The organism is Pseudomonas sp. NPDC089996, from assembly GCF_044748405.1.
GTDB lineage: Bacteria > Pseudomonadota > Gammaproteobacteria > Pseudomonadales > Pseudomonadaceae > Aquipseudomonas.
This window is the reverse complement of sequence record NZ_JBIVGA010000004.1, coordinates 227348-284511: the sequence shown is the minus strand read 5'-3', so window position 1 is coordinate 284511 and position 57164 is coordinate 227348. Positions and strand designations below refer to the sequence as shown.

General features: G+C 63.4%; 50 protein-coding genes (2 of these 50 running past the window's edge). 20 read left to right on the top strand and 30 right to left on the bottom strand.

Features of this window, described 5'->3' with window-relative positions; genetic code table 11:
* Positions 1-2790: the 5' portion of a dermonecrotic toxin domain-containing protein gene (locus ACIPW4_RS09130; RefSeq protein WP_400656883.1), read on the bottom strand. The gene continues 2718 nt to the left of window position 1, outside the view; only the first 2790 of its 5508 coding nucleotides appear in the window; its start codon is at positions 2788-2790; its stop codon lies beyond the left edge, outside the window.
* 116 nt (positions 2791-2906) lie between these two features.
* Complete coding sequence (locus tag ACIPW4_RS09125) at positions 2907-7481, bottom strand: dermonecrotic toxin domain-containing protein (RefSeq protein ID WP_400656881.1); 4575 nt, start codon at positions 7479-7481, stop codon at positions 2907-2909.
* A gap of 158 nt (positions 7482-7639) precedes the next feature.
* Between ACIPW4_RS09125 and pip the strand changes: the two genes are divergently transcribed.
* From pip to ACIPW4_RS09090, 7 genes are all read left to right on the top strand, one after another.
* A complete protein-coding gene (gene pip, locus ACIPW4_RS09120; protein WP_400656879.1) occupies positions 7640-8611 on the top strand; it encodes a prolyl aminopeptidase in 972 nt (323 codons plus the stop codon).
* Positions 8608-9045, top strand: a complete 438-nt coding sequence (dtd, locus tag ACIPW4_RS09115) for a D-aminoacyl-tRNA deacylase (protein ID WP_400656877.1) — start codon at positions 8608-8610, stop codon at positions 9043-9045. The genes pip and dtd overlap by 4 nt, the downstream gene beginning before the upstream one ends.
* A gap of 263 nt (positions 9046-9308) precedes the next feature.
* Positions 9309-11045, top strand: coding sequence for a glucan biosynthesis protein (locus tag ACIPW4_RS09110; RefSeq protein ID WP_400656874.1), 1737 nt, complete (start codon positions 9309-9311; stop codon positions 11043-11045).
* The gene (mdoH, locus tag ACIPW4_RS09105) at positions 11038-13611 is read left to right on the top strand and encodes a glucans biosynthesis glucosyltransferase MdoH (RefSeq protein WP_400656872.1); all 2574 of its coding nucleotides are present in this window, start codon (positions 11038-11040) and stop codon (positions 13609-13611) included. The genes ACIPW4_RS09110 and mdoH overlap by 8 nt, the downstream gene beginning before the upstream one ends.
* Positions 13612-13847: 236 nt before the next feature.
* Positions 13848-14645, top strand: a complete 798-nt coding sequence (locus ACIPW4_RS09100; protein WP_400657243.1) for a transporter substrate-binding domain-containing protein — start codon at positions 13848-13850, stop codon at positions 14643-14645.
* A gap of 77 nt (positions 14646-14722) precedes the next feature.
* Positions 14723-15685, top strand: a complete 963-nt coding sequence (locus tag ACIPW4_RS09095; protein ID WP_400656870.1) for an amino acid ABC transporter permease — start codon at positions 14723-14725, stop codon at positions 15683-15685.
* Positions 15678-16412 carry an amino acid ABC transporter ATP-binding protein gene (locus ACIPW4_RS09090; RefSeq protein ID WP_400657241.1) on the top strand — a complete coding sequence of 245 codons (735 nt, stop codon included), beginning with the start codon at positions 15678-15680 and terminating at the stop codon, positions 16410-16412. Before ACIPW4_RS09095 ends, ACIPW4_RS09090 begins: the two co-directional genes overlap by 8 nt.
* A gap of 146 nt (positions 16413-16558) precedes the next feature.
* Here ACIPW4_RS09090 and ACIPW4_RS09085 read toward each other — a convergent pair whose 3' ends face one another.
* The 11 genes from ACIPW4_RS09085 to ubiE form a co-directional block, all read right to left on the bottom strand.
* On the bottom strand, positions 16559-17569 hold the full coding sequence (locus ACIPW4_RS09085) for an RHS repeat-associated core domain-containing protein (protein ID WP_400656868.1): 1011 nt from the start codon (positions 17567-17569) through the stop codon (positions 16559-16561).
* Positions 17570-17938: 369 nt separating this feature from the next.
* Positions 17939-19504, bottom strand: coding sequence for a methyl-accepting chemotaxis protein (locus ACIPW4_RS09080; protein WP_400656865.1), 1566 nt, complete (start codon positions 19502-19504; stop codon positions 17939-17941).
* Positions 19505-19604: 100 nt separating this feature from the next.
* Positions 19605-20312: a 16S rRNA (uracil(1498)-N(3))-methyltransferase gene (locus tag ACIPW4_RS09075; protein WP_400656863.1), complete on the bottom strand. Its 708-nt coding sequence runs from the start codon at positions 20310-20312 to the stop codon at positions 19605-19607.
* Entirely contained in the window at positions 20309-21097 is a 789-nt protein-coding gene (gene tatC, locus ACIPW4_RS09070; RefSeq protein WP_400656861.1) for a twin-arginine translocase subunit TatC, read from the bottom strand. Before tatC ends, ACIPW4_RS09075 begins: the two co-directional genes overlap by 4 nt.
* A complete protein-coding gene (tatB, locus tag ACIPW4_RS09065; protein ID WP_400656859.1) occupies positions 21094-21468 on the bottom strand; it encodes a Sec-independent protein translocase protein TatB in 375 nt (124 codons plus the stop codon). Before tatB ends, tatC begins: the two co-directional genes overlap by 4 nt.
* Before the next feature lie 3 nt (positions 21469-21471).
* Positions 21472-21744, bottom strand: a complete 273-nt coding sequence (locus ACIPW4_RS09060; protein WP_400656857.1) for a twin-arginine translocase TatA/TatE family subunit — start codon at positions 21742-21744, stop codon at positions 21472-21474.
* Positions 21745-21770: 26 nt separating this feature from the next.
* Positions 21771-22106 carry a phosphoribosyl-ATP diphosphatase gene (locus ACIPW4_RS09055; protein ID WP_013974545.1) on the bottom strand — a complete coding sequence of 112 codons (336 nt, stop codon included), beginning with the start codon at positions 22104-22106 and terminating at the stop codon, positions 21771-21773.
* Position 22107: 1 nt separating this feature from the next.
* Positions 22108-22500 (bottom strand): phosphoribosyl-AMP cyclohydrolase, encoded by a 393-nt coding sequence (hisI, locus tag ACIPW4_RS09050; protein ID WP_400656855.1) that lies wholly within the window; start codon positions 22498-22500, stop codon positions 22108-22110.
* 72 nt (positions 22501-22572) lie between these two features.
* Positions 22573-24195, bottom strand: coding sequence for a ubiquinone biosynthesis regulatory protein kinase UbiB (ubiB, locus tag ACIPW4_RS09045; RefSeq protein WP_400656852.1), 1623 nt, complete (start codon positions 24193-24195; stop codon positions 22573-22575).
* A complete protein-coding gene (locus ACIPW4_RS09040; RefSeq protein WP_400656850.1) occupies positions 24192-24815 on the bottom strand; it encodes an SCP2 domain-containing protein in 624 nt (207 codons plus the stop codon). The genes ubiB and ACIPW4_RS09040 overlap by 4 nt, the downstream gene beginning before the upstream one ends.
* Positions 24815-25585, bottom strand: a complete 771-nt coding sequence (ubiE, locus tag ACIPW4_RS09035; protein ID WP_085676671.1) for a bifunctional demethylmenaquinone methyltransferase/2-methoxy-6-polyprenyl-1,4-benzoquinol methylase UbiE — start codon at positions 25583-25585, stop codon at positions 24815-24817. Before ubiE ends, ACIPW4_RS09040 begins: the two co-directional genes overlap by 1 nt.
* 124 nt (positions 25586-25709) lie before the next feature.
* Between ubiE and ACIPW4_RS09030 the strand changes: the two genes are divergently transcribed.
* The 3 genes from ACIPW4_RS09030 to ACIPW4_RS09020 all read left to right on the top strand — a co-directional run bounded on the left by ACIPW4_RS09030 (position 25710) and on the right by ACIPW4_RS09020 (position 27302).
* Entirely contained in the window at positions 25710-25985 is a 276-nt protein-coding gene (locus tag ACIPW4_RS09030) for a polyhydroxyalkanoic acid system family protein (RefSeq protein WP_033701930.1), read from the top strand.
* 113 nt (positions 25986-26098) lie between these two features.
* Positions 26099-26518 (top strand): phasin family protein, encoded by a 420-nt coding sequence (locus ACIPW4_RS09025; RefSeq protein WP_400656847.1) that lies wholly within the window; start codon positions 26099-26101, stop codon positions 26516-26518.
* 10 nt (positions 26519-26528) lie between these two features.
* Positions 26529-27302, top strand: coding sequence for a phasin family protein (locus ACIPW4_RS09020; RefSeq protein WP_400656845.1), 774 nt, complete (start codon positions 26529-26531; stop codon positions 27300-27302).
* 121 nt (positions 27303-27423) lie between these two features.
* Here the strand turns inward: ACIPW4_RS09020 and ACIPW4_RS09015 are convergent, their stop codons facing one another.
* The 14 genes from ACIPW4_RS09015 to gshB all read right to left on the bottom strand — a co-directional run bounded on the left by ACIPW4_RS09015 (position 27424) and on the right by gshB (position 41449).
* Positions 27424-28038, bottom strand: coding sequence for a TetR/AcrR family transcriptional regulator (locus ACIPW4_RS09015; RefSeq protein WP_400656843.1), 615 nt, complete (start codon positions 28036-28038; stop codon positions 27424-27426).
* Between the two features lie 13 nt (positions 28039-28051).
* Positions 28052-29734 carry a class II poly(R)-hydroxyalkanoic acid synthase gene (gene phaC / locus ACIPW4_RS09010; protein ID WP_400656841.1) on the bottom strand — a complete coding sequence of 561 codons (1683 nt, stop codon included), beginning with the start codon at positions 29732-29734 and terminating at the stop codon, positions 28052-28054.
* 68 nt (positions 29735-29802) lie between these two features.
* Complete coding sequence (gene phaZ, locus ACIPW4_RS09005; RefSeq protein ID WP_400656839.1) at positions 29803-30654, bottom strand: poly(3-hydroxyalkanoate) depolymerase; 852 nt, start codon at positions 30652-30654, stop codon at positions 29803-29805.
* A 63-nt stretch (positions 30655-30717) separates the two neighbouring features.
* Positions 30718-32397, bottom strand: a complete 1680-nt coding sequence (phaC, locus tag ACIPW4_RS09000; RefSeq protein WP_400656837.1) for a class II poly(R)-hydroxyalkanoic acid synthase — start codon at positions 32395-32397, stop codon at positions 30718-30720.
* Positions 32398-32750: 353 nt separating this feature from the next.
* Positions 32751-33128, bottom strand: coding sequence for a gamma-butyrobetaine hydroxylase-like domain-containing protein (locus ACIPW4_RS08995; protein WP_400656835.1), 378 nt, complete (start codon positions 33126-33128; stop codon positions 32751-32753).
* A gap of 145 nt (positions 33129-33273) precedes the next feature.
* Positions 33274-34617: an ATP-dependent protease ATPase subunit HslU gene (gene hslU / locus ACIPW4_RS08990; protein WP_400656832.1), complete on the bottom strand. Its 1344-nt coding sequence runs from the start codon at positions 34615-34617 to the stop codon at positions 33274-33276.
* A gap of 73 nt (positions 34618-34690) precedes the next feature.
* Positions 34691-35221: an ATP-dependent protease subunit HslV gene (gene hslV, locus ACIPW4_RS08985; protein ID WP_400656830.1), complete on the bottom strand. Its 531-nt coding sequence runs from the start codon at positions 35219-35221 to the stop codon at positions 34691-34693.
* A gap of 243 nt (positions 35222-35464) precedes the next feature.
* A complete protein-coding gene (locus tag ACIPW4_RS08980; RefSeq protein WP_400656828.1) occupies positions 35465-36736 on the bottom strand; it encodes a dihydroorotase in 1272 nt (423 codons plus the stop codon).
* Complete coding sequence (locus tag ACIPW4_RS08975; RefSeq protein ID WP_008099987.1) at positions 36733-37737, bottom strand: aspartate carbamoyltransferase catalytic subunit; 1005 nt, start codon at positions 37735-37737, stop codon at positions 36733-36735. Before ACIPW4_RS08975 ends, ACIPW4_RS08980 begins: the two co-directional genes overlap by 4 nt.
* A gap of 13 nt (positions 37738-37750) precedes the next feature.
* Positions 37751-38269: a bifunctional pyr operon transcriptional regulator/uracil phosphoribosyltransferase PyrR gene (gene pyrR, locus ACIPW4_RS08970; RefSeq protein ID WP_400656826.1), complete on the bottom strand. Its 519-nt coding sequence runs from the start codon at positions 38267-38269 to the stop codon at positions 37751-37753.
* A 49-nt stretch (positions 38270-38318) separates the two neighbouring features.
* A complete protein-coding gene (gene ruvX / locus ACIPW4_RS08965; RefSeq protein ID WP_400656824.1) occupies positions 38319-38756 on the bottom strand; it encodes a Holliday junction resolvase RuvX in 438 nt (145 codons plus the stop codon).
* Complete coding sequence (locus ACIPW4_RS08960; protein WP_400656823.1) at positions 38756-39325, bottom strand: YqgE/AlgH family protein; 570 nt, start codon at positions 39323-39325, stop codon at positions 38756-38758. The genes ruvX and ACIPW4_RS08960 overlap by 1 nt, the downstream gene beginning before the upstream one ends.
* Before the next feature lie 173 nt (positions 39326-39498).
* Positions 39499-40404, bottom strand: a complete 906-nt coding sequence (locus ACIPW4_RS08955; RefSeq protein WP_400656821.1) for an energy transducer TonB — start codon at positions 40402-40404, stop codon at positions 39499-39501.
* A gap of 91 nt (positions 40405-40495) precedes the next feature.
* Positions 40496-41449 (bottom strand): glutathione synthase, encoded by a 954-nt coding sequence (gshB, locus tag ACIPW4_RS08950; protein WP_400656819.1) that lies wholly within the window; start codon positions 41447-41449, stop codon positions 40496-40498.
* 195 nt (positions 41450-41644) lie between these two features.
* Here gshB and ACIPW4_RS08945 point away from each other — a divergent pair, with 195 nt between their 5' ends.
* The 7 genes from ACIPW4_RS08945 to ACIPW4_RS08915 all read left to right on the top strand — a co-directional run bounded on the left by ACIPW4_RS08945 (position 41645) and on the right by ACIPW4_RS08915 (position 51207).
* Positions 41645-42046 (top strand): PleD family two-component system response regulator, encoded by a 402-nt coding sequence (locus ACIPW4_RS08945; protein ID WP_400656817.1) that lies wholly within the window; start codon positions 41645-41647, stop codon positions 42044-42046.
* A 46-nt stretch (positions 42047-42092) separates the two neighbouring features.
* Positions 42093-42458, top strand: a complete 366-nt coding sequence (pilH, locus tag ACIPW4_RS08940; protein WP_085676684.1) for a twitching motility response regulator PilH — start codon at positions 42093-42095, stop codon at positions 42456-42458.
* Positions 42455-43009: a chemotaxis protein CheW gene (locus tag ACIPW4_RS08935; protein ID WP_400656815.1), complete on the top strand. Its 555-nt coding sequence runs from the start codon at positions 42455-42457 to the stop codon at positions 43007-43009. Before pilH ends, ACIPW4_RS08935 begins: the two co-directional genes overlap by 4 nt.
* Positions 43010-43056: 47 nt before the next feature.
* Positions 43057-45081 carry a methyl-accepting chemotaxis protein gene (locus tag ACIPW4_RS08930; protein ID WP_400657239.1) on the top strand — a complete coding sequence of 675 codons (2025 nt, stop codon included), beginning with the start codon at positions 43057-43059 and terminating at the stop codon, positions 45079-45081.
* Between the two features lie 10 nt (positions 45082-45091).
* Positions 45092-49981, top strand: coding sequence for an Hpt domain-containing protein (locus ACIPW4_RS08925; protein WP_400656813.1), 4890 nt, complete (start codon positions 45092-45094; stop codon positions 49979-49981).
* The gene (locus ACIPW4_RS08920) at positions 49974-50447 is read left to right on the top strand and encodes a chemotaxis protein CheW (RefSeq protein WP_400656811.1); all 474 of its coding nucleotides are present in this window, start codon (positions 49974-49976) and stop codon (positions 50445-50447) included. Before ACIPW4_RS08925 ends, ACIPW4_RS08920 begins: the two co-directional genes overlap by 8 nt.
* A gap of 142 nt (positions 50448-50589) precedes the next feature.
* On the top strand, positions 50590-51207 hold the full coding sequence (locus ACIPW4_RS08915) for a hemolysin III family protein (protein WP_400656809.1): 618 nt from the start codon (positions 50590-50592) through the stop codon (positions 51205-51207).
* Between the two features lie 8 nt (positions 51208-51215).
* On the opposite strand, the gene ACIPW4_RS08910 is transcribed toward ACIPW4_RS08915, so the two are convergent.
* The 3 genes from ACIPW4_RS08910 to ACIPW4_RS08900 form a co-directional block, all read right to left on the bottom strand.
* Complete coding sequence (locus tag ACIPW4_RS08910; RefSeq protein ID WP_400656807.1) at positions 51216-51938, bottom strand: 16S rRNA (uracil(1498)-N(3))-methyltransferase; 723 nt, start codon at positions 51936-51938, stop codon at positions 51216-51218.
* Positions 51939-52113: 175 nt separating this feature from the next.
* Complete coding sequence (locus ACIPW4_RS08905) at positions 52114-53520, bottom strand: adenosylmethionine--8-amino-7-oxononanoate transaminase (RefSeq protein ID WP_400656805.1); 1407 nt, start codon at positions 53518-53520, stop codon at positions 52114-52116.
* 78 nt (positions 53521-53598) lie between these two features.
* Positions 53599-54090 (bottom strand): hypothetical protein, encoded by a 492-nt coding sequence (locus ACIPW4_RS08900; RefSeq protein ID WP_400656803.1) that lies wholly within the window; start codon positions 54088-54090, stop codon positions 53599-53601.
* 212 nt (positions 54091-54302) lie between these two features.
* Here ACIPW4_RS08900 and ACIPW4_RS08895 point away from each other — a divergent pair, with 212 nt between their 5' ends.
* The 3 genes from ACIPW4_RS08895 to ACIPW4_RS08885 all read left to right on the top strand — a co-directional run.
* Positions 54303-56018, top strand: coding sequence for a flavin monoamine oxidase family protein (locus ACIPW4_RS08895; protein WP_400656801.1), 1716 nt, complete (start codon positions 54303-54305; stop codon positions 56016-56018).
* Between the two features lie 206 nt (positions 56019-56224).
* Positions 56225-56776, top strand: a complete 552-nt coding sequence (locus ACIPW4_RS08890) for a cytochrome b (RefSeq protein ID WP_400656799.1) — start codon at positions 56225-56227, stop codon at positions 56774-56776.
* Between the two features lie 34 nt (positions 56777-56810).
* On the top strand, positions 56811-57164 hold the 5' portion of the coding sequence (locus ACIPW4_RS08885) for a YceI family protein (RefSeq protein WP_400656797.1). Its footprint extends 225 nt past the window's final position; 354 of the gene's 579 nt are visible here — the first part of the coding sequence; the start codon lies at positions 56811-56813; the stop codon falls past the right edge of the window.

Genomic DNA, 57164 nt, shown 5'->3' with positions numbered 1-57164 from the left:
ACCACTCAATGGGTAGCCGACACGGCCATCGGCCAAACGCATCGGTGAGCGATAACCGGGGCGGATCGGCCGCATACCCAGCGCTTCGCGCAGCACCGTTGCGGGTAACAGCGGGGTTTGTCGCAGTTGCTGGCGCAGCCCGGCTTCATCGCTGACGGCTAACCGTGCCATGGCGTGGGGCAGCGCCTCCACCAGCGCGGCAGGCAGGTTTGGCAGGGCCTTCAGGGAGCCGTCCGAAGCCTGGGCCAATTGGACGATATAACCCGCCTCGGCGCTGAGGATGGTTACGTGCGAGCCAGCGTCGGCCGGCCCGATGCTCGCCCGCTGGCTGGGCCAGAACCGCTGCTGTCGCAGTTCCAGGCGGATGTCGGCTGGCCAGTGCGGCAGCTGTTGCAGGGTGTGGATGGTCAGCACATCGCTGTCCCAGCTGCGCACACAGTCCAGATACAGCCCCTCATAGGCGCGGGCCAGGCGTACCTGCTGCTGGTATACACGAATTTCTTCTGCCAGCCGCAGGGGCATCCTGCTGCTTTCGAGCATTTGCCGCTCATTCACGCTGGCGCTGCGCACCAACTCGTCCACGATGGGCACCGGCAGTTGGCGATAAATCCGCTGGAGGGTGCTGGCCCCGGCCGCCTGAGTATTTGGCAGGCGGGCGTAAGCGCCCTCGAACTCGGCAGCCCACAGGCTGCTGTCCGATAGCTGTTGGATGTCTCGGGCCAGCCGAAAGCGCTGCAGGGTGTCTTCGAGCAAGGCCGGTAGACGTTGATTTTCGACCACCGCCAGGCGCAGCACGTCTTCTCGAGTGCCGCTGATGGCGATTATCCGCTGCAGTGTCGATTCATCGAAGTGCGCGTTCAAGTGGCCGATTCGGCGTAGCAAGGCCGTGCCCGACCAGGTGGCTGGTTGATCGGTCACGTGCAGCCAGGCGCCGGCACCGTTGTGTCGTACAGGTGGCTGGTAACGGCGGGGGCCTTGCGGGTGTTGCAGGCGATAATGGCCGTTTGCGTCCGTCTCGATGACATAACGGTCTCCGTCAGTCACCAGCCACTGCTGGCCCTGGTAATGCCGCAGGCCTGACTCATCGGGCTGCAGGCTTTCGGGCAGCGCCTGCAGGCGTCTGTAGGGTCCGAGGTCGGGCTTCCACAGGCGCACCTGACCATCGGGCATGTCGATGTCATCCAGCTCCTCGATGAAGGAAGGGGTTTCCACGGGAATGCGTTGTATGTCCGGCTCATCGACTTCAGCGTCTTGCAGCGGTACGGTCGTGTCGCCGCCACTGCCTTTCAGCACTTTGGCAGCCGCACTCAGGGCCGCCATGATTGCCACGTTCTCGATCACATCCACCAGGTAATCGTAAGCGATGTCGCGTTCGTCGTTTTCCCAGGCTTCGATGCCTTCATACACCTCGTACGCCAACTGGGATACGCAGACGGCAAGCATTACTTCGCCCAAGGCGGGCACGAAGAAACCCGCGACGTTCAAGGCCGTCAGCAGACGGCTGGCAATCAGTTCGCGGTGGGCTTGGGCGCTGCGCCGGTCGACGATCTCGGTCGGCGTGGCGTGGTACAGCACGTCTCGCTCGTGGCGCTGCGCTTTTGCGAAGGCCATGACGCCTTGAAAGGCATGGGTAAACGACCGTGGTACGGGGTACAGGGTCGCATGCGGGTCCGATACAGGCTCGTGCAGGCCTCGGATGCTCCAGCCCATGGGTGTCAGACGGTCCCTCAGGCGCGAGGTTACCGAGGTTTTATCCCGTTCGCCGATGTGCGGGTCGAGATAATGGATATCGTTGCGAAGCCTGTCGCTCAACTGCGCCTGCAAGGCTTCCCAAGTGCTGAACTCCTTGAGCGGTAGCGTGTTGTCCTGCGGGTTGTAGAGGGCCACGCTCGATCGCCCTGCTGCTTTAAGCGCGATGAAGACGATACCGGTCAGCTCGGCCTCCCACAGGCTGAGCTTGCTGAACGTGACAGGCGCAGCAGTAGAAGGGGCCTGGTCGAGCGGAGTGGCCAGCGCGGCCGTGTAAAGCGCTTCGCTGATGTCACCCTTCAGGCGGGCGAAGTGCAGCGACTGCCGGAATGCCGATACCTCTGCTCGCCCGAGGGTCTCGTAGACCCTGAGCGCCGCTTCATCGGCGCTCGCTTCTGGCGAGGCTGCAGGGTAGTAGATGGCGTGCACAAGATTGTGATACTTGCCGCCGATATCCAGGGTGCGGCAGCACTCGGCGAATGCTTCGGCGGTAATGCCAAGTGCATTGGTGATCGGCACGGTGCCCATGAAGCGGCGGTGGTCGAGGATGACGGACTTTTTCAACAAGGCATCGGGCGCGTCCATGCCATTTTCTTGCGCAGCGCTGGCGTCGAAATTGTGCAATGCACAGTGCAGCAGCGACCGGGTTGCCCTGTCGACTGCCTGCCGGCCATCGGTAGCGGAGCGCGTGTCGATCAGGCGTGCGTCCACCAGGTAGGTTTCGTCGACGTCGAGGTCCAGGCCGAAGCGCTGCTTGATGGCGTCGGTCAGCAGCTCCCTGGCATAGGTTTGCAGGTCGGGGAGTTGTGCGAACAGTCCACGGACACTGGCCTGGTGCTGCCGGTGACGAGCATGCTCTGCCTGCCACGCCTTGGCAATGTCTGGCTGTTGCCGCACGGCAGCAGTCAGCCAGTCGGGGCCTTGCCGCCAGTTGCGCAGACCTGCGCGCGCTTCTGGTGTGCTTTGCCTGAGCCAGGCAGGGATGTTCTTCTCGATTGTCGCGTAATGAGGGCTGGGAGAGGTGCTTGCTGATATCGGCATGTCGTAGTCCGGTGCAGGGGGGGAGCAACGGACTATGGGGCGGATGCGGGGCTTGCGAGCACTACATAAGTAGGCCGGCAGGCCAGGCTTGCCAGCACCTGGCCCACCGTGATGGCTTACCCGGTGCGGAACCCGTGGTTGAGGTAGAGCGTCAATTTGCCATCTTGGTCTTCAACGCGTTGCCGAGTCGCTGCGTCGAGCGGATTGCCGGTCAGCGAGATGCGGGTGTGGGTATTGTCCACCACGGGCACATCCAGCAGGGCTGCGGGAAGGCTGCTGATCAGGTTGCCTTCCAGGTCCAGCAGGTCGAGCGGCATCAAGCTGTACAGCCAGTCTGGCCATGCGCTCATGCCGACCTGGCTCAGTGCCAGGCTTCTCAGTTGGCGAGTGAAGCGGAAGGGGCCGCGCAGCATCGGGCTCAACCGGTTTTCGGACAGGTCGAGCATTTCCAGGGAGGGTAAGCGTGCCAGCAATTGCAGGGAGGCGTCGTTTATTTCAAGCCCCAGATTGGTCAACTCCAGCTCCCTCAGCAGGGGCAGCTGGGCAATCGCTGCCGGCAGTGACGGCAAAGGTGCGGGGAGCTCGTACAGGGCCAGCGTGACAAGGTTGGGGTAACGGCTCAACAGCCGGTCGAATTGCTGCATGGAGGCGTCCACGCCCTCGAGGATCAGGCTATCCACCGTATGGTTGAAAAAGTCAGGCAACCCGTCAGGGAGGTCTTCCACGGTTTGATCGATGATATGCAATGGCAACTCATCGATACCGCGTGAGCGTAGTTCCCAGAACGTGCTGAATTCTTGTGCCATCTGTTGCTTGCTGGTACTGGCCGGATGGGCGTTGAGCCAGTCGTTGAGCGATTGGCGCAAGTGCCGGCGTTGTTCACCGAGATGGTCAAGTTCTTGCTGCAGGTCCTGGGTGATGGTCAGATTGAAGCGGAACCTGCGTGCGTGCTCGTCTTCGCTGAAAGCCAGGCTGCGTACCTGCTCCCGGGACAATGGGTTGCGCTCCAGGGTGATGATGGTGGCTTGGTCGGCAGGGAAGTTTTGCTCAAGAAAGCGGGGCAGCGCCTGCAACGCATTATCGCTCAATGATACCGCCTGAATGCGCTCCAACGTGCCCGCGTCGAGCCAGGCTGGCCAAGCGGTCAGCGACATGCGGTCCAGGCCAAGGAACTGTAACTGCCAATGGCCCGGTGCCGCTTCGGCCGGTGCAAGGTGATTGCCACTGAGCTCCAGGTAATCGAGCGCAGGGGGGGTGGCAAGCAAGGCGATATCTTCCACTGAGAGCATCAGGTTCTGATTGACCAGATGCAGTTCGTTGAGGTGCGCGAAGTACTGATTGATCAGCGGTAGTCGGCCTGTAAGTTCGGCGGTCGCGGGCACTAGAGAAGGCCGTTCGATGGCCAGAACCCGCAGGTTGGGGAACTGCCCGAAAAGGTTGGTGAAGGGCCAGTTGGCCTCTGCGGCCGGGATGAGCGCGTCAGGCCTGTGATTGAAGACCACATCTTCAAGATGGAGGTATCGAACGCTCTCGGTGAAACTTACGGGGAGCTGGCTGGGGAATTCTTCGAGGAAGGTGCTGTGCAGGTACAGCCGAGCCTCCTGCTCGTCCAGTAGTCCCCTGGCACCTTGTACCCAATGCCACCAGAGACCGCTCTCGATCATGTCCCTGCTATGGTTGCCCAGGCGCAGGTCCACCCGCTGTACCGGCTCTGCTCGCCAGGCAGTCACGCTCGCTTGTAACGCCAATGCTGCATCCGGCGCCGGCAGGCGCAGGATGGCCTGATTGATTTCAGCATCGGTTGCATGGTCTTCCAGCAGGGCATTGGTCAGCCAGTCAGCTGCCTGTTCTGGAAATCCCAGTGCGTCGATCTGCCGGGCAAAGCGGGTGAAGCGGTCGACATTGGCCAGGTCATGGACCAGGGGGCTCAGCGGATAGCCGATACGGCCATCGGCCAGACGCATCGGTGAGCGGAACATACGGCGTTGCATGCCCAGTTTCTTGCGCAACACGCCCCTGGGCAGCGTCGGTGCTTCCTGAACCAGCCGGCGCAGGGCGTTGGCATCACGGTGGGCGCTTATGCCCGAGACTTGCGCCAAGGCGCTGAATATCGACGTGTGCAAGGTTGCGTTGGGGTTCGAGGGGAAAGGCGTATTGACCGCGTATCCGTTTGGGTAGCGGGTAATGATCCAGCGATGTTGCGCATTTTCGGGGCCGACGCTGTCGATAGGCCCAGGTGTGAACCGGCCTTCGTGTAATTCGAGTGCCAGGTTGCTTGGCCAGCTGTCGAGCGTGGTCAGGGTATGGAGGATCAGGCGCTCGGTATCGACGTTACGCACCGAACTCAGGTACAAGCCTTCATAGGCACGCGTCAGGCGGACCTGCTGTTGATATTGCCTGGCTTCTTCGCCGAGGTGCTTGGGCACCTTGCCCACAGTCAAGGCGCCCAATTCGTCGGCAGTGGCATTACGCAGCAGCTCTTCGACCACAGCGTTGGGCAATTGCGGGTAGACCCTGCGCAGCAGTGCTGCTTCCGGGGTCTGGTTGCAGGCAAGCTGTCCGTAGCGCTTGTGGAAGGCTGCCTCGCGCTGCCATTGCGGCTGGTGAGGAAGTTGTCGGGTCACTTGCTGATCCAGCGCGAAGCGCAGCAGGGTGTCTTCGAGGAGCGCTGGCATGCGCTGGGTTTCGGCTAGCGCATGGCGCAACGCCCCTTGCTCGAGACCGCTGACGTGAAGGGCCTGCGCGAGGCTCTGATCGTCGAGCACTTCGCTGAGCGGGCCCAGCCGACGCATCAGGCGCAGTCCGTTCCATTGCCTTGGCCGGTCAAGGGCATGCAGCCAGGCACCGGCACCGTTATGGCTCAACGGCGGCTCATGACCCGAACGCCCGGAAGGGATCTCGATCTTGTAGAGACCGTTCTTGCTGTCCCATTTCAATACGTAAGTCTTGTCCTCGAGGCGCAGCCAGATCCTGCCGTCCTTACGGTACAGGCCAAGTTCGTCCGCGCTGACGCCCGCCGGAATCGGTGTTTGACTTTCGTAGGGCGTCAGGTCGGGGTTCCACAGGCGGGTGCGGCCATCCGGCAGCTCGACTTCCAGCAGTTCTTCGACAAAGGATGGTGTTTGCACCGTAGGGGGCTTCGACGCATCGAGCGGCTCGTGCCCAGTGGCCCCCGTCTCGCCCAATTCTGCTTTGAGGCCGTGCCCAACTGCCTGCGTGGCGGCAATCAATGCCATGTTCTCCAGCACGTCCAGCAGGTAGCTCATTGCCTGGTCACGGTCATCGTTTGCCCAGGCATCGATGCCTTCGTAGACTTCATACCCCAAGTTCAGCACCGTTACCGCCAACATCATCGTACCGACCGCCGGTATGAACATGCCTACGAGGTTCAATCCTGCAAAGGCGATCGACTCGTAGTAGGCCAGGCGGTCCTTGAAGGTCTTGGCATCCATGGCGACAGTGGGTACAGCGTGGAACAGTGCATCGTCGCGCAGCCGGGTGTAACGCTGGTAAAGCATCTCCTCCACGAACGAATAACGAAACAGTCGGGGGGTGACAGGTAGATCGGCGGTTGGATCAGGGATCCGTTCGTATACGTTGCGCAAGGTAAACGTCAGCGGCAGCAGGTGGTCTTGCACTTTCAGGAGCAATTCGGCTTTGCGTGCGTCGGGGATGCACCGTGCGATCACTGCCAGATCTTGCTGTATCGCATTGCGCAGAGCGGCTTTGAGGTCACTCAGCGAGTCATATTCCTGGATTGCCGCATCGCTGGCGTGGTTGTCGTAAAGCACCACTTTCGCCGTGCCTGGGAGCTGTATCAGCACCAGGCCGGTCAGCTCGATGCGCCATAACGTCAGGAAGGCGAATGTGGCCTGCGCTGGCAGTTCTGCCGTCATTCTGTCCAATACCGTGGCAAGCATGGCGTCGTAGGTAGCTTGGCTCACATGGCCGAGCAGGCATGCGCAATGCAGACTTTGCCGAAAGCGTGACATTTCCAGTTGAGCAAGGGTGTCCAGGCGCTCGGTCCATGTAATCTGGTTCGCGAGGGTGTTGTCAGGGGTTGGGTAATAGATGCTGTCGATCAGCGCGTGGTACTGGCCGCCGATGTCGAGTTCGCGGCAGAGCGCGGCGAACGCCGTCGGCGCTATGTTCACCACGTTATCGAACGGTGGGCCGTTCTGGTAACCCTGGTGGTCGAGAATGACTGAACGCGCTTGGGGGGTCTCGACGTCCATCGCGCCTGCTTCTGTCGACTTGACCTCGAAGTTCTGCAAGGCATAGTGCATCAGGGGGCGCACGAACTGCTTCGGCTCTGCTTCGCCCATTTGTCGTCTGTGGGCATGGCCGATGGCGTCGTACAGATAGGTCTTCCCGACGTCGATATCCAGGCCGAACCTGTGCCTGATGCCTTCACGCAGTCGTTGTTCGGCGAATGTCTGCAGGTTCGGCAGGGGGCTGAACAGCTTATGTGTTTCACGCTTGCTGGCGAGGAAGCGTTCATGTTCCTGAGCCAGTGCCCTGGCAATGTCGGGGTGACGCAGGCACGCGGCGCGAAGCGTATCGGGGGCGATCTCGTATGCCGTGCGCAGCGCCTGAACGTTCTGTACGGGTGCATCTTTGATCCAGTCCGGGGTCTTGCCCGCGATCACCTGGTAGTGAGAGGTGGTGGTGTGTGGCGCAATGTCAGGCATGTGCGGCTTCCTGCTTCGTCTGGAAAGCGGCACTGTCGCGTGGTCATGGACCTTGCATGATGTACTTATGTGTTGTTCGCACGAACGCAGGCATGCTCAAAGCGCAATTCAGGTTTATGATGGCCCACGGCCGAACCAAACCTCACACGGAGTGCGCGATGCAGACCCTCTACCCGCAGATCAAACCCTACGCCCGGCACGATCTGGCCGTGGAAGCGCCGCATGTGCTGTATGTCGATGAAAGCGGCTCGCCGGAAGGTCTGCCTGTGGTGTTCATCCACGGAGGCCCGGGTGCGGGTTGCGATGCCCAGAGCCGTTGCTATTTCGACCCTAACCTGTACCGCATCATAACTTTCGACCAGCGCGGCTGTGGCCGGTCCACGCCGCACGCGAGCCTGGAGAGCAACACCACCTGGCATCTGGTCGAGGACCTTGAGCGCATCCGCAAGCACCTGGGGATCGACAAATGGGTGCTGTTCGGCGGCTCCTGGGGCTCGACTCTGGCTCTGGCCTACGCCCAGACCCACCCGGAGCGCGTGCACGGCCTGATCCTGCGTGGCATCTTCCTGTGCCGCCCGCAGGAAATCGAGTGGTTCTACCAGGCAGGCGCCAGCCGCATGTTCCCGGACTACTGGCAGGATTACGTCGCGCCGATCCCGCCAGAAGAGCGCGGCGACCTGGTCAAGGCCTTCCACAAGCGCCTGACCGGCAACGACCAGATCGCCCAGATGCACGCGGCCAAGGCCTGGTCCACCTGGGAAGGCCGCACCGCCACGCTGCGCCCCAACCCGCTGGTGGTCGACCGCTTCTCCGAGCCGCAGCGGGCGCTGTCGATCGCCCGTATCGAATGCCACTATTTCATGAACAATGCATTCCTGGAGCCGGACCAGCTGATTCGCGACATGCCGAAGATCGCTCACCTGCCTGCGGTGATCGTGCATGGCCGCTATGACGTCATCTGCCCGCTGGACAACGCCTGGGCGTTGCACCAGGCCTGGCCGAACAGTGAGCTGAAAGTGATCCGCGACGCCGGCCATGCCGCCTCCGAACCCGGCATTACCGATGCCCTGGTGCGCGCCGCCGACCAGATGGCCCGCCGTCTGCTCGACTTGCCGCTGGAAGAAGCATGAGGGGCTTGCTGCAGCGTGTGCGCGGCGCACGGGTAGAGGTCGGCGGGGAAGTTGTCGGTGCCATCGATCAAGGCTTGCTGGTGCTGGTGGCGGTCGAGCCTGAAGATACGCGCGAACATGCCGACAAACTGCTGCACAAGCTGCTCAATTACCGGGTGTTCAGTGACGAGCAGGGCAAGATGAACCTTTCGCTCAAGGACATTGAAGGCGGTTTGCTGCTGGTGTCCCAGTTCACCTTGGCGGCGGATACTCGCAGCGGCATGCGTCCGGGCTTCTCGACCGCAGCGCCTCCGGCGCTCGGTGCCGAATTGTTCGACTATCTTTTGCACAACGCTCGAGGCCAGCATGCGAAGGTGGCGAGCGGGCGTTTCGGTGCAGACATGCAGGTGCACCTGGTCAATGATGGCCCGGTGACATTCTTGTTACAAATATGAGGTCAAAAAACCCTTTGTTTGTAGGAAAACAAGGGGTTTTGTACGATAAATAGTTGGTCCAGCCTGATGCGTTGTAACGCGACCTGCTGGATAATCGCGCGCTGCGTGAGCCTGCGTTCGCAGGTTCGTTTCACTCTGACTCGAGCATTGTATGGACCTGTTTGGGGAATCATTACGCCCTCATGGGGTCCGAACAGTGCTCGCCAACCCGGCATTTGTCGCTGGCCGTTGGTTTCATGATCTGTTTTCGGCGAGGGTTGCTCGTGATTGTTAGTCCCCAAAAAGCATCAAGAATCCCCGGCACCGGGCTGCGCAAGGCCCTGATGGCCAGTGTGGCACTGGTCGGCCTGATGAGCGCGGGCCAGCTGTGGGCATTCAATCTTGACGATGTTGCAGCCAAGGCAAAGGATCTGGCCGGCCAGAAGTACGAAGCACCGAAAAGCAACCTGCCGGCTGCCTTCCGCGACATGAAGTTCGCGGACTACCAGAAGATCCACTTCCTGCAGGAAAAGGCCGAGTGGGCCAAGGACAAGACACCATTCAAGCTGTCCTTCTACCACCAGGGCATGCACTTCGACACGCCGGTGAAGATCAACGAGGTCACCGCCACCAACGTCGAGGAAATCAAGTACGACCCGAGCCGCTTCGAGTTCGGTGACGTGCCGCACGACCCGGAAACCGTCAAGAACCTCGGTTACGCCGGTTTCCGCGTGCTCTACCCGATCAACAAGGCCGACAAGCAGGACGAGATCATGACCCTGCTGGGGGCCAGCTATTTCCGCGTGGTCGGCAAGGGCCATGTGTATGGCCTGTCGGCCCGTGGCCTGGCCATCGACACCGCGCTGCCGTCGGGTGAAGAATTCCCGCGCTTCACCGAGTTCTGGGTCGAGAAGCCCAAGCCGGCCGACAAGCACCTGGTGATCTACGCCCTGCTGGATTCACCGCGTTCCACCGGCGCGTACAAGCTGATCCTGCGCCCGGGCAGTGACACCGTGGTCGACGTGCAGTCGCGGGTGTTCCTGCGTGACCAGGTCAGCCGCCTGGGCATCGCCCCGCTGACCAGCATGTTCCTGTTCGGCCCCAACCAGCCGTCGAAGGTGCTGAACTACCGCCCTGCGTTGCACGACTCTGAAGGCCTGTCGATCCATGCCGGCAACGACGAGTGGATCTGGCGCCCGCTGAACAACCCGAAACACCTGGCCGTGAGCAACTTCAGCGTCGAGAACCCGCGTGGTTTCGGCCTGATGCAGCGCCAGCGCGCCTTCAGTGACTACGAAGACCTCGACGACAACTACCAGAAGCGCCCGAGCGCCTGGATCGAGCCGAAAGGGGACTGGGGCAAGGGCACCGTCGACCTGGTGGAAATCCCGACTGCCGACGAAACCAACGACAACATCGTTGCCTTCTGGAGCCCGGAGAAGCTGCCTGAGCCAGGCAAGCCGTTCGAATACGCCTACCGCCTGCACTGGACCATCGACGAGGCACAGTTCCAGGCCCCTGACCTGGGCTCGGTCAAGCAGACCCTGCGTTCCACCGGCGACGTCAAGCAGTCCAACCTGATCCGTCAGCCTGACGGCAGTGTCGCCTTCCTGGTCGACTTTGCCGGCCCGGCGCTCGCGGCCCTGCCGGAAGACGCCGCAGTGCGCAGCCAGATCAGCGTCGGCGACAACGCCGAGGTGGTCGAGAACAATCTGCGCTATAACCCGGAGACCAAGGGCTGGCGCCTGACCCTGCGCTTGAAGGTCAAGGAAGCCAACAAATCGACCGAAATGCGCGCAGCGCTGGTGCGTGATGTGCCGGTCGAACCGGCCAAGCCTGTTGCCGAGACCAAGCAGGAAAAGGCCGCAGCCAAGCACGCCAAGCATGAGAAGAGCGCCAAGGCGGAACCCGCCAAGGCCGAACAACCTGCCGCCGATGCGGCGCCCACCAACGGGACCCCGGCCACCACTGAAAAGGTGCTGACCGAGACCTGGAGCTATCAGTTGCCTGCCGATGAGTAACTCAAGCGCAAGGCCGGAATCGCTTGGCGAATACCTGGCCCACCTCCCACTGAGCGATGAGCAGCGCGCGGAACTCGCCAGCTGCACCTCGTTCGGTGAGCTGCACCAACGCCTGGCGGCCAACCCGGCCGCCAACACCACCGAGGCCGTGCAGGCCTCGGTCGGCCCGCGCCTCACCGTAGGCAGCGCCGCCGAGCTGGAAGACGCCGAGATGCTCGGTGTCGACGGCAGCGGCCGCCTGTGCCTGAAGATCGCACCGCCGATCAAGCGCACCAAGGTCGTCCCCGAACCGTGGCGCACCAACGTGCTGATCCGCATGTGGCGGCGCATGACCGGCCGCCCCAACGCCCCGCAGCCACCCAAGCGCGAGCTGCCGGCGGCGCGCTGGCGCACGGTCGGCTCGATCCGCCGTTACATCCTGCTCGCCCTGATGATCGGCCAGACCATCGTCGCCGGCTGGTACATGAAGGGCATCCTGCCGTACCAGGGCTGGTCGTTCGTCGATCTGGACGAAATCGTCAGGCAGCCGCTGTGGGACACCGTGGTGCAGGTCTGGCCGTATGCCTTGCAGACGTCGATCCTGGTGCTGTTCGGTATCCTTTTCTGCTGGGTTTCGGCAGGTTTCTGGACCGCGCTGATGGGCTTCCTCGAGCTGCTCACCGGGCGTGACAAGTACAAGATTTCCGGCAGCAGTGCTGGCAACGAGCCGATTGCACCCGAGGCGCGTACCGCGCTGGTGATGCCCATCTGCAACGAAGACGTGCCGCGCGTGTTCGCAGGCCTGCGGGCGACTTTCGAGTCGGTGGCGGCCAGTGGCAACCTCGACCGCTTCGACTTCTTCGTGCTCAGCGACACCAACGACACCGACATCGCCGTGGCCGAGCAACAGGCGTGGCTGGACGTGTGCCGCGAGACCAAGGGCTTCGGCCGCATCTTCTACCGCCGCCGGCGCCGCCGCGTGAAACGCAAGAGTGGCAACCTCGACGACTTCTGCCGTCGCTGGGGTGGCGAGTACAAGTACATGGTCGTGCTCGACGCCGACAGCGTCATGAGCGGCGAGTGCCTGAGCAGCCTGGTGCGCCTGATGGAGGCCAACCCGGACGCCGGCATCATCCAGACCGGGCCGAAAGCCTCGGGCATGGACACCCTCTATGCGCGCATGCAGCAGTTCGCTACCCGCGTGTACGGCCCGCTGTTCACCGCCGGCCTGCACTTCTGGCAGCTGGGCGAGTCGCACTACTGGGGCCATAACGCGATCATCCGCATGAAGCCGTTCATCGAGCACTGCGCCCTGGCGCCGTTGCCGGGCAAGGGCGCGTTCGCCGGGGCCATCCTCTCCCACGACTTCGTCGAAGCCGCGCTGATGCGTCGCGCCGGCTGGGGTGTGTGGATCGCCTATGACCTGCCGGGCAGCTACGAAGAACTGCCGCCGAACCTGCTCGACGAGCTCAAGCGCGACCGCCGCTGGTGCCACGGCAACCTGATGAACTTCCGCCTGTTCCTGGTCAAGGGCATGCACCCGGTGCACCGCGCGGTGTTCCTCACCGGCGTGATGTCGTACCTGTCGGCGCCGCTGTGGTTCCTGTTCCTGGTGCTGTCGACCGCATTGCTGGCAACCAACACGTTGATGGAGCCGCAGTACTTCATCGAACCGTACCAGCTCTACCCGCTATGGCCTCAGTGGCACCCGGAGAAGGCCGTGGCGCTGTTCTCCACCACCATCGTGCTGCTGTTCCTGCCCAAGCTGCTCAGTGTCATCCTGATCTGGGCCAAGGGCGCGGTCGAGTTCGGCGGGCGCATCAAGGTCACCCTGTCGATGCTGATGGAGATGCTGTTCTCCATGCTGCTGGCGCCGGTGCGGATGATCTTCCACACCCGCTTCGTGCTGGCCGCGTTCCTCGGCTGGGCGGCGACCTGGAACTCGCCGCAGCGCGACGACGACTCCACCCCGTGGAGCGAGGCGCTGCGCCGTCATGGCCCGCAGACCCTGCTGGGCTTTGCCTGGGCCGGGCTGGTGGCGTGGCTGAACCCGAGCTTCCTGTGGTGGCTGGCGCCGATCGTGGGCTCGCTGGTGCTGTCGATCCCGGTATCGGTCATCTCCAGCCGCACGCGCCTGGGCCTGGCGGCCAAGGACGAGAAGCTGTTCCTCATCCCCGAGGAATACGCCACGCCGCAAGAGCTGCTGGCGACCGACCAGTACACCCACGAGAACCGCTGGCATGCCCTGCATGACGGCTTCGTGCGTGCGGTGGTCGACCCACGGCAGAATGCCCTGGCGTGCGCCATGGCCACGGCCCGTCACGGCCAATCCGCGTCGATCGAAGCGCTGCGTGCAGAGCGTGTGGCCAAGGCGATCGAAGTCGGGCCGCAAGGGCTGGACCTCAATACCCGCCTGGCCTTGCTCAGCGACCCGGTAGCCTTGAGCCGCCTGCACGAGCAGGTATGGGCCGAGCACAATGCGGCCTGGATCGATGTGTGGCGTGCCTCGATCAACAACGACCCGCATTCGCCGCTGCTGCCACTGCACCCGGAGAATGAAGGCCAGCCAGCACTCGTCGGCGCCTGATAAGGCCTCTTCGCGGGCACGCCCGCTCCCACAGGGTCCAAGGTGATCTCTGTGGGAGCGGGCGTGCCCGCGAAGCTTTTCAGGGCCCAGGCCGATTTTGGCCAACAAAGTCCCCCCCGGCTCTAGGTCCCAGGCCCTCCATGCGTTAGCATCCCTCTCCGATAATCCGCATCGGCCGGTACGGCCGTGCCAAGACAATAAGATTCGCTTCTTTTTTGCTAGGGGACTTGGTGATGATCAAGAAATACCTTTCGCGACTGCTGGTCGGTGTCACCGCCCTGGTCGCAGTAACTGCGGCCCAGGCCGGCGCCATCGATGACGCGGTCAAGCGCGGCACCCTGCGGGTGGGCATGGACCCCACCTACATGCCGTTCCAGATGACCAACAAGCGTGGCGAGATCATCGGCTTCGAAGTCGATATCCTCAAAGCCATGGCCAAGTCCATGGGCGTCAAGTTCGAAGCTGTTTCCACCGCCTATGACGGCATCATCCCAGCCCTGCTGACCGACAAGTTCGACATCATCGGCAGCGGCATGACCCTGACCCAGGAACGCAACCTGCGCCTGAACTTCAGCGAACCCTTCATCGTGGTTGGCCAGACCCTGCTGATCCGCAAGGAGCTGGCGGGCGAGATCAAGTCGTACAAGGACCTGAACAACGAGAAGTACCGCCTCACCTCCAAGCTCGGTACCACCGGCGAGATGGTTGCCAAGAAGCTGATCAGCAAAGCCAAGTACCACGGCTACGACAACGAGCAGGAAGCGGTGATGGACGTGGTCAACGGCAAGGCTGACGCCTTCGTCTACGACGCGCCGTACAACGTGGTGGCCGTCGAGAAGGCCGGTGCCGGCAAGCTGCTGTTCCTCGAAGAACCCTTCACCTACGAGCCGCTGGCCTTCGGCCTGAAGAAAGGCGACTACGACAGCATCAACTTCATCAACAACTTCCTGCACCAGATCAAGCACGACGGGACCTACGATCGTATTCACGACAAGTGGTTCAAGAACAAGGACTGGCTGAAGGAAATGGAATAAGGCCCAGGCCAAAAGCCCGCCTTTGACCCCGACGCGCAGGCAAACCCTGCGCGTTCGCATTTACGGAAGTACCCCACGTGATCAAACACAAGAAAGCCCAGTGGCCCTGGCACGGGTTGACCGCCCTGGTCCTGGTGGGCCTGGCGCTCAGCCTGTACATGGCCACCTCGATGATTTCCTACGAGTGGCGCTGGAACCGCGTACCGCAGTACTTCGCCTACAAGGCCGAAGACGTGCAGCGTGCCGCGGGTAACGGCAGTGTGCAGGAGATCGTCGTTTCCGGTGACACCGCGCGTGTCACGCTCAAGGACGAAAACGGCGACGAGCAAGTGCTCGACGTGGCCAAGGACAGCCTGCAACTGAGCCGTGGCGACGACGTCGCCGAAGGCGACCAGGTCGGCGTGACTCGTCACTGGGCGGCTGGCCCGCTGGCCTGGGGCCTGTGGACCACCTTGTGGATCTCGGTGGTGTCCGGCGCGCTGGGCCTGGTGATCGGCCTGTTCGCCGGTTTGTGCCGGTTGTCGAACAACCCGACCCTGCGCGACCTGTCGACCGTCTACGTCGAACTGGTGCGCGGCACACCGCTGCTGGTGCAGATCTTCATTTTCTACTTCTTCATCGGTACCGTGCTCAACCTGTCCCGCGAGTTCGCCGGCGTGGCCGCACTGGCGCTGTTCACCGGCGCCTATGTGGCGGAAATCGTCCGTGCCGGCGTGCAGTCCATCGCCAAGGGGCAGAACGAGGCTGCGCGCTCGCTGGGCCTGAACGCCGGCCAGTCGATGCGCCACGTGATCCTGCCGCAGGCGTTCAAGCGCGTGCTGCCACCGCTGGCCGGGCAGTTCATCAGCCTGGTCAAGGACACCTCGCTGGTGTCGGTGATCGCCATCACCGAACTGACCAAGAGCGGCCGCGAGGCCATCACCACGTCGTTCTCGACTTTCGAGATCTGGTTCTGCGTGGCCGGCCTGTACCTGCTGATCAACCTGCCGCTGTCGCACATCGCCAGCCGGCTCGAGCGGAGGCTTGCGCAAAGTGATTGAAGTCCGTGATCTGCTGAAAGTCTTCGACACCCGCGGCCATGTGGTGCGGGCTGTGGATAACGTCACCACGCAAGTCGCCAAGGGCGAAGTGGTGGTGGTGCTCGGCCCGTCGGGTTCGGGCAAGTCGACCTTCCTGCGCTGCCTGAACGGCCTGGAGCATTTCGACGAAGGCCATGTGGCCATCGACGGTCTGCAGCTGGCCGACCCGAAGACCGACATCAACGCCTACCGCCGCGAAGTCGGCATGGTGTTCCAGCACTTCAACCTGTTCCCGCACATGACCGTGCTGGAAAACCTGTGCCTGGCGCAAAAGGTGGTGCGCAAGCGCAACAAGGCCGAGCGTGAAGCCAAGGCCCGGGCGTTGCTGGAGAAGGTCGGCATCGCGCAGAAGGCCAACGAATTCCCGTCGCGGCTTTCCGGTGGTCAGCAACAGCGGGTGGCGATTGCCCGTGCGCTGGCGATGGACCCGAAGGTGATGCTGTTCGACGAACCGACTTCGGCGCTGGACCCGGAAATGGTCGGCGAGGTGCTGGACGTGATGAAGACCCTGGCCCAGGAAGGCATGACCATGGTTTGTGTCACCCATGAAATGGGCTTTGCCCGTGAAGTGGCGGACCGGGTGCTGTTTTTCGATCACGGTAAACTGCTGGAGGATTCGGCACCGGCCGAGTTCTTTGCTGCGCCGAAAGACCCGCGTGCGCAGGCTTTCTTGCGGCAGGTGCTTTAACCGCGCGTCTGCTTATATTTGTTAAAGCCCCATTGCCAGAAAGCTGGAATTGCAGACTGCGCTGGGGCTGATTAGTACTTATTCTCGTCTGGCTTTGTTAAATGGGTGATCAGCTGGTTGTTTATGTGTCGAAAAATACTTGTGGGTCAATAGCGAAAGGGAAGAATGGTTCGTTCGCTGTAGGTCCTTTCGCGATGATCAAGTTTACCTCTTAAGTCCTTCAGGTATTCATAGGGGTACATCTTATCTCTATTAAAGAGGTCAAACCCCAATTCCTCGGCAAGTTTATTGTGGGTATTTATGGCTTCTGATATCTTTGTCTTTTTGATGAGTCTTTTATCCTCTCGTGAGGATTCAAGGCTTAGAAGTTCGGACTTATAGTATTTTCTATCCCAATTGAGGTCTTTCTCATATTTCCATCCTCTAGAATCGCCGTTTGCATAATGTAAATCGTATCGTGCTTTATTGTAATTCGCTCTTGCACGCTTTATTTTGTTGTCATGTAGTTTTAAATCGACTTTTGCTTTTATAATCTTGTCGTACATTTCCGATGCGGATTTGTCAATCATTTCAGCCTGTATTTTTGTTCTTGGAGCGGAACGGAGGCTGGGTGAAAGCTGCTCGATTGATCTTGTTTGCTCTATAAGTTTGAGTTGTTTTTTTACAACGACCGGTTGACCTTTATAACCGATGAGTGGATCCAGTCTTAATGGCATATGGCCGCTTGGGTCGATAGAATTTATTGGGTCACCTCCACAATAGGCGTAACCATTCAGAATGCAAAAGGGTGAAATCGTGTCGGGCGAATTGAAACGCCCACAGTTTTGAAGATAATATCGGAATCCCTGTCCCAGGGAATAGGCGCTCAGTGCACGGTCTATTAATTCTCCATTGAATCCGACAGGGCAATCTGCAGCGGGCAAGCTATAACCGTAGGGAGAATAAGCTAGCGCTTGCCGCTGTTTATCTGTACTAGTGAACAATACGGAATTGTTTTGGTCTCCTGCGATCAGTGTTATGTGAGGCTTGTCAGTCCTCGTAAACGCTAGCAGCTTAACAAAGCTTCTGAATAGGGAAGTGGACACTGAGCTGCCTACCAGTGTGGTGGGGGTTCGGTTTTGGTAAAAAATTTTTCTGAAGCTATCGTTTTTTTTCATGGCGATAAACAAACAGGTCGGTAGGAGCTTTAGTCTTGTTCGCTTCGCATTCACGTGCAACTAGCATTTTTACTAGGGCTTCCGCGCTATAAAGACTTCAGAGGCAGTCCCACGTCAAACGTGATGCCAAGGTCTGGGTGTTGTCGGAGAAGGTCGGCATTGTGCAGAAGGCTAATGAATACCCATCGCGGCTGTGCAAAAAAGGGCGAAGGCGAGCACCTGTCAGCACTGACGCGCTTATCTGACTAGCATAGGCTCACGCTCTAAGCAAAATTCACACGCCCTGCGATGTCAACGAATCACCGTTGCGCTTGCGCACTCAGATGCTGGAAGACTCGGCCCCGACCGAGTTCTTCGCTGCGCCGAGACTCAAAGGCGGAAGCGCCCAACCAGCCCTTGCAGATGGGTGCCCAATCTGGCCAGCTCCACGCTCGAACTGGCCGTCTCCTCACTCGCCGCCGAGGTCTGGTCGGAAATATCCCGCACATTCATCACGCTGCGGTTGATCTCTTCGGCCGTGGCACTCTGCTGCTCGGCCGCCGTGGCGATCTGCTGGTTCATGGCCTGAATCGACGAAACGGTGTGGGTGATGGTTTCCAGCGAGCTGCCGGCGCGGCGGGTCAACTCGACGCTGCTGTCGGTCAGCTGACGGCTGGCGTCCATCACGCTGGCCACGCGCTGTGTACCGCTTTGCAGGCCGGCGATCAGCTCTTCGATTTCTTCAGTCGATTGCTGGGTGCGCTGGGCCAGGCTGCGTACTTCGTCCGCGACCACCGCAAAGCCGCGGCCGGCCTCACCGGCTCGCGCGGCCTCGATGGCGGCATTGAGCGCCAACAGATTGGTCTGCTGGGCCACCGATTTGATCACATCGAGCACGCTGCCAATCTTGTCGCTTTCGGCCTTGAGCTGGTTCATCGCCTCGCTGGAGTTGACCACTTCGCTGGCCAGGCGCTCGATCTGCGTGACCGCCTCGCTGACCACACGATCACCCTCGCGCGCCTGCTGGTCGGCCATTGCCGCAGCTTCGGAAGCCTGCTCGGCATTGCGCGCCACTTCATGCACGGTGGCGGCCATTTCGTTCATCGCAGTCGCCACCTGGTCGGTCTCGACCTTTTGATTGTTGACCCCTGCGCTGGTCTGTTCGGTCACCGCCGACAGTTCTTCGGCAGCGCTGGCGATCTGGGTTACACCATCGCCGATGCCACCGATCAGCTCGCGCAGGGCCTGGGTCATGCGCTGCATACTGGCTTGTAACTGGCCAAGCTCATCGCGCCGGGTCGCATGCAGGTCCTGGCGCAGGTCGCCGTTGGCCACACGCTCGGCGGCGGCGAGGGTCTGGCGCAGGGGGATGATGATCTGCCGGGTAATGGCCCATGCCGCGAGCAGGCCCAGTATCAAAGCCAGCACCGTAGCCCCGGCAAGCGTTGCCTTGGCCTGGCGGGCGCCGTCGTCACGCACTTGCGTTTGTGAAGCGGTCATGGCTTGGCTGGTCTGAAGCAGCACCGTACCTTGATCGGCCATGCGCTGCAGCGTCTGTGTATTGTCAGCGCCTTGGCGCAGCTCGTTGAACGCGCGGCGGTACTGGCGTACGGCTTCCATTTGCTGGTCCAGGCGCTGGCGGTCGGCAGGCTGCTCGATCAGCGTGAGCATCAGCTGAACCTGGCGCTCGAGATTGCCCAGCGCCTGTTCGATCTCGCCCGATGAGGCCTGGTCAGGCTTGCGCTCGTAGTGCTGGCGGGCGATCCGCAGGTCCTGGGTGTGCTGGAGGATGACCGAGATATTACCGAGCTTGTCACCCCGGTTGATGATGCTGTCCATGCCAAGCCAGCCTGTTACGGTGATGGCAAGGGTCAGCAACAACACCAGGCCGAAGCCCAGCCCCAACTTGCGATTGACGCTTACATTCCCCAGCGATTGGGAAAACCATTGGTACATGTTCGACTCCCCGGCAACATGGCAGCACAGATTGTTGTTGTGTTGCCAACACCATCGGCCTGCGCCGGGGAAACTTGATAGTAAAAAGCTGACCCGATTGTCAGAAAATCCTTGAGAGCAAGGCAGTTACAGCGGTTTCCACGCGCAGGATGCGCTCACCCAGCTGCACGGGAGCCAGGCCGGCCTTGCCAAGCAAATCGATTTCGTAAGGGATCCAGCCGCCTTCCGGGCCGATGGCCAGGGTTACCGGACCATCGACGGCGCGAGGGCAGGCGGGGTAGGGGCCGGGGTGGCCGACCAGGCCAAGGGTGCCGTTGGCGATGGCGGGCAGGCGGTCTTCGACGAACGGTTTGAAGCGTTTTTCGATGATCACCTCGGGCAATACCGTGTCGCGGGCTTGCTCCAGGCCGAGAATCAGGTGCTCGCGAATGGTTTCAGGGTTGAGAAACGGTGTTTGCCAGAAGCTCTTCTCGACCTTGTAGCTGTTGACCAGGATCAGCCGAGGCACACCCAGGGTGGCAACGGTCTGGAACAGCCGGCGCAGCATCTTCGGTCGCGGCACGGCCAGCACCAGGGTCAGTGGCAGCTTGGCCGGTGGTTGCTGGTCGAAGGCCACTTCCAGCTCGGCTTCGTGCTGTTCCAGGCGCAGCACTGTGGCCTTGCCCATCAAGCCGTTGATGCGCCCCACGCGCAGCGTGTCGCCCACGGCGACGCGGTGAATATCCTGCATGTGGATGAAGCGCCGATCAGCGAGGACGACGCGGTCGGCCGCGACGAAGTCGGCCTCTTCGAGGAGTAACAGGTTCACGGCTGGGTCGCTGGCGGCTGGTCGTTAGGGTCGTTGGCTTCGTCGTCGGCATGGCCGCGCTTGCGTATCAGGCTGCCGCACAGCACGCCGATCTCGAACAGCAGCCACATCGGCACCGCGAGCAGGGTCTGCGAGAAAATGTCGGGCGGGGTGAGGACCATGCCGACCACGAAGCAGCCGATGATCACGTACGGGCGGACCTTCTTCAGGTACTTCACGTCGACCACGCCGATCCACACCAGCAGTACCACGGCAACCGGGATCTCGAAAGCGACACCGAAGGCGAAGAACAGCGTCATGACGAAGTCGAGGTAGTTGGCGATGTCGGTCATCATCGCCACGCCTGCCGGGGTGGCGGCGGCGAAGAACTTGAACATCAGCGGGAACACCAGGAAGTACGCGAAGGCCATGCCGGCGTAGAACAGCAGGATGCTCGACACCAGCAATGGAATGGCGATGCGCTTTTCGTGGCGGTACAGGCCTGGCGCGATGAAGCCCCAGATCTGTTGGAGGATGAACGGGATCGACAGGAACAGCGAGACGATCATGGTCAGCTTGAACGGCGTCAGAAACGGCGAGGCCACGTCGGTGGCGATCATCGTCGCGTTGGCCGGCAAGTGGTCGCGCAGTGGCGCCGATACCAAGGTGTAGATCTGCTGGGCGAAGGAGAACAGCCCGGCAAAGATCAGGAAGATGACCGCCACGCAGCGCAACAGGCGGGTACGCAGTTCGGTCAGGTGCGAAACCAGCGGCATTGGCTGGTCGTGTTGCGGATTTTCGCTCATGGGGCTCGCGGCGGTTGAGGCTGTTCGGTCGGTTCCGGCGTGGCCGTCGGCGCTACTGGCGCTATCGGCGTTGCCGTTGGCGCAACGGCAGGCTCGGTAGCGGTTGGCGACGGTACTGGCGGCTTCTGCGGGTTGAGGATGCGCTTGGCTTCCTCTTCCATCTGCAGGATGTGCTCGTTATGCAGCTGGCGGCGTATGTCGTCGGCACCGATTTCGCGCTCGACTTCCATCTTGATCGCATTGAAGCTGCGTTTCAGCCGCCCTATCCACAGCCCCGCGGTTCGCGCGGCGCCAGGCAGGCGCTCGGGGCCGAGCACCAGCAGGGCGACCAGGCCGACGAGTAGCAACTCGCTGAAGCTGATGCCGAACATGGGTCAGTCTTTCCGCTGCGGCTCTTGGACCGGCTGGGCCTGGCCCTCGATGGTGTGGCCTTGCTGCGGCTGCGCAGTGTTCTGCACCGGCGGTACAGGCTGGGCGGGCGGCGGGGTGTGCTCGGCCGGCTTGGTTTCTTCGTCGTTCATGGCCTTGCGGAAGCCCTTGATCGATTCGCCCAGGTCGCCGCCGAAGTTCTTCAGCTTCTTGGTGCCGAACACCAGAACCACGACCACCAGCAGGACGATCCAGTGTTTCCAGTCAAAAATACCCATGTTGCTCTCCTAGAATTCTATTTCGCTCAGGCCGAAGGCTGACGCGCGGCCTTTTCATCGTGCCCGGAAAGCCCGAAACGGCGCTCCAGTTCGTCGAGCACGGCTTGTGGATGCTGGCCCAGTGCGCTGAGCATGACCAGGCTATGGAACCACAAGTCTGCGGTTTCATAGATGACATCACTGTAATCCTTGCTCACGGCGGCGTCTTTGGCCGCGATGATGGTCTCGACAGACTCTTCGCCGAGCTTTTCGAGGATCTTGTTCAGGCCCTTGTGGTACAGGCTGGCCACGTAGGAGCTGTCGGGCGCCGCTTGTTTGCGCTCTTCGAGCACTTCGGCCAGGCGGTTGAGGGTGTCGCTCATGTCAGTGTCCTGCGCTGTAAATGGCATCCGGGTCTTTCAGAACCGGGTCGACGGGGTTCCACTGGCCGTCCTCGAAGACGCGATAGAAGCAGCTTTCGCGGCCGGTATGGCAGGCGATATGGCCCAGTTGCTCGACCATCAGGATGATCACGTCGGCGTCGCAGTCCAGGCGCATTTCGTGCAGCTTCTGCACATGGCCGGACTCTTCGCCCTTGCGCCACAGCTTGCCACGCGAACGCGACCAGTAGATGGCACGTTGCTCGACGGCGGTCAACGCCAGCGATTCGCGGTTCATCCAGGCCATCATCAGCACGCGTCCGGTCTTGTGGTCCTGGGCGATCGCCGGTACCAGGCCATCGCTGTTCCACTTGATCTCGTCCAGCCAGTCTTTCATCGTCGACTCCAAGGCGGGCCCGCTCCTGTGCCGGGCCCTTTGCGCTAGTGTGCCAGCCAGCAGCGCGGCTGGCTATTGGCGCACGATCAGGTAAAGGCCGGCGGCCAGCATCAGCCATGCGGGCCAGGCGGCAGGGGCGGCGAGGCTGGCGGTCTCTGCGGCACTGGCTGCAAGCACCGCGCCACCGCCGAGCAGGCTGGCACCAAGCAGGCGCAGCGGCCAGCGGTCGCCTTGGCGGCGGCGCTCGGGCAATTGTGGGTCGTGCAGGTGCGGTTGCGACATACGCTCGAGCAGGTCGCGGGTCATGCCGGCCAGGTGTGGCAACTGCTCGGCCTGGCTGTAGATATTGCCCAGCACCGCCTTGGGGCTGTAACGGTCGCGCATCCAGCGTTCCAGGTAGGGTTGGGCGGTGCTCCAGAGGTCGAGGTCGGGGTACAGTTGACGGCCCAGGCCTTCGATGTTGAGCAGGGTTTTCTGCAACAGTACGAGCTGCGGCTGCACTTCCATGTTGAAGCGCCGAGCGGTCTGGAACAGACGCATCAGTACCTGGCCGAAGGAAATATCCTTTAACGGTTTTTCGAAGATCGGCTCGCACACGGTACGGATCGCCGCTTCGAACTCGTTGACCTTGGTGTGCGCCGGTACCCAGCCGGAGTCGATGTGCAACTGCGCCACGCGGCGGTAATCACGCTTGAAGAAGGCGAACAGGTTGCGCGCCAGGTAGTCCTGGTCCTCGGCGGTGAGGCTGCCGACGATGCCGCAGTCGATGGCGATGTACTGCGGGCTCCACGGTTTGACCGTGCTGACGAAGATGTTGCCCGGGTGCATGTCGGCGTGGAAGAAGCTGTCGCGGAACACCTGGGTGAAGAACACCTCGACGCCGCGCTCGGCCAGCATCTTCATGTCGGTGCGCTGGTCGGCCAAGGTTTCCATGTCGGTGACCGGCACGCCATAGATGCGTTCCATCACCAGCACTTTGGGGCGGCACAGGTCCCAGTACACCTGGGGCACGTACATCAGCTCGGAGCCTTCGAAGTTGCGCCGCAGCTGGCTGGCGTTGGCCGCCTCGCGCAGCAGGTCGAGTTCGTCGTAGATGGTCTTTTCGTAGTCGCCGACGATTTCCACCGGGTGCAGGCGGCGGGCATCGGCCGAGGCGCGTTCGGCGGCCTTGGCGATCAGGAACAGCCAGGCCAGGTCCTGGGCGATCACCGGCTTCAGGCCCGGGCGAACCACTTTGACCACCACCTCTTCGCCCGTCTTGAGGCGAGCGGCATGTACCTGGGCCACCGAGGCCGAGGCCAGGGGTTCGACGTCGAAGCGGCTGAACAGCTGGGCCACCGGGGCGCCCAGTTGCGCCTCGATCAGCGCCACGGCCTGCTTGGGGTCGAACGGCGGCACGCGGTCCTGCAGCAGCATCAGTTCATCGGCGATGTCGTTGGGCAGCAAATCGCGGCGCGTGGACAGCAGCTGGCCGAACTTGATGAAGATCGGCCCCAGGTCCTGCAGCGCCAGGCGCAGGCGCGCACCGCGGCTCAGCTCGGAGGGCTTGCGCGGCAGCCAGCGCCACGGCATCAGCAGGCGCAAGCTGGCCAGCCACCAGGGCAGCAAGGGCTGTTCGAACAACAGGTCATCGAGACGGTAGCGGATCACCACACGCTGGATGCGAAAAAGACGGCGGACGGCGAGCAGCTTCATGCGTTATCGCTGGTATCAAGGGATCGGGAGAGGCGCTGCAGGCGCGCCTCGAGGCGTTCGGTATCGAGCTTCAAGGCGTCCAGCTCGCTGAAAGCGGCTTCGGCTTCGCGCTGGCCCACCAGGGTACGCGATTCCTCGGCCAGGTATTCGGACAGGTTCTGACTGAAACGTGCCAGGCCCTGGCGGGTCCAGCGTGCGCGCAGGCGGATGTGGCCGGCGAGCATTGCCGTGGCGACCGGGCCGAGCCAGCGTTGCAACTCGTGTTCCCAGTCCAGTTCCAGGTCCTGCAGCACGCCGAACAGGTCGAGCAGCACGGCGCTGTCGCCATGCAGTTCGACCTGCGGGCTGTGCAGCACGGCGGTCTTGTCCCTGGCCACGGCCAGCTGCACCAGGCTGCCAGCCGGGGCGCGCAGGCTGCAGTCGACCTCGCCCTCCCAGTGCGCGGCAAGCATCAGGCCTTCTTCATCGGGCAGGATGAACACCTGCAGGGCCGGTTGGCGGCAGTCGATCTCGATGACCTTGCCTTCCAGCGCGGCCAGCCGCGGCAAGGCCGTGCTGTCCATGCGCAGGACGCGGTTCAGGCCATGTTCGACACTGGCGAGCAGCCCGGCCAGCAGCATCAGGGCTTGATTCCCCGGTGCACGGCAACGATGCCGCTGGTCATGTTGTGGTAGGTGACGCGGTCGAAACCGGCCTCGACCATCATGCTCTTCAGGGTTTCCTGATCCGGGTGCATGCGGATCGACTCGGCCAGGTAACGGTAGCTTTCCGAGTCGTTGGTGATCAGCTTGCCGGCCAGTGGCATGAAGGCGAACGAGTAGGCGTCGTAGGCCTTGGACATCAGCTTGTTGGTCGGTTTGGAGAACTCCAGGATCAACAGGCGGCCACCGGGCTTGAGCACGCGCAGCATCGAGCGGATGGCTTCGTCCTTGTGGGTGACGTTGCGCAGGCCGAAGGCGATGGTCACGCAGTCGAAGTGGTTGTCGGGGAACGGCAGCTTTTCGGCATCGGCCTGGACGAACTCGATGTTGCCGGCCACGCCACGGTCGAGCAGGCGGTCACGGCCGACCTTGAGCATCGAATCGTTGATGTCGGCGAGCACAACTTGCCCGGTCGGGCCGACAAGGCGCGAGAACTTCGCCGCCAGGTCGCCGGTACCGCCCGCGATGTCGAGCACGCGGTTGCCGGCGCGCACGCCCGACAGCTCGATGGTGAACCGCTTCCACAGGCGGTGCATGCCGCCGGAGAGCACGTCGTTCATCAGGTCGTACTTGGCGGCCACCGAATGGAACACCTCGGCGACTTTTTTCGCCTTCTGGCTTTCAGGCACGTCCTGGTAGCCGAAATGGGTGGTGGGTTCGGCGTGGTCGCCTTTGCGCTGGTCGTTCATATCGCTTCACCGGAAAAAATTACCGCCATTCTAGGGCGAACGGGCGGATTTGTCTTGGCGGGGTGTGCCTTGGGGCGGGGCCGGGCATAATGCAGATTATGTCTACATTCCCAGGAACACCCGCATGACCCAGATCAGCGTCGAACGCAAACACTCCCTCGGCCGCGAGGCCGCCCGCGCCAAGGCCGAAGCGCTGGTCGACAAGCTCAGCCGCGAATACGACCTCAAGGCCACCTGGAACGGTGACCGGGTGGACGTGGCGCGCAGCGGCGCCAACGGCAGTGTGCACATCGGTGACGACAGCATTCGCGTGGAATTGAAGCTCGGCATGATGCTGTCGATGATGAGCGGGACCATCAAGGGCGAGATCGAGCGCGCCCTGGACAAGGCCCTGGCCTGAGTCGCCCTGCCTCACCTTAGGGTGAGGTTTCTAATTTACTTGCCTACCTTATGCTCAAGCCCAACCTCCATGGGCGGTTCCTCCCCTCCACTCATGAGCATGAGGTACAGAGCATGGCCAAAGTGAATGTGAAGATTAAGGACGACGCCCAGAGCACCCTGGGCGAGGTGCGTGGCTACGCACGCAAGATCTGGCTGGCCGGCATCGGCGCCTACGCCCGCGTCGGCCAGGAAGGCTCCGACTACTTCAAGGAGCTGGTCAAAGCCGGTGAAGGCGTAGAGAAGCGTGGCAAGAAACGCATCGACAAAGAGCTCGACGCCGCCAACCACCAGCTCGACGAAGCGGGTGAAGAAGTCAGCCGCGTACGCGGCAAAGTCGAGGTTCAACTCGACAAGATCGAAAGAGCTTTCGACGCACGGGTAGGCCGCGCCTTGAATCGCCTTGGCATTCCGTCTAAACATGACGTTGAGGCGTTGTCCATCAAGCTTGAACAGCTGCATGAGCTGCTCGAGCGCGTCGCGCACAAACCATAAGGAGAGCAGGATGGCTGGCAAGAAGAATTCCGACAAAGACGGCAGCTCCTGGGTCGGCGGGATCGAGAAGTACTCCCGCAAGATCTGGCTGGCAGGGCTGGGTATCTATTCGAAGATCGACCAGGACGGCCCGAAGCTGTTCGACTCGCTGGTGAAGGATGGCGAGAAGGCCGAGAAGCAGGCGAAGAAGACCGCCGAAGATGTCGCTGAAACGGCCAAGTCCTCGACCACTTCGCGCGTGTCTGGCGTGAAGGACCGTGCGCTGGGCAAGTGGAGCGAACTCGAAGAAGCCTTCGACAAGCGCCTGAACAGCGCCATCTCGCGCCTGGGCGTACCAAGCCGCAACGAGATCAAAGCCCTGCACCAGCAAGTGGACAGCCTGACCAAGCAGATCGAGAAACTGACTGGCGCTTCGGTCACCCCGGTCTCCGCGCGCGCTGCGGCGGCCAAGCCGGCAGCCAGCAAGGCGGCAGCCAAGCCACTGGCCAAGCCAGCGGCAAAAACCGCCGCAGCCAAGCCGGCGGCCAAAACCGCCGCAGCCAAGCCCGCTGCCAAGACTGCAGCGGCCAAGCCTGCTGCGAAACCGGCAGCCAAGCCTGTGGCAGCCAAGCCTGCCGCGGCGAAGAAGCCGGCCGTGAAAAAGGCTCCGGCCAAACCGGCAGCCGCCAAGCCGGCGGCACCTGCGGCCAGCGCCGCGCCGGCCGCAACTGCAGCGCCAGCACCGACCGCCGCGCCTGCCAGCAATCCGCCTTCGGCACCAACCGGCACCGGTACCCTGATCTGATACCGCGTCGCCCTCTTCGCGGGCACGCCCGCTCCCACAGGTACAGCACAAGCCTCAAGGGCAGTGATTATCCTGTGGGAGCGGGCGTGCCCGCGAAGGCCACACCGCCGAACCTGCAGGCTCACCCCTCCAGATACCGCACCGCCAACTCTTCTGCTGCCGCCCGTGCCTGCACCTGCAGATGCGGCGCCACCAGCATCATCACCTGATACACCACGATGCCCACATCGCCCTCGCGTCCCAGCACCCGTTGGTAGTCCAGCGAGAACATCAGGGTCAGGGTGATCTGCTCTACCAACTGCCCCAATGCCTGCGTCTCACTGACCACTTGCCCCTGGCCCTTGAGGCTGGCCAGCAGTGCCGCCAGCGTACGCTTGAGGGCGTTGATCAGGCTGCGCATGCCCCGCGCCAGCTTGGGCAGGCGCCCGGTCAGGTTGGACAGGTCCTGGAACAGGAAGCGGTACTGGGCCATGCGCTCGACGATCAGGTGCAGGAACAGCCAGTAGTCCTCGGCCTCCAGGCGTACCTCCAGCGGTGGGTCCAACAACGGCATCAGCGCTTCCTCGAAACGGTCGAACAGCCCGTGAATCAAGGGTTCCTTGCCATGGAAGTGGTAATACAGGTTGCCCGGGCTGATGCCCAGTTCGTTGGCGATCTCCAGGGTCGATACGTTGGGCTCGCCCTGCTCGTTGAACAGCTGCAGGGCGCATTCGAGGATACGGTCGCGGGTCTTCATCCAGTCGGCGTGCTCATCGGGTCAGGACGTAGGTGCCTGGCGCAGGGCCCAGCGGTGGATAGGTGGCGTTGCCCAGCTCGGTGCGTGGCGCCTTGAGCGGGCCAGAGCGCGGTGTGATCCACTCCAGCCACAGCGGCCACCAGCTGCCGTCGCGGCGCTGCGCGTCATGGAACCAGGCGCGTGGGTCGCTCGATAGCCTGGGGTTTTCCAGGTAGTACGCCTTGGGGTTGCCGGGCGGGTTGATGATGCTCTGGATGTGCCCGCTGTTGGCCAGCACGAACTGCCGGTCGCCACCGAGCAGCAAGGCCGAGCGGTACACCGCGTCCCATGGGGTGATGTGATCGTTGCTGCCCGCCACGGTGAAACTGTCGAGGTCGACCTGCTTGAGGTCGATCGGGGTGCCGCACACTTCCAGCCCCGCGGCGTGAGCCAGCGGGTTGACCTTGAAGAAGTCCAGCAGGTCGCCATGCAGGGCGGCCGGCAGGCGTGTGCTGTCGGCGTTCCAGTAGAGGATGTCGAAGGCCGGCGGAGTCTTGCCGAGCAGGTAGTTGTTGACCCAGTAGTTCCAGATCAGGTCGTTGGGCCGCATCCAGGCGAAGATCCGCGCCACCTCGCCACCGTCCAGCACGCCGCGCTGGTACGAGCGCCGCTTGGCCGCCTCGAGGGCCTGCTCGTCGGCGAACAGGCTGACGGGGCTGTCGAACTTGCTGTCCAGCAGGCTGACCAGGTACGTGGCGCTGCGTACACGGCGCAGTTGATGCTTGGCCTGCAGGTGGCCCTGCAGCGCGGCCATGGTCAGGCCCCCGGCGCAGGCGCCCATCAGGTTCGGGTCGCGGTTGCCGCTGATGCTGCGGCAGGCGTTGAGCGCTTCTTCCAGTGCCTGTACATAACTCGACAGGCCCCACTCACGGTGGCGAGGGTCGGGGTTGCGCCAGCTGACCATGAACACCTGCAGGCCGTTCTTGAGCATGTACTGGACGAAGCTGTTGGTCGGCTGCAGGTCGAAGATGTAGTACTTGTTGATCTGTGGCGGGACCACCAGCAGGGGCCGGGCGTGCTGCTTCTCGCTCATCGGCTTGTACTGGATCAGCTCCAGCAGGTCGTTGCGGAACACCACGGCGCCGGGCGTGGCGGCCAGGTTGCCGCCGACTTCGAAGGCGCGCTCGTCCACCTGGCGCGGTAGGCCGTCGTTGTGGCGCAGATCGTCGAGCAGGTGAGCGACGCCACGCACCAGGCTTTGCCCGCCGGTGTTGAACAGCTCCTTGACCGCCAGCGGGTTGAGCAGCGAATTGCTCGGTGCCAGGGCGTCGTTGATCAGGCTGAACAGAAAGTGCGCACGGGCCCGGTCATCGTCGCTCAGGTGGCTTTCCTCGATCCACAGGCGGGTCTGCTTCTGCCAGGCCAGGTAGGCCTGCAGGCTGCGCCGGTAGAACGGATTCTGGCTCCACGTCGGATCATTGAAGCGTGCATCACGCGCGTTCGGCTGATAAGGCGTGTCGCCCAGCATCACCCGCCCCAGCTGACCGCCCAGGGCCAGCAGGTGGCGGGCGGTGTGCAGCGGGTTGCGCAGGCCGTGGCGGCCAACGCTGCGCAGGGTGGAAATCAGGTCGCGCCCGCGCACGCCGAGGATGGCGTTCTGCACGTTCATGCTGGTGGCGGGGAGCGTTGACGTTCCTTTGGCCGGTTTTTCTTTCATGGCAACGACTCCCTTGTCAGGCCACGGTCGTACTCATCAGTCGTGCTCGTGCAACAGCAAGCAACAATTCAGCCACCAGAGGCCGGACTGGGGTGCATGACCGCGCGCTGACGCTCTTGCTGGAGAAACTTCATGATGATGGGGGCGACGGCTTCGGCCCGAGTGATCAGGAACAGATGGCCGTCGTCGATAATGTGTAGCTGGGCATTGGGAATTCGCCAGGCCAGCAGGCGCATGTTGACCAGCGGGATCAGCGGGTCGTCGTCGCCGGCCAGCACCAGGGTCGGCTGCTGGATCTTGTGCAGCCAGTGGATGCTGGTCCAGCCAAGGCCCGCGAACAGCTGCCAGTAGTAGCCCAGCTTGCCGCCGGAGCGGACCTTGGATGCGTGGTGCATGGCCAGGTCCGGGTCGCGGCGAAAACCACCGCCATAGATCATCGGCGCAATGCGGATGACATGCGATGGCTGCACGTAGCGCCTGGGGCTGGCCATCATCCACAGCACCTTGGGCTTGCCGGGCACCATCACCGCCCCCGCAGCAGTTGCCGCCAGCACCAGTTTCTTGCAGCGCTCGGGGTAGTCGTGGGCGAACTGCTGGGCCAGTGCGCCGCCCCAGGACACGCCAATGACATTGACCTGGCCATAGTCCAGGTAATCGAGCATGCGTGCTGTCAGCTTGGCCAGGCCGGGAAAGCGGTACGGGTGGCGAGGGGTGGACGAGCCGCCAACGCCAGGTACGTCGAAGGCGATGACTTCCAGGTCCGGGTCCAGCGCCTCGATGAACGGGAACACCAGTTCCAGGTTGGCGCCGATGCCGTTGAAGATCAGCAGCGGCGTCAGGTGCGGCTTGCCCGGGCGCACCGCGGTGCGGATGGATTGGTCGTCCAGCTCGACGGTGCGAAAAATATAGGGTAGCGGCATGCGCGTGGCTCTGTGGCTTGATGATGCACCGTGGCGCGCTCCGAGCGGCCACGGTATTGAGGCTCAACGCTCGTGGACGTAAGTCCCCGGCGCGGCCTCGCCTGCGGCAAAGGCACGGTTGCCCAGGCGTGTCGGTGCCTTTTTCAGGTCGCCCGCACGTTCGCCCAGCCAGGTCTGCCAGTGCAGCCACCAGGAGTCGGCATGCTTCTCGGCATTCTCCTGCCAGGCCACCGGGTCGCCCGGGCGGTCGGCACCGGTCATGAAGCGCGCCTTGGGGTTGCCTGGCGGGTTGAGGATGCTCTGGATGTGGCCGCTGTTGGACAGCACGAACTCGATCTTGCCGCCGAACAGGTGTGCCGAGCGGTAGCACGATTGCCACGGGGTGATGTGGTCGGAGGTACCGGCGACGCTGAAGATGTCGCACTGCACCTTCTTCAGGTCGATGGCGGTGCCGCACACTTCCAGTGCATCCGGGCGGATCAGTGGGTTGTTCTTGAACAGCTCGATCAGGTCGCCGTGGAAAGCGGCGGGCAAGCGCGTGGTGTCGTTATTCCAGAACAGGATGTCGAATACCGGTGGCTCGTTGCCGAGCAGGTAGTTGTTGACCCAGTAGTTCCAGATCAAGTCATTGGGACGCATCCAGGCGAACACCTTGGCCATGTCGCTGCCTTCGAGCACCCCCGACTGATAGGAGTGGCGCTTGGCGGCCTCGAGCGTCTGCTCGTCGACGAACAGCGCGACTTCGGTGTCCATGGTGGTATCCAGCACGCTTACCAGCAGGGTCAGGGCATTGACCTTCTGTTCACCCAGCGCGGCGTAGTGGCCGACCAGGGCGGTGCAGGTGATGCCGCCAGAGCAGGCGCCGAGCATGTTCAGGTCTTTGCTGCCGGTGATGGCCAGTACCGCATCGACCGCTTCCTTGAGCGCATCGATATAGGTCGACAGGCCCCACTCGCGCTGGGCCTTGGTCGGGTTGCGCCAGCTGATGATGAAGGTCTGCTGCTGGGAGCGCAGGCAGAAGCGCGCCAGGCTCTTTTCCGGGCTCAGGTCGAAGACATAGAACTTGTTGATCTGTGGCGGGACCACCAGCAGCGGGCGGGCATGCACCTGCTCGGTGATGGGGCTGTACTGGATCAGCTCAAGCACATCGTTGCGGTAGACCACGGCGCCTTCGCTGGTGCCAAGGTTCTTGCCCACCTCGAACGCATCCATGTTGACCTGGCTGGGCATGCCGCCATTGTTGACCACGTCCTTGGCCAGGTTGGACAGGCCGTCCAGCAGGCTCTTGCCGCCGGTTTCGAAGAAGCGTTTGACCGCTGCCGGGTTGGACAGGGTATTGGTCGGTGCCATGGCCTCGGTCATCAGGTTGATGACGAACTGGCCGCGGATGATGTCCTGGGGCGTCAGGTCGCTGCTGCCGATCCACTCCTGCAGCTCCTTGCGCCAGGCCAGGTACGTCTGCAGGTAACGGCGGTAAAGCGGGTTCTTGCTCCACGCCGGGTCCTGGAAGCGACGGTCGTCACCTTCCGGGGCGAGGCTGGATTTGCCCAGCAGCACGTTCTTCAGCTCCAGGCCGAAGTGCGCCACATGCTTGGCACTGTGCAGCGGCTGGCGCACGGCCTGACGCAACACGGTACGCGCAGAGCTCAGCAGGTCCTTGCGGCGGATGCCGATGACCGGGTTCAGCCCCAGGGTGTTTTCCGAGGCTTGCCGCTGCAACTCATCGTTGTTCTTGTTACTCATCTACGACGCTCCGTTGTCCTGAGACGAGTACCGGATTGCTGTGGCGCAAGGCACAGCGGACAGCCCGGTACTGCTACTCGGGTGACCAGTGATAAGGAACAGCGGTGCTGCGGGCCGGATGCATTCGGCGATGAGCTGCGGGGGATTCTGCGTGTGAAGACAGCCTGCTTTCGCTCGCGACCTCTACATACCGGCCAGTGCCTGATTGCCTTCGAGGCGATGCAGGGAACTTGCCAGCTCCATTGGTTACCCGACTTTCATGTAATGCGCAAGACAACCCGTTCAAGCGTTGTCTGTAAGGCATTCAAACAGATGAGATTAGAAAATGCGCTCTAAACCTTGGAGGGCTTGAGTTAGAGCATGAGTTTGACCACCGATTCCGCCGGATCGCGGGATTTGCCTGCCTTGTGCAGTTCATCGAGATACTCGGCCCACAGCTGCTCCTGGCGCAGGCACAGTTGCTCGAGGTACTCCCAGGTGAACAGGCCGCTGTCATGGCCGTCGTCGAAGGTCAGTTTCAGTGCGTATTGGCCAGCAGGCTCCAGGCCGATGAGGCCGACATTGATCTTGCCGAATTGCAGGATGGGGTTGCCGTGGCCCTGGACCTCGGCGGAGGGGGAGTGCACGCGCAGGAATTCGGCGGGCAGCTGATAGGCCTCGCCGGGGGCATAGGTGAGGCTGAGGGTCTTGGAGGCTTTGTGCAGGTTGATGGCGGTGGGCAGGCGGGCCATGGGCTGAAATCTCTGGGAGCTGATGGAGTTAGCTTCCAGCTTCTTGTGCAGGGATTCAAGGGCCCTTTCGCGGGCACGCCCGCTCCCACAGGGATCGTGCGGTCCCTGTGGGAGCGGGCGTGCCCGCGAAGAAGGCGACGCGGTATTACAGGATGTAGCGCGACAGGTCTTCGTTCTGCGCCAGCTCACCCAGGTGGCCGTTCACATACGCGGCATCGATCAGAATCGGTGCTTCGTCGTGAGTGCTGGCCAGGTCACCGGCACTGAACGACACCTCTTCGAGCAAACGCTCGAGCAGGGTGTGCAGGCGGCGGGCACCGATGTTCTCGGTCTTCTCGTTGACCTGGAAGGCGATCTCGGCCAGGCGCTTGATGCCGTCGGCGGCGAACTCGATGTTCAGGCCTTCGGTCTTGAGCAGCGCACTGTACTGCTCGGTCAGCGAGGCGTGCGGCTCTTGCAGGATGCGCTCGAAGTCTTCCGGGGTCAGCGCCTTGAGCTCGACACGGATCGGCAGGCGGCCTTGCAGCTCCGGCACCAGGTCGCTCGGCTTGCTCAGGTGGAACGCGCCAGAAGCGATGAACAGGATGTGGTCGGTCTTGACCATGCCCAGCTTGGTGTTGACGGTGCAGCCTTCGATCAGTGGCAGCAGGTCGCGCTGTACGCCTTCACGGGATACATCGGCACCGCCGACATTGCCACGCTTGGCCACCTTGTCGATTTCGTCGATGAACACGATGCCGTGCTGCTCGACCGCTTCCAGGGCCTTGGCCTTGAGCTCTTCCTCGTTGACCAGGCGGCTGGCTTCCTCGTCGCGCACCATCTTCAGTGCTTCCTTGACCTTCAGCTTGCGGGTCTTGCGCTTGCCCTTGCCCATGTTGGCGAACAGGCTCTGCAGCTGGTTGGTCATTTCTTCCATGCCGGGTGGCGCTGCGATTTCGACGCCCATGTTCTCGGCGACGTCGATCTCGATTTCCTTGTCATCCAGCTGGCCTTCGCGCAGGCGCTTGCGGAACAGCTGGCGGGTGTTGGAATCGCTGCTGGTCTGCGCGGCTTCTTCGTTGAAGCTGGTTACCCGCGCCTGCGGCAGCAGGGCGTCGAGGATGCGGTCTTCGGCGGCGTCTTCGGCGCGGTGGCGTACGCGGACGATTTCCTGCTCGCGCAGCATCTTCAGCGCGGCATCGGCCAGGTCACGGATGATCGACTCGACGTCACGGCCCACGTAGCCCACTTCGGTGAACTTGGTGGCTTCGACCTTGAGAAACGGCGCATTGGCCAGCTTGGCCAGGCGGCGGGCGATTTCGGTCTTGCCGACGCCGGTCGGGCCGATCATCAGGATGTTCTTCGGCGTCACTTCGGCGCGCAGCTCGGCGGGGAGCTGCATGCGCCGCCAGCGGTTGCGCAAGGCGATGGCGACGGCGCGCTTGGCGTCGTCCTGGCCGATGATGTGGCGGTTGAGTTCGTGGACGATCTCGCGGGGGGTCATGGACATGATCAATACGGTCCTGAGGCGGAGTGTTCGGCGTGGAAAAGTCCCGCTACGTGCGGGACGCCAGAACAGCGGATCACTCGGCCAGGTCCTGCTCCTCGATGGTCAGGTTGTGGTTGGTGAACACGCAGATGTCACCGGCGATGTTCAGGGCGGCCTCGGTGATTTCCCGGGCCGACAAGTCGGTCTTGTTCAGCAGGGCGCGGGCTGCGGCCTGGGCGTAGCCGCCACCGGAGCCCATGGCGATCAGGCCGTCTTCGGGCTCGACCACGTCACCGTTGCCGGTGATGATCAGCGATGCGTCCTTGTTGGCCACCGCCAGCATGGCTTCCAGGCGGCTCAGGGAGCGGTCGGTGCGCCATTCCTTGGCCAGCTCGACGGCGGCACGCACCAGGTGGCCGGAGTGTTTCTGCAGCTGGGCTTCGAAGCGCTCGAACAGGGTGAAGGCATCGGCGGTGGCACCGGCGAAACCGGCGATCACTTCGCCGTTGTACAGGCGACGGACCTTCTTGGCGTTGCCTTTCATCACGGTGTTGCCGAGGGATACCTGGCCGTCGCCGCCCATGACGACTTTGCCATGACGGCGGACAGAAACGATGGTGGTCAAGGGAGAGTCTCCACGCAGCGGGGCAAAATTGCCTGATGCAGACTCATATGGGGGTGGGGGGAAGGATTTCAACCGGGGGGGATGAATGGTTGCTGCAGGCTCAAGGTCGAGCGCGATCAATGTGGGAGCGGCCTTGCGTCGCGAAAGGGCCGCAAAGCGGCCCCGGCAATCTATGCATGATGCAGAGATCCTGGGGCCGCTACGCAGCCCTTTCGCGACGCAAGGCCGCTCTCACAGGGTTACTCAGGCCTCGTGGCAGACGTGCCCATCGACCAAGGTATAACGCACGGCCGCCGGCAGGCAGTGGCCGATGAACGGGCAGTTTTCACCGCGCGACAGCCATTGCTCGCCGGCAATCGTCGAGGCCTTGGCATCGAACAGCACCAGGTCGGCCGCACCGCCCACTTTCAGCTCGCCAGCCGGCAGGCGCAGGGCCTTGGCCGGGCCGCTGCTCAGGCGGGCAAGCAGGGTCGGCAGGTCGAGCAAGCCGTCCTCGACCAGGGTCATGGCCAGCGGCAGCAGCAGTTCGACGCTGCTGATGCCCGGTTCGGTGGCGCCGAACGGTGCCAGCTTGGCATCGCGCTCATGGGGCTGGTGGTGGCTGGAGATCGCCTGGATCACCCCCGACTTCACCGCCTCGCGCAGGCCGTCGCGGTCGGCGGCGGTACGCAGTGGCGGCTGCACGTGATACAGGCTGGAGAACTCACGCAGCGACTCGTCGGTGAGAATGAGCTGGTACAACGCGACGTCTGCGGTCACCGGCAGGCCCAGCTGCTGGGCCTGAGCGATCAGCCGAGCGCCACGGGCGCTGGTGATCTGGGTGAAGTGCGCGCGCACGCCGGTCTGCTCCACCAGCAGCAGGTTGCGCGCCAGGGCCACGGTCTCGGCGGTCTCGGGGATGCCGGGCAGGCCGAGGAAGCTGGCCATGGCTCCTTCGTGAGCGAGGCCACCCTGGGCCAGGTCGCGGTCCTGGGAGTGGAACACCACGGTCAGGTCGAAGGTGGCGGCATATTCAAGGGCACGAGCCAGGGTGCGGTTGTTGGGGATTTCCTTCAGGCCGTTGCCGAAGGCCACGCAACCGGTGTCGCGCAGGGCAACCAGTTCGGCCAGCTGTTCGCCTTCCAGGCCCTTGGTCAGTGCACCGATCGGGTAGACCTTGCTGTTGGCGGCTTCGCGGGCGCGGTCGAGGATCAGCTCGGCCACTGCCGAGGTATCCAGCACCGGCTTGGTCTGCGGTGGGCAGCACAGGCTGGTGACGCCGCCAGCCACGGCGGCGCGGGTTTCACTGGCGATGGAGCCCTTGCGGCTGTAGCCCGGTTCGCGCAGCGAGACGCCGAGGTCGACCAGGCCGGGTGCGGCGATCAGGCCGTCGGCATTGATCGTGCGGCTGGCGCTGAAGCCGGCTGGGGCGGCGCCGATGGCAACAATGAGCCCGCCATCCAGATGCAGGTCGGTGACCTGGTCCAGGCCGCTGGCAGGGTCGATCACCCGGGCGCCAAGAATGCTGATGGTCACTGGGCGTTCTCCTGGTCGAATTGACGTTGCGCGTTCTGCCCGCTCATGGCCATGGACAGCACGGCCATGCGCACGGCGATGCCGTAGGTGACCTGGTTGAGAATCACCGAGTGCTTGCCGTCGGCCACCGCCGACTCGATCTCCACACCGCGATTGATCGGGCCAGGGTGCATGACGATGGCGTCGGGCTTGGCGCCGGCCAGGCGCGCGGTAGTCAGGCCGAACAGGCGGTAGAACTCGCCTTCGCTGGGCAGCAGGCCGCCGGCCATGCGCTCACGCTGCAAGCGCAGCATGATCACCACGTCGACGTCCTTGAGGCCTTCGGCGAGGTCGGTGTAGACCTTCACGCCGTACTGCTCGATACCGATCGGGATCAGGGTTTTCGGGCCGATCACGCGGATGTCCGGGCAGCCCAGCGCCTTCAGCGCGAGCATGTCGGAGCGGGCCACGCGCGAGTGCAGGATGTCGCCGACGATCGCCACCGAGAGGTTCTCGAAGCTGCCCTTGTGGCGGCGGATGGTCAGCATGTCGAGCATGCCCTGGGTCGGGTGCGCGTGGCGGCCGTCACCGCCGTTGATCACGGCGACGTCCGGGCATACGTGTTCGGCGATGAAGTGCGCGGCGCCGGAGTCGGAATGGCGCACGACGAACATGTCGGCGGCCATGGCTTCAAGATTGCGCAGGGTGTCGAACAGGGTTTCGCCCTTGCTGGTCGAGGAGGTCGACACGTTCAGGCTGATCACGTCGGCCGACAGGCGCTGGGCGGCCAGTTCGAAGGTGGTGCGGGTACGGGTCGAGTTCTCGAAGAACACGTTGCACACGGTCTTGCCGCGCAGCAACGGGACCTTCTTCACGGCCCGGGCGCCGACTTCGAGGAACGAGTCGGCAGTGTCGAGGATCTCGGTGAGCAGTTCACGGGGCAAACCGTCAAGCGAGAGGAAATGGCGCAGCTGGCCCTGGTCATTGAGCTGCAGCGGGCGCTTGGCGTCGATTGGCGTCATCGCGAGGGGACTCTTAAAGGGCAGAAGCGGTGGCAAGGTCCTGGCGCTCGAGGGCGAGCGGTGCGGGGCCGGTCAATTTTACCCGTTCATGGGCGGCAAGCGACAGGGTGGCGCCGAGCACATTCGGGCGGATGGGCAGTTCGCCAGCATCCAGGTCGAGCAGGCACACCAGGGTGACACTGGCCGGGCGGCCGTAATCGAACAGTTCGTTGAGCGCGGCGCGGATGGTGCGGCCGCTCATCAGCACGTCGTCGATCAGCACCAGGTGCTGGCCTTCGACCTCGAACGGCAGCTCCGACGGGCGCACCTGCGGATGCAGACCGTTCTGGCTGAAGTCATCGCGGTAGAACGACACGTCCAGGGTGCCGAGCGGGCTTTGGTCGGCCATTTCTTCCTGCAGAGCCTGGGCAACCCAGACGCCGCCAGTGCGGATGCCGATGAAGCGCGGCTCGGTGATGTTGCGGCGGGCCAGATGGGCGCGAAGGTCGACAGCCATCTGCCGGATCAGGTCGGCGGGATTGGGTAGGCTCATTGCGTGTCTCCTGGAGGACGCCGGGCTGGCCCGACGGCAGGGCGAAAAATCAGGTGTTGGCCTCCAGCCACCCTTGCAGCAGCAGGGCAGCGGCGATGGCATCGACAGGGTTGTCGCGGTAGCTGCCGCGCTGGCCGCCTCGGGACAGGCGCTCACCCTTGGCCTCGAAGGTGGTCAGGCGTTCGTCGTGGGTGTGCACCGGCAGGTTGTAGCGGCCGTTGAGGCGACGGGCGAACTTTTCCGCACGCTCGCTCATTTCGCTGGGCGTGCCGTCCATGTTCAGCGGCAGGCCCACGACGATGGCATCAGGCTTCCACTCCTTGATCAGCCTTTCCACCTGGGCCCAGTCCGGCACGCCGTTCTGCGCTTTCAGGGTACAAAGCTCGCGGGCCTGGCCGGTGATCACCTGGCCGACGGCCACGCCGATCTGTTTGGTGCCGTAGTCGAAGCCCAGCAGCAGGCGTAGCTCAGGGTGCAGTTCGGCCATCAGGCGTGGCCCGCTTGGCTGGTCAGCAGGCTGAGGTTGATGCCCAGGCTGGCAGCTGCGGCGCCCAGGCGCTGTTCGCTGGCCAGGCCAAAGAGGATGTCCGGGTCGAACGGGCAGTTGAGCCAGGCGTTGTCAGCCAGCTCCGCTTCCAGTTGGCCCGCCTCCCAGCCGGCGTAGCCGAGGGTGATGAGGCTTTGTTTCGGGCCGACCCCGGCGGCGATGGCAAGCAGCACATCCTGTGAGGTGCTCAGTGACAGGCCCTCTAGTGCCACGGTGGCCTGGAAGCTGCATTCACTGCTGTGCAGCACGAAGCCGCGGTCGGTCTGTACCGGGCCACCCTGGTAGATCGGCACCTGCAGGGTGCTGGCCGGTGGCTCCTCGTCCGGGCGCAACTGCTCGAGAATGTCCGCCAGGTTCAGCTCCTGTGGCCGGTTGACCACCAGGCCCATGGCGCCATTGGCGTTGTGCTCGACGATGTACGTGAGGGTCTGGGCGAAGTTCGGATCGGCCATGTGCGGCATGGCGATCAGGAACTGATGCTTGAGGTAGCTCGGGGTGAGGGTTTTCATGGGGGATAGTGTGGCGCCAGGTGGCGAGGCTGACAAGGTGCTCAGCTTGGCTGTTTTGGGGCTGCTGTGCAGCCCTTTCGCGACACAAGGCCGCTCCTACAGGGATCGCGCGGTTGCTGTAGGAGCGGCCTTGTGTCGCGAAAGGGCCGCAAAGCGGCCCCGGCAATCTCGGATCAGTTACTGGACAGGCGGTCGCCGCGCGCAAAGCGCCAGGTGCGGATGATCTCCAGCCGGTCGAATTCCGCCAAGTCCCCGGTAAACGGCGCAAAGGGCGCCGCCAGCCGCACGATGCGCTGCGCTGCCTGGTCCAGCACCGGCTGCCCGGAGGACTCCAGCACCAGCACCTCGTACAGCGAGCCATCGCGGTTGATCGACACCATCATTCGCAAATTGCCGTAGATCTGCTGCCGGCGTGCCTCGTCGGGGTAGTTCAGGTTGCCGACCCGCTCGACCTTCTTGCGCCACTCTTCCTTGTACCAGGCGCCCTTGTCGCGCATGGTCGAAGCCGCATTCAGGCGGTGAATGCGCGGGCGCTTGGCGTACATCTGCTGCTCGTTGGACAGCTCCGCCTCGAGGCTGGCGATCTGGCTCGACAGCTGCGAGCTGTCAAAGTCCGGTGTGGCCGCTGCCGGTTTGGGCTGCGGCTTGCTTTCCTTGGGCTTGGGCTCGATCTTCTGTGCTTTAGGCGCCTGGGTCGCCACGGCGGACTTCTTCGGCGTGGGCGGCGGTGGCACGTCGGGCTTGGCTGCAGGAGGCGGGGTGACCTTGTTGATCTTGCTGTCCTGGAACGGTGCCACCTCGGTGGTGGTCGGCACCGCTTTCTTTTCCAGGGTGCCGCTGCCCTGCTGGTTGTCCTGGGCCTGGAAATCAGCCTTCTCTGGCGCTTTTTCGCTTTTGAAGGTGGCGAGGGTAATGTCCATGGTCTGGCGGATTTCTGCCGGTTTGACCACGGTAAAACCCACGCCAAGGATCAGCGCCAGGTGCACCAGGGCAGCCAGGAACAGGGTAAAGCCAAGCCTGTCCACCGGGCGAACGCTCGGTGGCAGCAGGGCGGCGGGGATATCGGCAGGCAGCGTCATCGGGTATCCAGCAACCGCAGGGCGGGGCAGCAGCTCAGTCGAAAAGGACCGGCATCATACCCCACTCCGCGCATTTGCTCCGCGTCGGCGGTCAGCGCGCCTGGAGCTGGCGATCAATGGCATCCATCAGCTTGCCACCGATATCGGTGTTGTAGGCAGCGTCGATCTCGCGGATGCAAGTGGGGCTGGTGACGTTGATTTCGGTGAGGTAGTCGCCGATCACGTCGAGGCCGACGAACAGCAGGCCCTTTTCACGCAGGGACGGGCCGACCTGGGCGGCGATCCAGCGGTCGCGCTCGGTCAGCGGGCGGGCTTCGCCACGGCCACCGGCGGCCAGGTTGCCACGGGTTTCGCCACTGGCCGGGATACGGGCGAGGCAATAGTCGACCGGCTCGCCATCGATCATCAGGATGCGCTTGTCGCCATCCTTGATCTCGGGCAGGTAGGCCTGCGCCATGATCTGCTGGCCGCCGTGCTGGGTCAGGGTCTCGAGGATCACCGAGAGGTTGGGGTCGCCCGCGCGGTGGCGGAACACCGAAGCGCCGCCCATGCCGTCCAGCGGCTTGAGGATCACGTCGCCATGGGTGCTGGCGAATGCACGCAGGATGTCGGCGCGGCGGCTGACCAGGGTCGGTGCCATGCACTGCGGGAACTGGGTAGCGAACAGCTTTTCGTTGCAGTCGCGCAGGCTCTGCGGGCGGTTCACCACCAGCACGCCTTCGCGCTCGGCCTGCTCCAGCAGGTAGGTGCTGTAGACGAACTCCATGTCGAAGGGTGGGTCCTTGCGCATCAGCACCACGTCCAGCTCGGCCAGGGCGCTGTCCTGCTCTTCACCCAGCTCGAACCAGCGCGCCGGGTCGGCGAACACCTTCAGCGGGCGCATGCGGGCGCGGGCCTTGCCTTCGCCGTGGTAAAGGTCGCGCTGCTCCATATAGAACAGGCTCCAGCCACGGGCCTGGGCAGCCAGCAACATGGCCAGCGAGCTGTCCTTCTTGTAGGAGATGGACGCGATCGGGTCCATGACAATGCCGAGGCGAACGCTCATGGGGTGGTTCCTCTTGGCGGCCCGTGGCCGCGGTGAATCGAAAGAAAAGTGGCTCAGGGTGGCGCCGTGAGCGCCGCGGGTCAAGGGGGCTGCAGATGGAACGGCCCCCCGGAGTGTGCTAAAAATGCCCTCAGCTTCAAGCGTCAGGCCATTCGTGGCTTGCCGCCCCACTGTGCAGCGACGGTAGCGCAACTTATGGAACAACCCCTGAAGGTGATGGTGATCGACGATTCCCGCACGATCCGCCGCACCGCACAGATGTTGCTCGGCGAAGCGGGCTGCGAGGTGATCACCGCCAGTGACGGCTTCGATGCCCTGGCCAAGATCATCGACCACCAGCCACAGATCATCTTTGTCGACGTGCTGATGCCCCGCCTGGACGGCTATCAGACCTGTGCGGTGATCAAGCACAACAGCACCTTCAAGGACATCCCGGTGATTCTCCTGTCGTCTCGCGATGGCCTGTTCGACAAGGCCCGCGGCCGGGTGGTCGGTTCCGACCAGTTCCTGACCAAACCATTCAGCAAGGAAGAACTGCTCGACGCGATCAGGGCCCATGTGCCCGGTTTCGCCGTGCCCGAACAACCCACACCCTGACCGCGCCGCGCTGGCGCGGCCTTCAATTTCCTGATGGGGAAACAGCATGGCCCGCGTTCTGATTGTCGATGACTCGCCGACAGAGATGTACAGATTGACCGAATGGCTGGAAAAGCATGGTCACCAGGTGCTCAAGGCCAGCAACGGTGCCGACGGTGTGGCCCTGGCCCGCCAGGAAAAGCCGGATGCGGTGCTGATGGACATCGTCATGCCTGGCATGAACGGCTTCCAGGCTACCCGCCAGTTGAGCAAAGACCCGGAAACCAGCGCCATCCCCGTGGTGGTGGTGACCACCAAGGACCAGGAAACCGACCGTATCTGGGCCACGCGCCAGGGCGCCCGCGACTTTCTGACCAAACCGGTGGAAGAAGATGCGTTGATCGCCAAGCTCAAAGAAGTACTGGGCGCTTGACCACCCGCCCGCAGGGGGCGTCGCTGACCGCCTTCGAGCTGTTGCTGGACATCGACCGGCGCTGCCGCCTGCTGGTGGCCGACCAGCCGCCACAGGACACGCGCCTGCAACAATGGAGCGGCATCGGTTTTCGCATTGCCGGGCAGTGGTTCGTCGCCCCCATGGGGGAGGTCGCCGAAGTGCTGCGCGAGCCGCGCAGCAGCCGCGTGCCTGGCGTACAGCCGTGGGTGTGTGGCGTGGCGAACCTGCGCGGCCGGCTGTTGCCGGTAATGGATTTGAGCAGTTTCTTCGGCCTTGGCCCGGTTGCGCCAGGCAAGCAACGGCGGGTGCTGGTGCTGGACCATGAAGACCTGTTCGTGGGCCTGCTGGTCGACGAGGTGCTGGGCCTTCAGCACTTCGCCCTGAGCAGCCTGGAACTGTCGCCACCGCAGCCGCTGCTGCGTGCCGCTGCCCGCTTCGTGCAGGGGCATTTTGCGCGTGAACGCAACTGGGCGATCTTCAGCCCCTTCGCCCTGGCCCAGGCGCCGGGCTTTCTTGACGTGGCGCTATAGGACTTTCGAACGTGAACAAGCCGGCCACCCCAGTCGTCCCCGCCAGCATGACCCCACGCACGCGCAGCATCGTGCAGATCACCGTCTTGTTCGTGATCCTGATCCTGTCGATCATCCTGTTGTTCGCCAACTTCGCGTACCTCAATACCCAGGCCAATCACGACAAGCAGTACATCGGCCATGCCGGCGAGCTGCGGGTGTTGTCCCAGCGTATCGCCAAGAACGCCACCGAGGCGGCAGCGGGCAAGGCCCTGGCATTCAAGCTGCTGTCGGACGCGCGCAACGATTTCGAGCGGCGTTGGAGCTACCTGCGCGAAGGCGACAAGTCCACCGGCCTGCCTGCGGCGCCGGCCGCGGTGCGTGATGAAATGGAAGCGGTGCGCCAGGACTGGGAAAACCTGCGCAAGAACACCGATACCATTCTGGCCAGCGAACAGACCGTGCTGTCGTTGCACCAGGTGGCGGCGACCCTGGCCGAAACCGTGCCGCAGCTCCAGGTCGAGTATGAAAAGGTTGTCGAGATCCTGCTGCAGAGCGGTGCCCCGGCCAACCAGGTAGTAGTAGCCCAGCGCCAGTTGCTGCTGGCCGAGCGCATTCTGGGGTCGGTCAATACCGTACTGGCCGGTGATGACACGGCGGCGCAGGCCGCCGATACCTTCGGCCGCGATGCCAGCCGCTTTGGCCAGGTGCTCGAAGGCATGCTGGGCGGCAACCCGGCCATCCAGGTAACCCGCGTCGAGGACGCTGATGCCCGCGCCCGCCTGGCGGAAATCGCCGAACTGTTCCAGTTCGTGGCCGGTTCGGTCGATGAAATCCTCGAGACCTCGCCCGAACTGTTCCGGGTACGCGAAGCGGCCGGCAACATCTTCAGCCTGTCGCAGACCCTGCTCGATGAAGCCTCGCATCTGGCCAACGGTTTCGAAAACCTGGCCAGCGGCCGCACCCTCGATACCGTCGGGGGTTATGCGCTGGGTATGCTGGCATTGGCGTCGATCATCCTGATCGGCCTGGTGATGGTCCGCACCACCCACCGGCAGTTACATGAGACCGCCGAGAAGAACGAACGCAACCAGCAGGCGATCATGCGCCTGCTCGATGAAATCGAAGAGCTGGCCGACGGTGACCTGACCGTCACCGTGTCGGTGACCGAAGACTTCACCGGCGCCATCGCCGACTCGATCAACTACTCCGTCGACCAGCTCCGTGACCTGGTGGCCACCATCAACCATAGCGCCGAGCAGGTTGCCGCTGCCGTGCAGGACACGCAGAACACCGCGCGCCAGCTGGCCAAGGCCTCGGAGCATCAGGCCGAGCAGATCAGCGAAGCGTCCGAGGCAGTCGGTGACATGGTCGAGTCGATCGACCGGGTTTCCGCGCATGCCTATGAGTCGGCCAAGGTCGCCGAGCGCTCGGTGGCGATCGCCAACAAGGGCAACGAGGTGGTGCACAACACCATCAATGGCATGGACAACATCCGCGAGCAGATTCAGGACACCGCCAAACGGATCAAGCGCCTGGGTGAGTCGTCCCAGGAAATCGGCGACATCGTCAGCCTGATCGACGATATTGCCGACCAGACCAACATCCTAGCCCTCAATGCCGCCATTCAGGCCTCGCTGGCGGGTGAAGCCGGCCGCGGCTTTGCCGTGGTCGCCGACGAGGTGCAGCGCCTGGCCGAGCGGTCGTCCTCGGCGACCCGGCAGATCGAAGCGCTGGTGCGGACCATCCAGGCTGACACCAACGAGGCGGTGATCTCCATGGAACAGACCACCGCCGAAGTGGTGCGCGGTGCGCGCCTGGCCCAGGATGCCGGCGTGGCATTGGCCGAGATCGAAGGTGTATCGCAGAACCTTGCCGAACTGATCCACAGCATCTCCGATGCAGCCCAGTTGCAGACCTCTTCGGCGGGGCAGATTTCCCACACCATGGCGGTGATCCAGCAGATCACCGCGCAGACTTCCGCCGGCTCCGGCGCCACCGCCGACAGCATTCGCCACCTGGCGCGCATGGCCAGCGAGATGCGCCGCTCTGTCTCCGGTTTCACCCTGCCGGCCCCTGCCGAGCGACGCTGAGGAACGCTGCATGGCATCTGCCACTTTGAGCCCCGAGCGCCACGATACCGTGGCCCTGGCCTGGACCCGCGCCGCCATCCTCGACTGCCTGGGCCAGGCCCGTCAGGCTCTGGAGCGTTTTGCCGGCGAAACCGACGACTTGTCGATGCTGGCCTTCGTTGTGGATAACCTGCATCAGGTACACGGCTGCCTGCGCATGCTCGAGCTGCGCGGCGCCATGCGCCTGGCCGAAGAACTGGAGCTGCTGGCCCAGGCCATGGCCGACGGCCAGGTAAGCCCGCGCGGTGATTGCCTGGGGCCGCTGTTCCGCGGTCTGGAGCAATTGCCGTCCTACCTGGAGCGGCTGCGCGGCGCACGCCATGACCTGCCGCTGGTGATGCTGCCGCTGCTCAACCAGCTGCGTGCCTGCCGTGGCGTCGAACCCTTGGCCCAGGCCAGCCTGATCAGTGGCGCCGCGCAGCGCTTTGCAGGTTCCGATGACCTGGCCAACCTCGACCTGTCGCTGGGCAACTGGCGCGAGCAGATTCAGGCCGGGCCGGGGCGCGATGCCCTGCGCTCGGTGGTCACCGCATTGTGTGACGACCTGGTACGGATCAAGGAGCGGCTGGACCCGTTCGTGCGCGGTGACCGCCAGCACAGCGAAGACCTGGAAGCGCTGCTCGCGCCTTTACGCCACGTGGCCGACACCCTGGCGGTGCTGGGCTTCCAGCAGCCCCGGCGGGTGATCATCGACCAGGTGCTGGCGCTGCAGGCCCTGGCCCAGGGCGAACGCACGGTGGACGACGCGGTATTGATGGATGTGGCCGGTGCCCTGCTGTACGTGGAGGCCACGCTTGACGGCATGGTCCTGCCGCTGGAAGAAGGCGGGCAGGGCGGCCTGCCGGGTTCTGACCTGGCCGAAATTCGTCAGCTGGTGCTGAACGAGTCGCTGTCGGTGCTGCAACAGGCCAAGGACCTGATCGGCGATTGCCTGGAGTCCGGCTGGCCAAGGCAACGTCTGCAGCCACTGCCGGGCCTCTTGCAGCAGGTGCGCGGCGCCCTGGCGATGCTGATGCTGCCAGCCGTCGCCGAAGTGTTCGCCGGTTGCGCGGGCTATGTGCAAGCCTGGCTGCAGCACCTGGACGTGGAGCCACCAGCGGACGAGCTGGTACACCTGGCTGAGGCCCTGAGCGCCGCCGAGTGCTACTTGCAATGGCGGGTCGCCGACCCGTTGGCCGATGCTCAGCCGTTCCTCGACATGGCCTGCGCCAGCCTGACGGCACTGGGCGTGCAATGCACCCATGCTGGCCAGCCCGAGGCGCAGGACGGCAGCGATGGCATCGATGATGAATTGCGTGAGGTGTTCCTCGAAGAAGCCGGCGAATTGTTGCCGGAGATCGAACGGCACTGGTTGCGCTGGCGCGCCGACAACAGCCGCCGCGACGCCCTGAACGAGGTACGTCGTGATCTGCATACGCTCAAGGGCAGCGGGCGCATGGTGCATGCCGAGGCGGTGGCCGAGCTGGCCTGGGGCGGTGAGCACCTGCTCAACCGGGTGCTGGAAGGGCGCATCGCCTTGACCCCGGAGGGCGCGGTGGCGCTGCAACAGGTGTTTGTCCATCTGCCTGACCTGCTGGCCGACTTCGCCGCTGGCCAGCTGCCGCAATTGACCGAGATCGAACAGCTGGCCAGTCACCTGCACGCCCTGGCCGAGAACGACACGCCGGTCAGCGCCGATATCGATGGCCTCGACCCGCAGCTGCTGGACATCTTCCGCAACGAAGCTAAAGGCCACCTGGCCAGCCTTGAAGGCTTTCTGCAAAGCGCCAACGGCCAGGGCAGCGAAGTCAGTGACAGCCTGCAGCGCGCCTTGCACACCCTCAAGGGCAGCGCGGCCATGGCCGGCGTCATGCCGATCGCCGAGCTGGCCACTGCCTTCGACCGCCTGGTGCGCGAATATCGGGGCCACCAGCTACCGTTGCAGGCGCCGGAGATGCAATGGCTGCAAATTGCCCATGGTCAGTTCCAGCAAGGTTTAGGGCAACTGGGCAGCACGCCGCTGGCTGCCATCCCGGGTGCCGCCCAATTGATCGAGCAGGTCGGTGAAGCCGTGGACCTGCGCCTGGCCAGCCTGCATGCCGAACCCCAGCACACCCGTCATGGCAAGCGCGACCCGCAGCTGATCGCCAGCTTCCTGGCCCAGGCCATGGATATCCTGCTGGACGCCGAGTCATTGTTGTCGCGCTGGCAGCAACAGCCAGGGCAGCGCGAACCTCTGGATACCTTGCTCGATGAGCTGACCAGCCTTGGCCACGCCGCACACCTGGCCGACCTGTGGCAGATGGATGCAGTCTGCGAAGCGCTGCTCGACCTTTATGGCGCCGTGGAAGAGGGCAGCCTGGGTGCCAGCCCGCACTTCTTCGCGGTTGCCCGGCAAGCCCATGAGGCGCTGCTGGACATGCTCGACGAAGTGGCTGCCGGGCAGCAAGTCAGCCCGCGGCCTGACTGCGTCGATACCCTGCGCGGCATGCTCGACGGTGCCTTGGCGCCGGATGCCACCGGCCTGGTGAGCCGCGACGCCGTGACGCCGCTGTCCGATCTGTCGGAGCTGGCCGATGAAGCCGAAAGCCCGGGCGACCAGGAGTTGCTGGACGTCTTCCTCGAGGAAAGCTCGGACATCGTCGAAAGCGCCGCTGCTGCCCTGGCCCGCTGGCAAGCTGACCCGCGCAGCAGCGTCGAGGTGGAGAACCTGTTGCGTGACCTGCACACCCTCAAGGGAGGCGCGCGCATGGTGGAGATCACAGCCATCGGCGACCTGGCCCATGAACTGGAATTCCTTTACGAACTGCTTGCCGCCGGGCGCCTGCCGCCGAGCGGGGCGCTGTTCGCGCTGCTGCAGAACTGCCATGACCGGCTGGCGCACATGCTCGATGCCGTGCGCCTGGGCCAGCCGTTGCATGCCGCCACCGCGCTGATCGACTACATCCGCAACTTCAGCAGCGCCGCGCTGACCGACAGTGCGGCCGGGCAGGCCCCGGCTGAAGCCGCACCGGCCGAAATACCGGCCGCGGCCCCGGAGCGGGCACCTGGCGACATGGTCAAGGTCGACGCCGAACTGCTTGATGACCTAGGTAACCTTGCCGGCGAGCATTCGGTCATTCGCGGCCGTATCGAACAGCAGGTGAACGACGCCCAGTTCGCCCTCAACGAGATGGAAACCACCCTGGAGCGCATGCGCGACCAGCTGCTGCGCCTGGACATCGAGACCCAGGGGCGGATCAGCAGCCGTCAGGCGTTCGAGGGGGATGCCTACGAAGACTTCGACCCGCTGGAAATGGACCGCCATTCGCAGTTGCAGCAGTTGTCGCGGGCGCTGTTCGAGTCGGCCTCCGACCTGCTCGACCTCAAGGAAACCCTGACCCAGCGTGCCCAGGAGGCGTACAGCCTGCTGCAGCAACAGGCGCGGGTTAACAGCCAGCTGCAGGAAGGCCTGACCGCCACCCTGATGGTGCCATTCGAACGCCTGGTGCCGCGCTTGCAGCGGGTGGTCCGCCAGGTGGCCAGCGAATTGGGCAAGCAAGTCGAGCTGGTGGTCGGCAACGCCGAGGGCGAGCTGGACCGCAGCGTGCTCGAACGTATGGTCGCGCCACTGGAGCACATGCTGCGCAACGCTGTCGACCATGGCCTGGAAGCGCGCGAGGCGCGCCTGGCCGCAGGCAAGCCCGAGCAGGGCACCATTCACCTGAACCTTCTGCATGAAGGTGCCGACATCGTCATCGAGATGACCGACGACGGTGCCGGCGTGCCGCTGGAGGCAGTGCGGCGCAAGGCGATCAAGCGCGGCCTGCTGGACCCGCAGGCTCAGCTGAGCGACCACGAGATCCTGCAGTTCATCCTGCGCCCGGGCTTTTCCACGGCAGAGAAGATCACCCAGATTTCAGGGCGCGGTCTGGGCATGGATGTGGTGCACGAAGAGGTCAAGCAGCTGGGCGGCTCGATGACCATCGAGTCCGCCCAGGGCAAGGGCGCACGCTTCCTGATCCGCCTGCCGTTCACCGTGTCGATCAACCGGGCGTTAATGGTGCATCTGGGGGAGGAGCAGTACGCCATCCCACTCAACACCATCGAAGGCATCGTGCGTGTGCCACCGGCCGAACTGGCCGCCTGTTACGAGTTGAATGCTCCACGTTACGTGTATGGCGGCCATGAGTATGCGTTGCGTTACCTCGGTGAGTTGCTGCAGGGGCTGCCGCGCCCCGTGCTGTTGGGGCAGAGCGTGCCGTTGCCGGTGTTGCTGGTGCACTCCCATGAGCAGTCGTTCGCCATCCAGGTGGACAGCCTGTCGCCGAGCCGCGAGATCGTGGTGAAGAGCCTCGGCCCGCAGTTTGCCGCCGTGGCGGGGCTGTCGGGGGCGACCTTGCTCGGTGATGGCCGGGTGGTGCTGATCCTGGACCTGCTGGGCCAGCTGCGTGGCCAGCAGCGGCGGCTGGCACGGCTGCCCGGTGGCAGCGGGGTGCAGCGCACCTTGTTCGGCCCGGCATCGCGGCGGGCAACGCTGGTAATGGTGGTGGACGACTCGGTCACCGTGCGCAAGGTCACCAGCCGCCTGCTGGAGCGCCATGGCATGAGCGTGCTGACCGCCAAGGATGGGGTCGATGCCATGGCCCTGCTGGAAGAGCACCGCCCGGACGTGCTGTTGCTGGATATCGAGATGCCGCGCATGGACGGTTTTGAAGTGGCCACCCGCGTTCGCCGCGACGAGCGCCTGAAAGACCTGCCGATCATCATGATCACCTCGCGTACCGGGCAGAAGCACCGCGACCGGGCCATGGCCATTGGCGTCAACGACTACCTGGGCAAACCCTATCAGGAGTCGGTGCTGCTGCAGAGCATCGCCCACTGGAGCCAGACCCATGCTTGAACTGATTGCAGGGCAACGCAGCAGCCTGACTGGCCTGCTGCTGCCGCTGGGCGACCGTATCCTGGTGTTGCCCAACGTTGCCGTGGTCGAGCTGATCGGCCAGCGCAACCTGGTGTGTGAACCCGGCGATCCCGCCTGGCACCTGGGGTGGATCGACTGGCGGCAGCAGCAATTGCCGCTGATAGGTTTCGAGGCAGCCTGTGGTGGTGAGACGCCGTGTGGCGAGCGGGCGCGGATCGTGGTGCTCAACGCACTGGGGGATACCGGCCTGCGCTATCTGGCGGTGTTGCTGCAGGACATTCCTCGCTCGTGCAAGCTGGACAGCCAGCTCAATTATGTGGATGTGCCGCTTGGTAGTCTGGAGCTGGCCGCCGTGCAGGTGGGCGAGCAGGTGGCGCGGGTGCCGGACCTGGCTGGGCTGGAAAGGCTGGTGCGTGACGCGGAACTGCAACCTGCCCTTGGGTAGGATGTTCGGGCTGATGGCTCTTCCGCGGGGCAAGCCCGCTCCTACACGGGTCTCGCATTACCTGTAGGAGCGGGCTTGCCCGCGAAAGGGCCGGAACAGGCTGGCTCAGGAACCTGAGCCAACTCAGGAGGTCTGTGTCTGCATGTATTACGGTGAACGCTTCAATGCCTGGACCCATTTGGTCGGTGCCGTCCTGGCCTGTATCGGTGCCATCTGGCTGATCGTCGTCGCGGGCCTGCAGGGCGACCCCTGGAAGATCGTCAGTTTCTCCATCTACGGCAGCACCTTGCTGCTACTCTACAGCATATCCACCCTCTACCACAGCACCCGTGGGCGGGCGAAGGTGATCATGCGCAAGCTCGATCACCTGTCGATCTACTTGCTGATCGCAGGCAGCTACACCCCGTTCTGCCTGGTCAGCCTGCGCGGGCCATGGGGCTGGAGCCTGTTCGGGATAGTCTGGGGGCTGGCGGTGATCGGCATGCTGCAGGAGATCAAGCCACGCTCCGAAGCGCGCATCCTGTCGATCATCATCTATGCGGTGATGGGCTGGATCGTGCTGGTGGCGGTCAAGCCCTTGCTGCAGAGCCTGGGCACAGCCGGCTTCGCGTGGCTGGCGGCCGGCGGCGTGTTCTATACCGTCGGCATCATCTTCTTCGCCCTCGATAGCCGGTTGCGCCATGCACACGGCATCTGGCACCTGTTCGTGATCGTCGGCAGCCTCATGCACTTCGTGGCGGTGTCGCTGTACGTGCGCTAGCTTTTTGTTTACGAAAAATCGCCCCACAGCTGCTGGGCCACCGACAGCGCCACCACCGGCGCTGTCTCGGTGCGCAGTACCCGCGGCCCGAGGCGTGCAGCGTGGAAACCTGCGGCCTTGGCCTGTTCGACTTCCGCCTCGCTCAGGCCACCTTCGGGGCCGATCAGGAAGGCCAGGGTTGCCGGCTTGTCATGGCTGGTGAGCGGTTCGGCGACCGGATGCAGGACCAGTTTGAGGTCGGCTTCGGTGCCTTTGAGCCACTCGGCCAGGGTCACTGGCGGATGAATCACCGGCAACGTCGAACGGCCGCATTGTTCACAGGCACTGATCGCCACCTGGCGCCAGTGCGCCAGGCGCTTGTCGGCGCGTTCGTCCTTCAGGCGCACTTCACAGCGTTCGCTGACGATCGGCGTGATTGCATTGGCGCCAAGCTCGGTGGCCTTCTGGATCGCCCAGTCCATGCGCTCGCCGCGGGACAGGCCCTGGCCGAGGTGAACGTGCAGCGCTGAGTCCGGCTGGCCGGCGAGGGCCTGGTCGAGGCTGACGCGCACCGTTTTCTTGCCGACTTCGAGCAGCTGGCCGAGGAATTCCTGGCCGCTGCCGTCGAACAGCTGCACGGCGTCGCCGGGGGCCATGCGCAGGACGCGGCCGATGTAGTGGGCCTGGGCTTCGGGCAGGTCGTGCTCGCCGAGGCTCAAGGGGGCGTCGATGAAGAAGCGGGACAGTCTCATGGAATGCTCGTCAGATAGGATGTACTCGCCCTTTGTGGGAGCGGCCTTGTGTCGCGAAAGGGCCGCGAGGCGGCCCCAACAATTTCTGCTGCGAAGCCAAGAAACTGGGGCCGCTTCGCGCCCCTTTCGCGACACAAGGCCGCTCCCACAAGGTTATGTGTATGGGCGAGTGGGCTTAGCCCGGGTCGCGGAAGTCGGGGTGGAAGTTGGCCGGTACGGCAACGCTGACACTCTCGCGGGTGGCGATGTCGATGCCTTCGCTGGCCACCTCGGCCAGGAAGTCGATCTGCTCCGGGGTAATCACGTACGGCGGCAGGAAGTACACCACACTGCCCAGCGGGCGCAGGAGGGCGCCGCGGGTCAGGGCGTGCTCGAACACTTTCAGGCCTCGACGTTCCTGCCACGGATACGCGGCCTTGGTGGCCTTGTCCTGCACCATCTCGATGGCCAGGGCCATCCCGGTCTGACGAATTTCTGCGACGTGGGCATGATCGGCCAGGTGCGCGGTGGCGCTGGCCATGCGCGTGGCCAGGGCTTTGTTGGCCTCGATCACGTTGTCCTGCTCGAAGATGTCCAGCGTCGCCAGCGCGGCGGCGCAGGCCAGCGGGTTGCCGGTGTAGCTGTGCGAGTGGAGGAACGCGCGCAGGGTCGGGTAGTCGTCGTAGAAGGCCTGGTACACCTTGTTGGTGGTCAGGCAGGCCGCCAGCGGCAGGTAGCCACCGGTCAGGGCCTTGGACAGGCACAGGAAATCCGGACGGATGCCGGCCTGTTCGCAGGCGAACATCGTGCCGGTGCGGCCGAAACCGACGGCGATCTCGTCGTGAATCAGGTGCACGTCATAGCGGTCGCAGGCTTCGCGCAGCAGTTTGAGGTACACAGGGTGGTACATGCGCATGCCACCGGCACCCTGGATCAGCGGTTCGATGATCACCGCCGAGAGGGTTTCGTGGTGTTCGGCCAGGGTCTGCTCCATGGCGGCGAACATGTTGCGCGAGTGCGCTTCCCAGCTCATGCCCTCGGGGCGCAGGTAGCAGTCGGGGCTTGGCACCTTGAGGGTGTCGAGCAGCAATGCCTTGTAGGTTTCGGTGAACAGCGGCACGTCGCCCACCGACATCGCGGCAATGGTTTCGCCGTGGTAGCTGTTGGTCAGGGTGACGAAGCGCTTTTTCGCCGGTTTGCCGATGTTCTGCCAATAGTGGAAGCTCATCTTCAGCGCCACTTCGATGCACGACGAGCCGTTGTCGGCGTAGAACACCCGGTCCAGCCCGGCCGGGGTCATGGCCACCAGGCGCTCGGACAGTTCGATCACTGGCTGGTGGCTGAAGCCGGCGAGGATCACGTGCTCCAGCTGGTCGACCTGGTCCTTGATACGCTGGTTGATGCGCGGGTTGGCGTGGCCGAACACATTGACCCACCAGCTGCTCACGGCATCCAGGTAGCGCTTGCCGTCGAAATCCTCGAGCCACACGCCATCGCCCCGCTTGATCGGGATCAGCGGTACCTGCTCGTGGTCTTTCATCTGGGTGCAGGGGTGCCACAGGACCTTGAGGTCGCGTTGCATCCACTGATCGTTGAGGCCCATGGGCGCTTCTCCTGGCTTACTGCCTGCTTTGACCGCGTAAGCCTAAGCAAAGCCGGGGGGCAGGACAACCGCTAGTGGTCAATGGCGGTAGGTGCGGGTCCATTCCAGCTTGCGGATATGCACGGTGCCAGCCTGTGAAGTGGAAATGGTCAGGCGGCGAAAGGGCCCGTCTATGACCTGGTGATAGGGTTGCGTGGAGACCGGGCCGGGCCTGAAATCGGTATAGCCGCTGCCGGAAAGGGTCAGCCAGTAGAAGTTGCGCGGGAGCGGGGCGATCAGGTCCATGTCGTAGCCATCGGTATCCAGGAGCATCTGCACATCGTCGAAGTTCTGGTCGCTGACCACGTAATACTCCAGCCGCAGACATTCGACTTCCTGGCTGAAGGTGATCTCCACGTCGCTGTGCTCACCTATCACCAGCTCTGTGCCGTCATTGCCTTTGAAGGCTTCATGCAGGCCGGTCCAGGACGTGCCATTGGAGCGGATTTGCAGGCCTGAGGGCGTCATGACCGTCTGGTTGTGCCACAAGAATTGTCTTTCTACCTGTGCGAAGTGCTCCTCGTAGGTCATCGTGCAGCTCCTTTTGTCGGTTTTTTAGCCACCTTGGCCAGCTTTACCTAAAGGCCAAAGGCCTGGCTACTGACAAAAATGCCAGTTGCCAAAGGCACTTGATATCGCCGTGCTGGCAGGGTCCCCATACCTGACGTATTCTTAACGCATCATCTCTGGGGGCATTCCCGCCCTCTTCCCATTCCTGTATTTACAACTCGGAGTTCGCCGACATGGCTGCTGCTTGGGTGCGCCTGTGCGCGTTGGTATTGATCGGTGTGTCCAGCGGCGCCGCGCTGGCAAAGGACAAGACACCGTCGGCAATCGTGGTGGGTGGCGGCATGGCAGGCCTGACCGCAGCCTACGAGCTGCAGAACAAAGGCTGGCAGGTCACCTTGCTGGAAGCCAAGTCAGGCATGGGTGGTCGTTCGGGCCTGGCCACCAGCGAGTGGATCGGCAACGCCAAGGCTCAGCCTGTGCTCAACCAGTACATCGACCGTTTCAAGCTTGAAACGCTGCCTGCGCCTGAATTCGTGCGCACCCCGGGTTACCTGATCGACGGCGAGTACTTCAGCGCAACCGACCTGGCCACCAAGCAACCGGCCACCGCCGAGGCGCTCAAGCGTTACGAGAAGACCCTCGACGACCTGGCCCGCTCGATCGACGACCCGCTCAAGCCGCAGGCGACCAGCACCCTGTTCGCACTCGACCAGATCAACGTGTCCAGCTGGCTCGACAAGCTGCAGCTGCCAACCACCGCGCGCCAGCTGATCAACCAGCAGATCCGTACCCGCTACGACGAGCCGTCGCGCCTGTCGCTGCTCTACTTCGCCCAGCAGAACCGCGTATACCGTGGCGTCAGCGACCGTGACCTGCGTGCTGCGCGACTGCCAGGTGGCAGCCCGGTACTGGCCCAGGCTTTCGTCAAGCAGCTGAAAACCATCAAGACCAGTTCGCCGGTCACGGCAATCGTCCAGGACAAGGACGGTGTCACCGTCAAGGCGGGTAGCACGGACTACAAGGCCGATTACGTGGTAATGGCGGTGCCATTGCGAGCGTTGGCCAAGATCCAGATCACCCCTGGCCTGGACACGCAGCACGTGGCAGCGCTCAGAGGCACCAACTATGGCTGGCGTGACCAGCTGATGCTCAAGTTCAAGCAGCCTGTATGGGAAAGCCGTGCGCGCATGTCGGGCGAGATCTTCAGTAACGCTGGCCTCGGCATGCTGTGGATCGAGCCGGCGCTCAAGGGTGGCGCCAACGTGGTGATCAACCTGTCGGGTGACAATGCGCGCCTGCTGCAGGCCTTTGGCGACAAACAGATGGTCGACCAGGTGCTGATCCGCCTGCATGCGTTCTATCCACAGGCCCGTGGTGCGTTCACCGGTTACGAGGTCAAGCGCTACAGCGTCGACGCCGGTACCGGTGGCGCCTATCTGGCCTATGGCCCGGGGCAGATCAGCAAGTACTGGCGCCTGTGGGAGCGCCCGGTTCAGCGCATCACCTTTGCCGGTGAGCACACCGATGCGCTCTACCCGGGCACCCTCGAAGGCGCCCTGCGCAGCGGCCAGCGCGCTGCCAGCCAGGCCCAGGACCTCCTCGCGGGCAAGTCGTTCGACCCGGCCAAGGCCGCCACTGTCGCGGCAGCAGCGACGGCGGGCGCAGCAGTGGCTGCGAAGAAGGATGGCGGCGGGTTCTTCTCGCGCCTGTTCGGGGGTGATGACAAGCCTGAAGTGAAGGCTGCGCCGGTTGCCAAGGTCGAGGAAGTGGCACCGGCTCCTTCTGCTGCAGCTGCGCCCGCTACTCCCGCACCTGCAGCAGTCGCCAAGGAAGAGCCGGCCAAGCCCGCTGCAATCAAGGCAGCACCGGCCAAGCATGCCCCGGCGCACAAACCTGTAGCCAAGCAGGCTAAAAAGCCGGTGGCCAATACTCAGGCCAAAGCCAACTGATAGTTGTGCCGGCCTCTTCGCGGGTTTACCCGCGATGAGGCCGGCACTGGAAACCCTTAACTCTCCGACTATTGTTAATGTTTCCTTAATAGGAAACTCACACACTAATCATCGTATTTATCGATAATCCAAAGCAGTTTTTTAAGCTTTTATTCGATACGTTAGGCGTTAGTCTGTGCACAGCTTTCACGGGGAACCACGTCAACATGCAACTGCGCAATTCACCTTCTCGCTATGGCGTGGTCAGCATCGTCCTGCACTGGGGCGTTGCACTGGCAGTGTTCGGCCTGTTCGGCCTCGGTTTGTGGATGGTCGGTCTCGACTATTACGACCCTTGGCGCAAGGCTGGCCCGGACCTGCACAAGAGCATCGGCCTGGTGCTGTTGGCGGTGATGTTGCTGCGCGTGGTCTGGCGTTTCATGAGCCCGCCACCCCCTGCACCGGCCAACCACGGAGCATTTACCCGCATGGCAGCCAAGTTGGGGCACCTGGCCCTGTACCTGGGGCTCTTCGCCGTGATGATTGCCGGTTACCTGATCTCCACCGCCGACGGTGTCGGCATTCCGGTGTTCGGCCTGTTCGACGTGCCGGCGCTAATCAGCGACCTGCCTGATCAGGCGGACGTGGCCGGCGTGATTCATCTGTGGTTGGCGTGGGGCCTGGTGATCTTTGCCGTGCTGCACGCCCTGGCCGCCCTGAAACACCATTTCATCGACCGTGACGCGACCCTGACTCGCATGCTGGGCCGCAAAGCTTGACTCTCAACCTCAATTGCATAGGAAGGAAGTAAGGATGTTGAAAAAGACTTTTGCCGCTCTGGCGCTCGGTACCGCACTGTTCTCCGCCGGCCAGGCCATGGCTGCCGAGTACAAGATCGACAAGGAAGGCCAGCACGCGTTCGTCGACTGGAAGATCAGCCACCTGGGCTACAGCTTCATCCACGGCACCTTCAAGGACTTCGATGGCAAGTTCACCTGGGATAGCGCCAAGCCTGAGGCCAGCAAGATCGAAGTCGATGTGAAAACCGCCAGTCTGTGGTCGAACCACGCCGAGCGTGATAAGCACATCGCCAGCAAGGACTTCCTGAACGTAGGCAAGTTCGCCGACGCCAAATTCGTCTCCACCGCCGTCAAGTCGACCGGTGAA

Excerpts from the sequence above, each read along its gene's own strand:
- ACIPW4_RS09125 (WP_400656881.1), bottom strand. The coding sequence starts at position 7,481 with ATGCCTGACATTGCGCCACACACCACCACCTCTCACTACCAGGTGATC.
- pip (WP_400656879.1), top strand. The coding sequence starts at position 7,640 with ATGCAGACCCTCTACCCGCAGATCAAACCCTACGCCCGGCACGATCTG.
- dtd (WP_400656877.1), top strand. The coding sequence starts at position 8,608 with ATGAGGGGCTTGCTGCAGCGTGTGCGCGGCGCACGGGTAGAGGTCGGC.
- mdoH (WP_400656872.1), top strand. The coding sequence starts at position 11,038 with ATGAGTAACTCAAGCGCAAGGCCGGAATCGCTTGGCGAATACCTGGCC.
- ACIPW4_RS09085 (WP_400656868.1), bottom strand. The coding sequence starts at position 17,569 with ATGAAAAAAAACGATAGCTTCAGAAAAATTTTTTACCAAAACCGAACC.
- ACIPW4_RS09080 (WP_400656865.1), bottom strand. The coding sequence starts at position 19,504 with ATGTACCAATGGTTTTCCCAATCGCTGGGGAATGTAAGCGTCAATCGC.
- tatC (WP_400656861.1), bottom strand. The coding sequence starts at position 21,097 with ATGAGCGAAAATCCGCAACACGACCAGCCAATGCCGCTGGTTTCGCAC.
- tatB (WP_400656859.1), bottom strand. The coding sequence starts at position 21,468 with ATGTTCGGCATCAGCTTCAGCGAGTTGCTACTCGTCGGCCTGGTCGCC.
- ACIPW4_RS09060 (WP_400656857.1), bottom strand. The coding sequence starts at position 21,744 with ATGGGTATTTTTGACTGGAAACACTGGATCGTCCTGCTGGTGGTCGTG.
- ACIPW4_RS09055 (WP_013974545.1), bottom strand. The coding sequence starts at position 22,106 with ATGAGCGACACCCTCAACCGCCTGGCCGAAGTGCTCGAAGAGCGCAAA.
- hisI (WP_400656855.1), bottom strand. The coding sequence starts at position 22,500 with ATGAAAGACTGGCTGGACGAGATCAAGTGGAACAGCGATGGCCTGGTA.
- ubiB (WP_400656852.1), bottom strand. The coding sequence starts at position 24,195 with ATGAAGCTGCTCGCCGTCCGCCGTCTTTTTCGCATCCAGCGTGTGGTG.
- ACIPW4_RS09040 (WP_400656850.1), bottom strand. The coding sequence starts at position 24,815 with ATGCTGCTGGCCGGGCTGCTCGCCAGTGTCGAACATGGCCTGAACCGC.
- ubiE (WP_085676671.1), bottom strand. The coding sequence starts at position 25,585 with ATGAACGACCAGCGCAAAGGCGACCACGCCGAACCCACCACCCATTTC.
- ACIPW4_RS09030 (WP_033701930.1), top strand. The coding sequence starts at position 25,710 with ATGACCCAGATCAGCGTCGAACGCAAACACTCCCTCGGCCGCGAGGCC.
- ACIPW4_RS09025 (WP_400656847.1), top strand. The coding sequence starts at position 26,099 with ATGGCCAAAGTGAATGTGAAGATTAAGGACGACGCCCAGAGCACCCTG.
- ACIPW4_RS09020 (WP_400656845.1), top strand. The coding sequence starts at position 26,529 with ATGGCTGGCAAGAAGAATTCCGACAAAGACGGCAGCTCCTGGGTCGGC.
- ACIPW4_RS09015 (WP_400656843.1), bottom strand. The coding sequence starts at position 28,038 with ATGAAGACCCGCGACCGTATCCTCGAATGCGCCCTGCAGCTGTTCAAC.
- phaC (WP_400656841.1), bottom strand. The coding sequence starts at position 29,734 with ATGAAAGAAAAACCGGCCAAAGGAACGTCAACGCTCCCCGCCACCAGC.
- phaZ (WP_400656839.1), bottom strand. The coding sequence starts at position 30,654 with ATGCCGCTACCCTATATTTTTCGCACCGTCGAGCTGGACGACCAATCC.
- phaC (WP_400656837.1), bottom strand. The coding sequence starts at position 32,397 with ATGAGTAACAAGAACAACGATGAGTTGCAGCGGCAAGCCTCGGAAAAC.
- ACIPW4_RS08995 (WP_400656835.1), bottom strand. The coding sequence starts at position 33,128 with ATGGCCCGCCTGCCCACCGCCATCAACCTGCACAAAGCCTCCAAGACC.
- hslU (WP_400656832.1), bottom strand. The coding sequence starts at position 34,617 with ATGTCCATGACCCCCCGCGAGATCGTCCACGAACTCAACCGCCACATC.
- ACIPW4_RS08975 (WP_008099987.1), bottom strand. The coding sequence starts at position 37,737 with ATGACGCCAATCGACGCCAAGCGCCCGCTGCAGCTCAATGACCAGGGC.
- pyrR (WP_400656826.1), bottom strand. The coding sequence starts at position 38,269 with ATGAGCCTACCCAATCCCGCCGACCTGATCCGGCAGATGGCTGTCGAC.
- ruvX (WP_400656824.1), bottom strand. The coding sequence starts at position 38,756 with ATGGCCGAACTGCACCCTGAGCTACGCCTGCTGCTGGGCTTCGACTAC.
- ACIPW4_RS08960 (WP_400656823.1), bottom strand. The coding sequence starts at position 39,325 with ATGAAAACCCTCACCCCGAGCTACCTCAAGCATCAGTTCCTGATCGCC.
- ACIPW4_RS08955 (WP_400656821.1), bottom strand. The coding sequence starts at position 40,404 with ATGACGCTGCCTGCCGATATCCCCGCCGCCCTGCTGCCACCGAGCGTT.
- gshB (WP_400656819.1), bottom strand. The coding sequence starts at position 41,449 with ATGAGCGTTCGCCTCGGCATTGTCATGGACCCGATCGCGTCCATCTCC.
- ACIPW4_RS08945 (WP_400656817.1), top strand. The coding sequence starts at position 41,645 with ATGGAACAACCCCTGAAGGTGATGGTGATCGACGATTCCCGCACGATC.
- pilH (WP_085676684.1), top strand. The coding sequence starts at position 42,093 with ATGGCCCGCGTTCTGATTGTCGATGACTCGCCGACAGAGATGTACAGA.
- ACIPW4_RS08930 (WP_400657239.1), top strand. The coding sequence starts at position 43,057 with ATGACCCCACGCACGCGCAGCATCGTGCAGATCACCGTCTTGTTCGTG.
- ACIPW4_RS08925 (WP_400656813.1), top strand. The coding sequence starts at position 45,092 with ATGGCATCTGCCACTTTGAGCCCCGAGCGCCACGATACCGTGGCCCTG.
- ACIPW4_RS08920 (WP_400656811.1), top strand. The coding sequence starts at position 49,974 with ATGCTTGAACTGATTGCAGGGCAACGCAGCAGCCTGACTGGCCTGCTG.
- ACIPW4_RS08915 (WP_400656809.1), top strand. The coding sequence starts at position 50,590 with ATGTATTACGGTGAACGCTTCAATGCCTGGACCCATTTGGTCGGTGCC.
- ACIPW4_RS08910 (WP_400656807.1), bottom strand. The coding sequence starts at position 51,938 with ATGAGACTGTCCCGCTTCTTCATCGACGCCCCCTTGAGCCTCGGCGAG.
- ACIPW4_RS08905 (WP_400656805.1), bottom strand. The coding sequence starts at position 53,520 with ATGGGCCTCAACGATCAGTGGATGCAACGCGACCTCAAGGTCCTGTGG.
- ACIPW4_RS08900 (WP_400656803.1), bottom strand. The coding sequence starts at position 54,090 with ATGACCTACGAGGAGCACTTCGCACAGGTAGAAAGACAATTCTTGTGG.
- ACIPW4_RS08895 (WP_400656801.1), top strand. The coding sequence starts at position 54,303 with ATGGCTGCTGCTTGGGTGCGCCTGTGCGCGTTGGTATTGATCGGTGTG.
- ACIPW4_RS08890 (WP_400656799.1), top strand. The coding sequence starts at position 56,225 with ATGCAACTGCGCAATTCACCTTCTCGCTATGGCGTGGTCAGCATCGTC.